General features: G+C 66.7%; 58 protein-coding genes and 1 pseudogene (1 of these 59 cut by a window edge). 36 read left to right on the forward strand and 23 right to left on the reverse strand.

Going from position 1 to position 54,820, the window contains the following annotated elements:
* Positions 1-92 precede the first annotated feature (92 nt).
* Together GUI70_RS14510 and GUI70_RS14515 are read right to left on the reverse strand one after the other, a co-directional pair.
* A pseudogene (locus GUI70_RS14510) lies at positions 93-212 on the reverse strand (IS5/IS1182 family transposase); the annotation flags it as partial.
* A 410-nt stretch (positions 213-622) separates the two neighbouring features.
* Positions 623-1,546: an IS630 family transposase gene (locus tag GUI70_RS14515; protein WP_161883044.1), complete on the reverse strand. Its 924-nt coding sequence runs from the start codon at positions 1,544-1,546 to the stop codon at positions 623-625.
* Positions 1,547-1,707: 161 nt separating this feature from the next.
* Between GUI70_RS14515 and GUI70_RS14520 the strand changes: the two genes are divergently transcribed.
* Positions 1,708-2,214: a GNAT family N-acetyltransferase gene (locus GUI70_RS14520; RefSeq protein WP_161883045.1), complete on the forward strand. Its 507-nt coding sequence runs from the start codon at positions 1,708-1,710 to the stop codon at positions 2,212-2,214.
* 82 nt (positions 2,215-2,296) lie between these two features.
* Here the strand turns inward: GUI70_RS14520 and GUI70_RS14525 are convergent, their stop codons facing one another.
* Positions 2,297-3,235, reverse strand: coding sequence for a DNA-3-methyladenine glycosylase 2 (locus tag GUI70_RS14525; protein WP_161883046.1), 939 nt, complete (start codon positions 3,233-3,235; stop codon positions 2,297-2,299).
* 112 nt (positions 3,236-3,347) lie between these two features.
* Here GUI70_RS14525 and GUI70_RS14530 point away from each other — a divergent pair, with 112 nt between their 5' ends.
* The 7 genes from GUI70_RS14530 (at position 3,348) to prmC (ending at position 9,185) form a co-directional block, all read left to right on the forward strand.
* Entirely contained in the window at positions 3,348-4,442 is a 1,095-nt protein-coding gene (locus tag GUI70_RS14530; protein WP_161883047.1) for a S1C family serine protease, read from the forward strand.
* 40 nt (positions 4,443-4,482) lie between these two features.
* Positions 4,483-5,106, forward strand: a complete 624-nt coding sequence (locus GUI70_RS14535; RefSeq protein ID WP_237724938.1) for a helix-turn-helix transcriptional regulator — start codon at positions 4,483-4,485, stop codon at positions 5,104-5,106.
* A gap of 150 nt (positions 5,107-5,256) precedes the next feature.
* Positions 5,257-5,994, forward strand: a complete 738-nt coding sequence (ung, locus tag GUI70_RS14540; protein WP_161883048.1) for a uracil-DNA glycosylase — start codon at positions 5,257-5,259, stop codon at positions 5,992-5,994.
* 2 nt (positions 5,995-5,996) lie between these two features.
* Positions 5,997-7,112: a DNA topoisomerase IB gene (locus tag GUI70_RS14545; protein ID WP_161883049.1), complete on the forward strand. Its 1,116-nt coding sequence runs from the start codon at positions 5,997-5,999 to the stop codon at positions 7,110-7,112.
* Entirely contained in the window at positions 7,109-7,621 is a 513-nt protein-coding gene (locus tag GUI70_RS14550; protein ID WP_161883050.1) for a DUF427 domain-containing protein, read from the forward strand. Before GUI70_RS14545 ends, GUI70_RS14550 begins: the two co-directional genes overlap by 4 nt.
* Positions 7,622-7,697: 76 nt before the next feature.
* Complete coding sequence (locus GUI70_RS14555) at positions 7,698-8,276, forward strand: Jag family protein (RefSeq protein ID WP_161883051.1); 579 nt, start codon at positions 7,698-7,700, stop codon at positions 8,274-8,276.
* Between the two features lie 27 nt (positions 8,277-8,303).
* The gene (gene prmC, locus GUI70_RS14560) at positions 8,304-9,185 is read left to right on the forward strand and encodes a peptide chain release factor N(5)-glutamine methyltransferase (RefSeq protein WP_237724939.1); all 882 of its coding nucleotides are present in this window, start codon (positions 8,304-8,306) and stop codon (positions 9,183-9,185) included.
* A 22-nt stretch (positions 9,186-9,207) separates the two neighbouring features.
* Here prmC and GUI70_RS14565 read toward each other — a convergent pair whose 3' ends face one another.
* Positions 9,208-9,564, reverse strand: coding sequence for an MGMT family protein (locus GUI70_RS14565; protein ID WP_161883052.1), 357 nt, complete (start codon positions 9,562-9,564; stop codon positions 9,208-9,210).
* An 88-nt stretch (positions 9,565-9,652) separates the two neighbouring features.
* Here GUI70_RS14565 and GUI70_RS14570 point away from each other — a divergent pair, with 88 nt between their 5' ends.
* From GUI70_RS14570 to GUI70_RS14580, 3 genes are all read left to right on the forward strand, one after another.
* Complete coding sequence (locus GUI70_RS14570) at positions 9,653-10,240, forward strand: hypothetical protein (RefSeq protein ID WP_237724940.1); 588 nt, start codon at positions 9,653-9,655, stop codon at positions 10,238-10,240.
* A gap of 135 nt (positions 10,241-10,375) precedes the next feature.
* On the forward strand, positions 10,376-10,918 hold the full coding sequence (locus GUI70_RS14575; RefSeq protein WP_161883053.1) for a hypothetical protein: 543 nt from the start codon (positions 10,376-10,378) through the stop codon (positions 10,916-10,918).
* Between the two features lie 139 nt (positions 10,919-11,057).
* Positions 11,058-11,711, forward strand: a complete 654-nt coding sequence (locus tag GUI70_RS14580; protein WP_161883054.1) for a TetR/AcrR family transcriptional regulator — start codon at positions 11,058-11,060, stop codon at positions 11,709-11,711.
* Positions 11,712-11,834: 123 nt separating this feature from the next.
* Here the strand turns inward: GUI70_RS14580 and GUI70_RS14585 are convergent, their stop codons facing one another.
* Positions 11,835-12,101 carry a DUF2171 domain-containing protein gene (locus GUI70_RS14585; RefSeq protein ID WP_161883055.1) on the reverse strand — a complete coding sequence of 89 codons (267 nt, stop codon included), beginning with the start codon at positions 12,099-12,101 and terminating at the stop codon, positions 11,835-11,837.
* A 46-nt stretch (positions 12,102-12,147) separates the two neighbouring features.
* Positions 12,148-12,957, reverse strand: coding sequence for a nucleotidyltransferase family protein (locus GUI70_RS14590; RefSeq protein ID WP_161883056.1), 810 nt, complete (start codon positions 12,955-12,957; stop codon positions 12,148-12,150).
* A gap of 86 nt (positions 12,958-13,043) precedes the next feature.
* On the opposite strand from GUI70_RS14590, the gene proS reads away from it, so the two are divergent.
* From proS to GUI70_RS14610, 4 genes are all read left to right on the forward strand, one after another.
* Positions 13,044-14,528, forward strand: a complete 1,485-nt coding sequence (proS, locus tag GUI70_RS14595; RefSeq protein WP_161883057.1) for a proline--tRNA ligase — start codon at positions 13,044-13,046, stop codon at positions 14,526-14,528.
* 37 nt (positions 14,529-14,565) lie between these two features.
* Positions 14,566-14,805: a hypothetical protein gene (locus GUI70_RS14600; RefSeq protein WP_161883058.1), complete on the forward strand. Its 240-nt coding sequence runs from the start codon at positions 14,566-14,568 to the stop codon at positions 14,803-14,805.
* 9 nt (positions 14,806-14,814) lie between these two features.
* Positions 14,815-15,498, forward strand: a complete 684-nt coding sequence (locus tag GUI70_RS14605) for a DUF1345 domain-containing protein (protein WP_161883059.1) — start codon at positions 14,815-14,817, stop codon at positions 15,496-15,498.
* Between the two features lie 87 nt (positions 15,499-15,585).
* A complete protein-coding gene (locus tag GUI70_RS14610; RefSeq protein ID WP_161883060.1) occupies positions 15,586-17,085 on the forward strand; it encodes a 2-phosphoglycerate kinase in 1,500 nt (499 codons plus the stop codon).
* A 62-nt stretch (positions 17,086-17,147) separates the two neighbouring features.
* Here GUI70_RS14610 and GUI70_RS14615 read toward each other — a convergent pair whose 3' ends face one another.
* Both GUI70_RS14615 and GUI70_RS14620 read right to left on the reverse strand, forming a co-directional pair.
* Positions 17,148-17,807 carry a potassium channel family protein gene (locus GUI70_RS14615; protein WP_161883061.1) on the reverse strand — a complete coding sequence of 220 codons (660 nt, stop codon included), beginning with the start codon at positions 17,805-17,807 and terminating at the stop codon, positions 17,148-17,150.
* 107 nt (positions 17,808-17,914) lie between these two features.
* Positions 17,915-19,297, reverse strand: coding sequence for a TrkH family potassium uptake protein (locus GUI70_RS14620; protein WP_161883062.1), 1,383 nt, complete (start codon positions 19,295-19,297; stop codon positions 17,915-17,917).
* 75 nt (positions 19,298-19,372) lie between these two features.
* Here GUI70_RS14620 and GUI70_RS14625 point away from each other — a divergent pair, with 75 nt between their 5' ends.
* The gene (locus GUI70_RS14625; protein WP_237724941.1) at positions 19,373-20,641 is read left to right on the forward strand and encodes a methyltransferase domain-containing protein; all 1,269 of its coding nucleotides are present in this window, start codon (positions 19,373-19,375) and stop codon (positions 20,639-20,641) included.
* Between the two features lie 49 nt (positions 20,642-20,690).
* Here GUI70_RS14625 and GUI70_RS14630 read toward each other — a convergent pair whose 3' ends face one another.
* Positions 20,691-21,020, reverse strand: a complete 330-nt coding sequence (locus GUI70_RS14630; RefSeq protein WP_161883063.1) for an HNH endonuclease — start codon at positions 21,018-21,020, stop codon at positions 20,691-20,693.
* A gap of 41 nt (positions 21,021-21,061) precedes the next feature.
* Here GUI70_RS14630 and xpt point away from each other — a divergent pair, with 41 nt between their 5' ends.
* Together xpt and GUI70_RS24380 are read left to right on the forward strand one after the other, a co-directional pair.
* Entirely contained in the window at positions 21,062-21,643 is a 582-nt protein-coding gene (gene xpt, locus GUI70_RS14635; protein ID WP_161883064.1) for a xanthine phosphoribosyltransferase, read from the forward strand.
* Between the two features lie 116 nt (positions 21,644-21,759).
* Positions 21,760-21,969, forward strand: coding sequence for a general stress protein (locus GUI70_RS24380; RefSeq protein WP_237724942.1), 210 nt, complete (start codon positions 21,760-21,762; stop codon positions 21,967-21,969).
* On the opposite strand, the gene GUI70_RS24385 is transcribed toward GUI70_RS24380, so the two are convergent.
* Positions 21,927-22,133 carry a hypothetical protein gene (locus tag GUI70_RS24385; protein ID WP_237724943.1) on the reverse strand — a complete coding sequence of 69 codons (207 nt, stop codon included), beginning with the start codon at positions 22,131-22,133 and terminating at the stop codon, positions 21,927-21,929. The two genes, GUI70_RS24380 and GUI70_RS24385, sit on opposite strands and share 43 nt — an antisense overlap.
* Before the next feature lie 50 nt (positions 22,134-22,183).
* Here GUI70_RS24385 and GUI70_RS14645 point away from each other — a divergent pair, with 50 nt between their 5' ends.
* Positions 22,184-23,767, forward strand: coding sequence for an acyl-CoA carboxylase subunit beta (locus GUI70_RS14645; protein WP_161883065.1), 1,584 nt, complete (start codon positions 22,184-22,186; stop codon positions 23,765-23,767).
* 55 nt (positions 23,768-23,822) lie between these two features.
* Here GUI70_RS14645 and GUI70_RS14650 read toward each other — a convergent pair whose 3' ends face one another.
* The 3 genes from GUI70_RS14650 to GUI70_RS14660 all read right to left on the reverse strand — a co-directional run bounded on the left by GUI70_RS14650 (position 23,823) and on the right by GUI70_RS14660 (position 25,949).
* The gene (locus GUI70_RS14650; protein WP_161883066.1) at positions 23,823-24,761 is read right to left on the reverse strand and encodes an alpha/beta fold hydrolase; all 939 of its coding nucleotides are present in this window, start codon (positions 24,759-24,761) and stop codon (positions 23,823-23,825) included.
* A gap of 3 nt (positions 24,762-24,764) precedes the next feature.
* Positions 24,765-25,076, reverse strand: coding sequence for a hypothetical protein (locus GUI70_RS14655; RefSeq protein ID WP_161883067.1), 312 nt, complete (start codon positions 25,074-25,076; stop codon positions 24,765-24,767).
* Positions 25,077-25,169: 93 nt separating this feature from the next.
* On the reverse strand, positions 25,170-25,949 hold the full coding sequence (locus tag GUI70_RS14660; protein WP_161883068.1) for a hypothetical protein: 780 nt from the start codon (positions 25,947-25,949) through the stop codon (positions 25,170-25,172).
* Positions 25,950-26,059: 110 nt separating this feature from the next.
* Here GUI70_RS14660 and GUI70_RS14665 point away from each other — a divergent pair, with 110 nt between their 5' ends.
* Positions 26,060-27,421: a M20/M25/M40 family metallo-hydrolase gene (locus GUI70_RS14665; RefSeq protein ID WP_161883069.1), complete on the forward strand. Its 1,362-nt coding sequence runs from the start codon at positions 26,060-26,062 to the stop codon at positions 27,419-27,421.
* 117 nt (positions 27,422-27,538) lie between these two features.
* Here the strand turns inward: GUI70_RS14665 and GUI70_RS14670 are convergent, their stop codons facing one another.
* Positions 27,539-28,111: a peptidylprolyl isomerase gene (locus GUI70_RS14670; RefSeq protein WP_161883070.1), complete on the reverse strand. Its 573-nt coding sequence runs from the start codon at positions 28,109-28,111 to the stop codon at positions 27,539-27,541.
* 77 nt (positions 28,112-28,188) lie between these two features.
* Positions 28,189-28,995 carry a peptidylprolyl isomerase gene (locus tag GUI70_RS14675; protein WP_161883071.1) on the reverse strand — a complete coding sequence of 269 codons (807 nt, stop codon included), beginning with the start codon at positions 28,993-28,995 and terminating at the stop codon, positions 28,189-28,191.
* Between the two features lie 94 nt (positions 28,996-29,089).
* On the opposite strand from GUI70_RS14675, the gene cmk reads away from it, so the two are divergent.
* From cmk to pgl, 9 genes are all read left to right on the forward strand, one after another.
* Positions 29,090-29,752 (forward strand): (d)CMP kinase, encoded by a 663-nt coding sequence (cmk, locus tag GUI70_RS14680; protein ID WP_161883072.1) that lies wholly within the window; start codon positions 29,090-29,092, stop codon positions 29,750-29,752.
* A gap of 6 nt (positions 29,753-29,758) precedes the next feature.
* On the forward strand, positions 29,759-30,745 hold the full coding sequence (locus GUI70_RS14685) for a carbohydrate kinase family protein (protein ID WP_161883073.1): 987 nt from the start codon (positions 29,759-29,761) through the stop codon (positions 30,743-30,745).
* On the forward strand, positions 30,742-31,776 hold the full coding sequence (mltG, locus tag GUI70_RS14690; protein WP_161883074.1) for an endolytic transglycosylase MltG: 1,035 nt from the start codon (positions 30,742-30,744) through the stop codon (positions 31,774-31,776). The genes GUI70_RS14685 and mltG overlap by 4 nt, the downstream gene beginning before the upstream one ends.
* 74 nt (positions 31,777-31,850) lie before the next feature.
* Positions 31,851-32,960 carry an LptF/LptG family permease gene (locus GUI70_RS14695; RefSeq protein ID WP_161883075.1) on the forward strand — a complete coding sequence of 370 codons (1,110 nt, stop codon included), beginning with the start codon at positions 31,851-31,853 and terminating at the stop codon, positions 32,958-32,960.
* Positions 32,957-34,105, forward strand: a complete 1,149-nt coding sequence (locus tag GUI70_RS14700; RefSeq protein WP_237724944.1) for an LptF/LptG family permease — start codon at positions 32,957-32,959, stop codon at positions 34,103-34,105. The genes GUI70_RS14695 and GUI70_RS14700 overlap by 4 nt, the downstream gene beginning before the upstream one ends.
* Before the next feature lie 202 nt (positions 34,106-34,307).
* Positions 34,308-35,411, forward strand: a complete 1,104-nt coding sequence (gene gnd, locus GUI70_RS14705; protein WP_161883076.1) for a phosphogluconate dehydrogenase (NAD(+)-dependent, decarboxylating) — start codon at positions 34,308-34,310, stop codon at positions 35,409-35,411.
* The gene (zwf, locus tag GUI70_RS14710; protein ID WP_161883077.1) at positions 35,411-37,258 is read left to right on the forward strand and encodes a glucose-6-phosphate dehydrogenase; all 1,848 of its coding nucleotides are present in this window, start codon (positions 35,411-35,413) and stop codon (positions 37,256-37,258) included. The genes gnd and zwf overlap by 1 nt, the downstream gene beginning before the upstream one ends.
* A gap of 25 nt (positions 37,259-37,283) precedes the next feature.
* Positions 37,284-38,258 carry a glucose-6-phosphate dehydrogenase assembly protein OpcA gene (locus GUI70_RS14715; RefSeq protein ID WP_161883078.1) on the forward strand — a complete coding sequence of 325 codons (975 nt, stop codon included), beginning with the start codon at positions 37,284-37,286 and terminating at the stop codon, positions 38,256-38,258.
* On the forward strand, positions 38,255-38,926 hold the full coding sequence (gene pgl, locus GUI70_RS14720; protein WP_161883079.1) for a 6-phosphogluconolactonase: 672 nt from the start codon (positions 38,255-38,257) through the stop codon (positions 38,924-38,926). The genes GUI70_RS14715 and pgl overlap by 4 nt, the downstream gene beginning before the upstream one ends.
* A gap of 160 nt (positions 38,927-39,086) precedes the next feature.
* Here the strand turns inward: pgl and GUI70_RS14725 are convergent, their stop codons facing one another.
* The gene (locus GUI70_RS14725) at positions 39,087-39,851 is read right to left on the reverse strand and encodes a TatD family hydrolase (RefSeq protein WP_161883080.1); all 765 of its coding nucleotides are present in this window, start codon (positions 39,849-39,851) and stop codon (positions 39,087-39,089) included.
* 216 nt (positions 39,852-40,067) lie between these two features.
* On the opposite strand from GUI70_RS14725, the gene GUI70_RS14730 reads away from it, so the two are divergent.
* The 4 genes from GUI70_RS14730 to GUI70_RS14745 all read left to right on the forward strand — a co-directional run bounded on the left by GUI70_RS14730 (position 40,068) and on the right by GUI70_RS14745 (position 43,340).
* A complete protein-coding gene (locus GUI70_RS14730) occupies positions 40,068-40,652 on the forward strand; it encodes a hypothetical protein (RefSeq protein WP_161883081.1) in 585 nt (194 codons plus the stop codon).
* A gap of 65 nt (positions 40,653-40,717) precedes the next feature.
* A complete protein-coding gene (locus GUI70_RS14735; protein ID WP_161883082.1) occupies positions 40,718-41,632 on the forward strand; it encodes an LptA/OstA family protein in 915 nt (304 codons plus the stop codon).
* Between the two features lie 18 nt (positions 41,633-41,650).
* Positions 41,651-42,757 (forward strand): LptA/OstA family protein, encoded by a 1,107-nt coding sequence (locus GUI70_RS14740; protein ID WP_237724945.1) that lies wholly within the window; start codon positions 41,651-41,653, stop codon positions 42,755-42,757.
* Between the two features lie 121 nt (positions 42,758-42,878).
* Entirely contained in the window at positions 42,879-43,340 is a 462-nt protein-coding gene (locus GUI70_RS14745; RefSeq protein ID WP_161883083.1) for a single-stranded DNA-binding protein, read from the forward strand.
* Positions 43,341-43,365: 25 nt separating this feature from the next.
* On the opposite strand, the gene GUI70_RS14750 is transcribed toward GUI70_RS14745, so the two are convergent.
* Entirely contained in the window at positions 43,366-45,408 is a 2,043-nt protein-coding gene (locus GUI70_RS14750; protein WP_161883084.1) for a prolyl oligopeptidase family serine peptidase, read from the reverse strand.
* Positions 45,409-45,448: 40 nt separating this feature from the next.
* On the opposite strand from GUI70_RS14750, the gene GUI70_RS14755 reads away from it, so the two are divergent.
* The 3 genes from GUI70_RS14755 (at position 45,449) to lepB (ending at position 49,263) form a co-directional block, all read left to right on the forward strand.
* Positions 45,449-46,033, forward strand: a complete 585-nt coding sequence (locus GUI70_RS14755) for a TMEM175 family protein (RefSeq protein ID WP_161883085.1) — start codon at positions 45,449-45,451, stop codon at positions 46,031-46,033.
* Positions 46,034-46,123: 90 nt separating this feature from the next.
* On the forward strand, positions 46,124-48,250 hold the full coding sequence (locus GUI70_RS14760; protein ID WP_161883086.1) for a molybdopterin-dependent oxidoreductase: 2,127 nt from the start codon (positions 46,124-46,126) through the stop codon (positions 48,248-48,250).
* Between the two features lie 248 nt (positions 48,251-48,498).
* Entirely contained in the window at positions 48,499-49,263 is a 765-nt protein-coding gene (gene lepB / locus GUI70_RS14765; protein WP_161883087.1) for a signal peptidase I, read from the forward strand.
* Between the two features lie 85 nt (positions 49,264-49,348).
* On the opposite strand, the gene GUI70_RS14770 is transcribed toward lepB, so the two are convergent.
* From GUI70_RS14770 to GUI70_RS14795, 6 genes are all read right to left on the reverse strand, one after another.
* Positions 49,349-50,662, reverse strand: a complete 1,314-nt coding sequence (locus GUI70_RS14770; RefSeq protein ID WP_237724946.1) for an alpha-hydroxy-acid oxidizing protein — start codon at positions 50,660-50,662, stop codon at positions 49,349-49,351.
* A 66-nt stretch (positions 50,663-50,728) separates the two neighbouring features.
* Positions 50,729-51,400, reverse strand: coding sequence for an FAD-binding oxidoreductase (locus GUI70_RS14775; RefSeq protein ID WP_161883088.1), 672 nt, complete (start codon positions 51,398-51,400; stop codon positions 50,729-50,731).
* A complete protein-coding gene (locus tag GUI70_RS14780; protein ID WP_202630488.1) occupies positions 51,387-52,862 on the reverse strand; it encodes an FAD-binding oxidoreductase in 1,476 nt (491 codons plus the stop codon). The genes GUI70_RS14775 and GUI70_RS14780 overlap by 14 nt, the downstream gene beginning before the upstream one ends.
* Positions 52,859-54,136, reverse strand: a complete 1,278-nt coding sequence (glcF, locus tag GUI70_RS14785) for a glycolate oxidase subunit GlcF (protein WP_161883089.1) — start codon at positions 54,134-54,136, stop codon at positions 52,859-52,861. The genes GUI70_RS14780 and glcF overlap by 4 nt, the downstream gene beginning before the upstream one ends.
* Positions 54,137-54,265: 129 nt before the next feature.
* Complete coding sequence (locus GUI70_RS14790; protein ID WP_161883090.1) at positions 54,266-54,760, reverse strand: GNAT family N-acetyltransferase; 495 nt, start codon at positions 54,758-54,760, stop codon at positions 54,266-54,268.
* A 39-nt stretch (positions 54,761-54,799) separates the two neighbouring features.
* Positions 54,800-54,820, reverse strand: partial view of an ABC transporter ATP-binding protein gene (locus tag GUI70_RS14795; protein ID WP_161883091.1) — the final stretch only. The gene runs 1,770 nt beyond the window's last position; 21 of the gene's 1,791 nt are visible here — the last part of the coding sequence; its start codon lies off the right edge, out of view — the gene reads right to left on this strand; it ends in the stop codon at positions 54,800-54,802.

Consider the following 54,820-nt stretch of genomic DNA (forward strand, 5'->3'; position numbering starts at 1 on the left):
TTTGAACTCGGCGGTGTACTCGTGTTTGCTGGCAGTCATGTCAGTCTCCATTGTCGATCAGACTGAACTCCTCCTCCACAACACCGTAGCAAGATCACCTCCCGCAGCGGAAATTTCCGCTGCGGGGCATCCTCAGGGGTCAACGCCAGGTACGGCAATAGAAAGTGGTCCGTCTCGTCATCGACATCACTCGGGTACGTGCGGCGATCCATCACCCCAGTTTGCCAGCGGCAAAATCATTCAGCTAAATTTCAATCACGTCTCAACCAGCCTCTAGGCTGGAAATGGGTAGGTTCTGGAGTCGTCACACACTCAGAACACTGCCCCTCTTGCTGCCAGACCGTGAGAAAGTGACCTCTTCAGTCGTCCCCACTGGGCGCGGTTGGACAAAGGTGTCCGGTACTGAGACCGGCAGGTATTCGATGATGAACTGGAAGAGGCCGCCGCCATGATCGCCGGTCTGATGTAGCAGACTTTGGAGCAAGGCATAAGCGTGGCAAGGGTGAACATAGGAAAGTCGAACTGTAGAAACGAGCGCAGGGTGGGAAAACGTTCGGAGGGCAAGCGAGAGAAATGACCTTCTAAGCGGTCGCTCAGTGGTTCGAATCCACTAGAGCATTTGTCACAATAGAACCTGGGGATGGGCGTGTTTGAACCAGTGTTCGATCTCCAAGCGCTTCACAGCGTCTAAAGCGCTGCCAATAGCGTTGAGCAAGTCGGGAACGACCCGCCAGGTACCACCGCGCACCAGGGCTTTGATTTTGGAGAACATCAACGCAATGGGATTGAAATCCGGACTGTACAGTGAGGTGAATAGCATCTCGCCGCCCTGAGCTTCGATGAGCGTCCGAATGGACGCTCGGTGATGGGAGGACAGGTTGTCCAGCACAACGACTTGTCCCTTGTGAAGCGTTGGACAGAGCATGTCTCTGACATCCCACTCAAAGACCTCACCATCCAACGCGCCGTCAATGACCATGGCGGCCTGCGGACCAGCCAAGCGCAGTGAACAGATCAACGTTTGATTTCTCCCATGATTCCTCGGCACTCGGTCAAGCGCCCGCTCATGACTGGGAGCACGCCCATCACCACGCGTCATCGCGAGATGGAAGCCACGCTCATCCAGAAAAACCAGACGGTTGGGTTGCTCAAGGGAGGGCGCGAGAGCGTTGAGGAACTGCGTTTGCAGTTCCTCACGGTGTTCTCTGGCGACCAGCGTTTTTTTATGGGTGATCTTGTGGCGGCGAAAGACGCGGTCAACCGTTTTAGAACTGATCTTCAACCCTGTGGCGGCTTCCAGCAGGTCTGCATGCTCTTGCAGGGTTGCGTCTCGGTGGGTCTCGAGCTGCGCAAGCAGCTGTTGCTCGTGGCGGGCCGTCACCGTGCGGTGACGGCCCGTCGGCTTGGTAACAATGTGCAGGGTGTTCTGGCGGTGACGTTTCAGATAATTTTTGACGGTATCGACATGCACAGAGAAATATTTCGCCGCTTCGTCCGGCGAAGCACCCTCCAGTACCAGGGCGACAATCCGAGTCCGAAGCTCCAAGCTCTATCCACGGACCCCCACCGTATTCATGCAGCTATTATGTCAAATGCTCTAGGGTGCACCACATAGAATCCCGTTTCAGACGGGGTTTTTGCTTTGATTCGGATACCGGGCTTCTGGGGAGCGCGTGGCCGAGCGGGTCCTGCGGGAGAATGGCCGACATGGATCAGCCCACACTCCGTCGCCTGCGCCCCGGTGACGAGGAAGCCGCCGTGCGCTGGGCTGCCGACGAAGAGTTCTGCCGCGCCGCTGACTGGACGCTGAACCTCGCGCCAGACAGGGTACGTGAACACTGGCGCAGCATGATTGCTGAATCCGGTCCGGACTTTCTCCGCCTGGGTATAGAACTGAACGGCGTACTGGCGGGCCACGTTGATCTGGCTTTCCTCACCGTCCACTCGGGCGAGTTCGGCATCGGCATCGGACGTCCATACTGGCGGCAGGGCCTCGGACTGACGGCAGGGAGGTTGCTGCTCTCGCACGCCCTTGAGGTGTTGAAGCTCCAGGAAGTTACGGCCACCGTTCACGCGCCGAATCTGCCCTCGCACGCGCTCATGCGGCGGCTGGGCTTCGTGGAGGAGGGCGAGGCGGAGCCGGAGCCGTATCAGGGTGCGGTGGTGGCGGTGACGCGGTACGTGGTGAGGCGAACAGCTGGGCGGGCCAGGTAAAAAGTCAGGCTGGAGACAGGTGATTCGGGTCCGCCGGGCTGTCGGGCATCAGGGAAGGTGTGGGAGCAGGCGTCAACACGAGTCATGGTGGAGAGAGGACGTTCAGGCGAGCCGCTTCCTCGCCGTGAGCGCGCAACAGATGCGCCCACAGCCCTTCCAATTCGCCGTACGCTGCGCCCTTCCCGCGCAGCTCATCCGGCGTCAGGGGACCGTACACCGGCTCAGCCGCCCGCAACATCTCGCGCATGAAGACGCTGTCGCCTGGCACGTCTAGCGCCCCACCCATGCGCCCCAGCCCGCGCAGCAGGATAAACGAGGCCGACCACGCGCCGATGCCGTACAGCCCCAGCAGCCAGGCCCGGATCTCGGCGTCAGGAGCGGTTTTGAGCCAGGTTTCGCTGACCGTCTGAAACCCGGCCACCACTGCCGCCAGCGCCCTGCTCTTGCGGGGGTTGCCCAGCACGGCGTCTAGTGCTGCCGCGTCTGTGGGCAGATCCGCCGCCTCGGGGAAGGCGCTCAGGTGCTGGCCGTCCACGTCCAGGCTGCCGCCGAACTGTGCGGTGAGGTCTTGCTTGGCACGGCGGGCCGCGTTCAGCGGCGAGCGCTGCGAAAGCACGGCCCAGGCCGCGTTCTCGAACGGTGTGAGGAACTTGACGTGGTGGTAGCCGTCTGCGGCGTCCAGCACCTTCAGGAAGGTTGGATCGTGGGCTGCCCTGGCCCGCAGCGCTGCCGGGTCGTCGTCCAGACTTAGAAAAAAGCGCAGGCGTTCCAGCAAGCGCTCGGCCTGCGCCTTACCAAGTGACCCTGGGCTGAACAGTTCGGCGGCCAGTTTCGGGTCGGCGGGCGGGCCGTGCTGCGTGATCCGGAAGGCGATTGTTTGTTGGCCCAAACGGGTGGCCTTGAGCAGAGCGGCGTCGGTCGTCTGCTCCCCCTGCATCGGGGAAAAACCCCTCAGGAAAGCGAGGCTGCGTTGGAGATCAAACGGCGGTGCGGCGGGCAGAGGGTGCGTTGAGCGGTGCATAACCCAGTGTCCTGCCGGGAAGTGACAACCCCCTGTCAGGAGTGCCCTCCCCGAACGGCTAGCCCACCATTCGGCGGAAGTCGTGCGGTCCACAAAAGCGCACCATAGCGCCATGACCAAGAATACTTTTTCAGATCTGTCCGAAGCGCTCGCCAGCGCTGTTTCCCAAACTTCCCAATCGGTCGTGACGGTGCTCTCGGGCCGTCCCATCAGCGGCGTCGTCACTGCCGACAACGAAATTCTGACGGTGGCCCATGTGCTGCCCGGCGACGAGGTGCAGGTCCGCACCCCCGATGGCCGTGAACTGACCGCGCAGGTGGTGGGCCGCCAGCACGCCAGCGATCTGGCCCTGCTGCGCGTGGCCGACCTGAACATGCCGCCCGTGACTGCCAGCCAGGGCGCGCAGGTCGGCGAACTGCTCAGCGTGGTGGCCCGCCCGGAGCGCGGGGTGCAAGCGGCGCTGGGCTTTCTCGGCGCGGCACTGCCGGAGCGCGGTTTCATGCCCACCGGGGCCACGCCGTTCCGGGGTGTGTCGGGCGGCGGCGTCTTCGACGCGCGCGGCGGCCTGATCGGTCTTGCCAACGCGGGCCTGTCGCGCGGCGAACTGCTGGCCGTGCCTGCCGAGCGCGCCCTCAGGGTGGCGGGTCTGCTCTCCCGCGATGGCCGGGTACCGCAGGGCTACCTTGGCATCGGTACCCAGCCGGTACACTTCCCGGAACAAGCCCAGCCGGAACAGGTCCAGCCCGGGCAGACACCGCCGGAAGCGGGGCAGCCCACGGCTGGAGCCGGAGGTGCCGCTTCCGGGCGCGGCGAACGCGGCCGGAACCGGGAAGGCCGGGGCGGTCCCTGGGGCCGGGAAGGTGCAGGCCGCGAAGGACCTGGCCGTGAAGCCTGGGGACGCGGTGGCCGGGGCGGCTGGAATGGGCGCGGTTGGAGCGAACGGGGCTGGGACGGGCGCGGGGGTCCGGGCGGTGGGCCGCGCCGGGGCAAGATCGGCCTGACGGTGGTGCAGGTCGAACCGGCCAGCCCTGCCCAGCTTGCCGGAATCATGCTCGGCGACGTGGTGTTGACGTTGGGCGGCTTGCCGATTCACCATCCGGTGCAGTTGCTCGACGCTGTGCGTGACCGGGCTGGTGAAACGCTGACGCTGGGTTTGCTGCGCGGCGGCAGCCAGCAGGACGTGTCCGTGACGCTGGGAGAGCGTTAAACCGGCCTCGCCCGGCTTCAAACGTGCGAGGCTTGACGCTGTGCTGAGTGCCCTTTTCGCTGATCTGCGCGTTCACATCGGCGTGCGCTCTCCCGCTGCGGCGGCGGGGGTGCGCGCCTTTGTGCTGGAAGCGGGCCTGAGTCTCGCGGCGAGCGTCCGCGAGGCCGACGTGGTGGTGCTCGACGACGCGGCCCTGCACGATCTGGACGCCCTGAGTGATTTTTCCGGCGGTGTGGTGGCGCTCGGCGGGCCGGTGTGGGCCAACGCGCTCTGCGAACTGGGCCTGTCCGGCTGGGCCGCCCTGCCGCCGGACGCTGGGCCGACCGAATTGGTGGCGGGCGTGCTGGCGGCGGCGACTGGACTGGCGGCGGTGAGCGCGGCGCAGGCCGAACGCCTCAAGCCCTATTCCGACGACGCGGAGCCGGATTCCCCCGACGACGAGCTCCTGAGCGCGCTGCCCGGCGACCTGCACCTCACCCCGCGCGAACACGAGGTGCTCGACTTGCTGGCGGCGGGCCTGAGCAACAAGCGCGCCGCCAAGCAGCTCGGCGTCAGCGAGCACACCGTCAAATTTCACGCCCAGGCCATTTACTCCAAGCTGGGTGTCTCCAGTCGCGCCGCCGCCGTGACGCGCGGGGTGCAATTGGGGCTGCTGAGCGTGTGAGGCTGCCGGGGAAGGAGGTGTTCGCGGAACGCGGGAAAAGCGCTGGGAGCAAGGCGGTCCAGCTTCACCACTCATTCCTTTGCCTTTCCCTCAAACCCGCCTTCATCATTTCAGACAATCGCCCGGTTTGCCCTGCGCTTTAATTCCGCCATGACCGACTTCCAACCTGGCCTGTTCGGGAGCGAGGCCGACACGGCTCCGGCTTCGGTGCCCGACCTGTCCGCGTCGTGGCAGCGAGCGCTGGCCGCCGAGTTTGCCCAGCCGTACTTTCAGACCCTGATGCGGTTCGTGGCCGCCGAGCGCGCCGCCGGTCCGGTGTTTCCCGCGCCGGAAGACGTGTTTAATGCCCTGAACCTCACCCCGCTGGACGAGGTGAAGGTGCTGATCCTGGGGCAAGATCCCTACCACGGAGCGGGTCAGGCGCAGGGGCTGGCCTTCAGCGTGCGCCCCGGCGTGCGGGTGCCGCCGAGTCTGCAAAATATTTACAAGGAGTTGCGCGACGATGTGGGCTTCTCGGTTCCCCGGCACGGCGATTTGCGTCCCTGGGCTGCCCAGGGGGTGCTGCTGCTCAATGCTGTGCTGACGGTGCGCCAGGCCGAGGCCAACAGCCACGCCGGGAAAGGCTGGGAGCCGTTTACCGACGCGGTTATCAAGGCCGTGAACGCCAAGCCCGAGCGGGTGGTCTTCGTGCTGTGGGGAGCCTACGCCCGCAAGAAGGCCAAACTGATCACCGGGCCGCAGCATGTCATCATCGAGTCGGCGCACCCCAGCCCGCTGAGCGTCACCAGATTCATGGGGACCAAGCCATTTAGCCAGGTCAACGTGGCCCTCACAGCCGCGGGGCGCACGCCCATCGACTGGCAACTGCCGATGCAGGCAGGCGGGTAGGCGTGCCGTCGCGCACCGATCTGTTGCAAGACGAGTACCTGCGCCGCGAGGGCCGCGAACCGGGCAAGTTCACTTACATCTGGCCCGACGGCAGTCCCTTTACCGACGAGGCGGCCCTGAAGCGCATTGCGGCCCTGGCGGTGCCGCCCGCGTACAAGGACGTGTTCGTCAGCCCCGACCCTGACGCCGAGGTGCAGGCGTTTGGCCGTGACGCCGCCGGTCGCCTGCAGTACCGCTACCACGCCGACTTCGTGCAGGCTGGGGCCACCAAGAAGTGGCAGCGGCTGATCCGCTTTGCCGGAGCGCTGCCCGATTTGCGCACTATGACCGCCACCGATCTGCGCCTGCCCGCTGATGGGGACGGCGGCCTCCCGCGCCGCAAGGTGCTGGCCCTGATGACCAGGCTGCTGCATGTGGCGCGCTTCCGGGTGGGCAGCGACATTTACGCCCGCACCCACCACACCTACGGCCTCTCGACTCTGCGCCAGAAGCATGTCCGGGTGGAGGGCAACACCATTTCCTTTGACTTCAAGGGCAAGCATTCGATCTGGCAGCACAAGCAGACGGTGGACAAAACGCTGGCCGCCAATCTCCGGAAACTGCTCGATCTGCCCGGTCCCTGGCTGTTTCAGTCGGTGGACGGGGGCGTGCGCCGCCGCCTTCGTTCGGCGGACCTCAACGCTTACCTGCACGAGGTCATTGGTCCGTTTACCGCCAAGGATTTCCGGACCTGGGGCGGCACGCTGCTGGCCGCCGAATTTCTGGCCGAGGCTGGAGTCGCGGACGACGAGAAGGTGGCCCGCAAGCAGCTGATCGAGTGCGTCAGGTATGTGGCCACCGACCTCGGCAACACGCCCGCCGTCACACGCGGCAGCTACATCTGCCCGGTCATTTTCGACCGCCACCTGACGGGCAAGGTGCTCGACGACTACGAGGCCCGCGCCGCCAGGACGCCCGCATTTGAGGGCCTGACCCGCAGCGAGGCAGCGCTCAAGCGGCTGCTGGAGAGCGAGCGCTCGCTACACCGGGGCCGCCGAGCTGAGAGCTCCAGTCAGAAACAGAAGCTTCCCACAGAAAAAAGTCACCGAGAGAAAGCCCCCAAGGAGAGCGCCGCATGACACCCCGTCCTACCCCCGACCCCACCGCGCCCGGCCAGGAATCGGTCTGGGCCTACCCGCGCCCGCCCCGGCTGGAACACACCGGCAAACGTCTCCAGATCTGGCTGGGCGGCGAATTGATCGCCGATACCGACTGGAGCACCGCGCCCGCCTTCCGGGTGCTGGAAACCTCGCACCCGCCCGGCTACTACCTGCCGCCCGACGCTTTCAAGGCGGGCGTGCTCGGCCGGGCCAGCGGCAGCAGCAGCTGCGAATTCAAGGGCGCGGCGACCTACTGGACCCTGACCGGCGGTGAGCGGGTGGTGCGAGCGGCAGGGTGGAGTTATGAACGCCCCACCCTGGCCTTCCGTGAGATGGCCGGGTGCGTGGCGGTCTACGCCGGAGCGATGGACGAGTGCCGGGTGGCCGGCGAAGTGGTCACGCCGCAGCCGGGCGAGTTTTACGGCGGCTGGATCACGGCGGACATCAAGGGGCCGTTCAAGGGCGCGCCGGGCACGATGGGCTGGTAGCTGGAGCGGATTGGGTGCCTGGCCCTGAGCGCCGGATGACAGAGGCCTGTCAGCAACTCAGGGTAAACTCGGGGGTATGGACAAACCGAACCTCGACGACTACCTCGCCAATCTGGGCATCAGCGAGGGAGACGAAGCGCCGAATGTGGTCGAGGTGGCGCTGGGCAGCGCTGCGCTGGTGGCCGAACATCAAGCACCGCTGGCCGTCTTCGAGCAGTTCATGAGCGGCGTCGTCGAGCATCTGGGCGGCGACCTGACCCTCAGCGTGCGCGATGTGGGCGACGCGCTGGAAGCCGAGATCGGCGGCGAGCGGGCCAGCAAGCTGGCGGGGCGCGACGGTCGCATTCTGGGCGCAATCGAGGTGCTAGCCTACGCGGTGCTCGCCAAGCATGCCGGGCGCAGCGACGTGCGGGTGCGGGTCGATGCCGGGGGCTTCAAGCGCCGCCAGGCCGACAACCTCGCCAAGCTGGCCGAGCGCATGGCGGTGCAGGTCGCCAAGAGCGGCGAACCCCACGAACTCCAGCCGATGTCGCCTGCCGAGCGCCGAGTCATTCATGTGGCCCTCAAGGATCATTCGCTGGTCACCACCGAGTCGGTGGGTGAGGGTGCAGGCCGCCACCTGGTGATCAAACCGCGCACCGAGATGACCGAATGAAGCCCAGTTCATGACCTGTTCGCTCAGATGAGCGCCGACGGCATGCGGCTGGATCTCAGCGGCACTCAGGTCTACACCCTCAAGCTGGCCCTGCGGGAGACCACCGAGCGGCTGCGGCAAGCGGGCGTGCCCTCGCCCGAGTACGACGCCCGCGAGATGGTGCAGCGGGTCGCCAGCCTCAGCCACCTTGACCTGCTGATGCGCGGCGATCAGCCGGTCGAGGTGCGGCAGTGGCAACACCTCGAAGACCTTACCCGTCGCCGCGAGGCCCGCGAGCCGCTCCAGTACTTACTGAGTCCCATTGAATGGGCTGACCTGCACCTGCACGTCTCGCCCGCCGCCCTGATTCCCCGCCCCGAAACCGAACTGCTGCTCACCATGGCGCTGCGAAGCCTTCCAGGGTGGGCCGCGCCGCGCGTGCTCGACGTGGGGACCGGCACGGGAGCGCTGGCGCTGGGCGTCAAGCAGGTCCGTTCCGACGCCGATGTGACGGGCAGCGACATCAGCCTGGAGGCGCTGGCGCTGGCTCGCCGGAATGCTCAGCTCAATACCCTGGACGTGGCGTTCGTACAGGCCGATCTGCTGACCGGGCTGAGCGGTCCCTATGATCTGCTGCTCAGCAACCCGCCGTACCTGCCGGAAACCGACCGAGCTGGAGCGCAGCCGGAAGTCCGTTTCGACCCGGCCCTGGCCCTCTACAGCGGCCCCGAGGGCCTCGATCTGGCCCGCCGCCTGGTTCATGACGCGCCCCGCGTGCTGGCTCCTGGGGGCACACTGTGGCTCGAACTCGACCCGCGCAATGTGGAGGTGCTGGCCGCCGAAGCGTGCGCGGCGAACTGGACTGCCGAGGTTCACCCGGACTTGACGGGGCGCGGGCGTTTTCTGAAGGCCAATCGCGACGGGTCCTGAAGCGGCGTTCACGACACCGTGATTAAAGTAACCGCTCCTGTCCCGGCGCGTCATCCGGCCACCACTGGTACTGGCCCAGATCGCAGCGCCCGGCTGCATCGAACACCACGCCCTCGGCGGCCAGCAGCCCGCGCTGAATGTCGCCGAAGCCCAGCTTGTCGGTGCTGACCTTACCCTGCGCGTTGATGACCCGCTGCCACGGCAGATCAAGGCCTTCGAGCAGACCGTTCATCACGTACCCAACCTGCCGCGCTGCGCCCGGCTGTCCGGCGAGGGTGGCGAGTTGCCCGTAGGTCACGACCCGGCCCGGCGGAATCTGGGCCACCAGCGCGATCACGCGGGCTTCGAGGGCGGGAAGGTCCTGCTCTGGAGAAGTCATACGCCGCAGTCTAGCGGGCACGGCGGGGAGCCGGGAACAGCCGGTCATGCTGGCCCGCAGTCCGCGAGCCCGGCGCTAAGCTGCGGGCATGCTCAGCCTGGACGACCTCGACGCCCGGATTCGCACGGCCCTGCGGACCGACGCCCGCGTGTCGCACGCCCTGGCCTACGGCAGCCGCATCCAGTACCTGAACGGCGAGCGGCAAGACGACCTCTACAGCGACCTGGAGTACTACGCGTATCTGCGCCCCGGCGCGTCGCTTAGTTCCCGCCCTTTCCTGGAACAGCTGACGCCGCTGCTGCACCGCATCGAACTTCATGTGATGGACGCCGCACAGTTGGCCGACATCCTCGCCTGGCCCTTTCTTCACGCCGACATCGCCGCCATGCGGATCAAAGACGAGGACGGCCAGCTTGCCCGCATCCTCGGCGAATGGGCAGCGGGGCCAGTCTGGACGCCCCAGGAGCCGCAGCTCATCTATGATCAAGCGCTCAACACGTTGACTTTTGCTTTGGCAGTGGCCGCCAGGGGAGAGCATCTGCGGGCCGCCGAGCTGCTGACCTGGGTGCGTGCCGCTCTGCTGCGGCTGGCCCGCTTTGCCCTGGGTCGGCCTCACCTGCGCGCCGAGAAGCGGTGCGGGCGAGAAGCTGAGGGGGGCGCTGGACCTGTGCCGTGACCTGGCTGCCGCCTTGAATCTGGAGCCGCGCGCCGGGTTGTTGGCGGCTCTGGCGGCGCGCTGCCGCTGATGGCCTGAACCTTCTCCCAACCCGGGGTTTATCCGCGCTGCGCCGCCAACGGATACTCTGGCGGCATGGACACCACCGCCCAGCACCGCATCCGCGCCCGGCTCGTCACGGGCAGCCTGGAGCGCACCGAGGACCATCCCGTTCCCTATAGCGTGGACATCGCCGCCGCGCCCAATCCCGACATCAGCACCCCGGAGCTGGGGCCGGTGCTGCAACTGCGGGTGGTGCAGTGGCCCGAGGACCCCGAACGCGAGCGCGAAATTCTCAAGACCTTCGTGCCCAATGCTTCGGTGCTGCGCCGGGCGGTGCTGGGCGCGCAGCAGGGGCAGCGCCACGACTTCCTCTATCCGGAAGAAGCGCCCAACTGGGGCGTGAGGATCGAGGGGCTGGATGATCAGGGCGTCAATGCGGTGCTGCTGCGCCGACTCGACCCTGACAGCGGCATCGGGGCCGACGATGCTTTCGCTCTGGAGCCGCAGGACCTTCCGGCACTGCTGGAGCACCTCAGCACGGCCCGCAGCGAGCTGCGCGAGGCCCAGCGCGAATTCTTCAGTGACGGCGATTCACAGACCAACGACGGCCGAGTCACGGGCGAGAGCGATTTATAGACTGAATCCCCAATCACTTTCCTGCGCGGGCAATTCACCAAACCTCCATGAGGCACGGCGTTTAGCCTTCATTGGGCAAGCTGCTCTCCAGTGAACGCCTTCACAGTCAGCCGTCTAAGCATCCCGTAGGGTCAGCCAGATGGCCACCCACCCACCCCGCCCCGCCCGCGCCCGCAGCCCCGAAGAAAAACTCGTCCGCCGGGGCGATATCCTTCGCGCTGCCGAGCGTCTGTGGACCACCACCGCTTACGCCGATTTGAGCATGAATCAGGTGGCCCGTGAAGTGCAGCTCGCCAAGGGTACCCTGTACCTGTATTTCGAAACCAAGGAAGAACTGTTTCTGGCGCTGCTTTCCGAGCATTATCAGGCCTGGTTCACCAAGCTCGGCGCGCTGCTCGAGGAGCGGCGGCCCAGCCAGCCCAACGATGTGGCCGACGTGATCACCGAGAGTCTGCGCGGCTTCGAGGCGATGCGGCGGCTGCAACTGCTGCTCGGTAGTGTGTTGGAGCGCAGCGAGCTGGCGGTCAGCTTTCGTCAGCAGGTGCTGGCGCTGATGCAGGCCGCCGCTCCCCGATTGCCCTACCCGCCCGACGTGGCGATGCGGGTGCTGGTGCATACCGACGCCCTGTGCGTGGGCTGGCAGCACCTGACCGAGGAAGCCCCGGCCCACCGCACACTGCTGCTGCACCCCGAGCTGAAACCTTTGATGGTCAACTTCGAAAAGGAGCTGAACACCTCGCTGCGGGCGCTGCTGAATTATCTGCAAGCTGAGCTGACGCTGACCAGCGCCTGAACGCTCGGTGTGACCCGGCCCCGGAGTACGCCGCCGGGGTTTTTTCAGGTTATTTGCAAATGGAGCGCCACGGGAGAGGGCCGCCGAGTTTCCCCGGCGGCCCTCTCCCGCGCAGTTGGTTTGTTACTCGCTCTGCATATCCAGATCGGCGCGAGCCTTTTCCAGATACACGGCCACCGCGTCGGCGCTCTTGACATCGCTGAGGTTGATGTAGTGGTGCTGGCCGTCATTGCTGTCGGTACGGGTCAGTTTGATGCGGTCACCGTCCATATGGTCGACCGTGCCAACGTGCTCGCCGTTGACGTCTTTCACCTGAAGGTGCTCGGTGATCGAGGCGCGCAGTTCCTGATCGAGGGCGTTGTCCACCTGGCTCATATCGTTGTTGGTCATGTAGGCAGGCTACCCCTCGCGCGCCGGTGCTTTCATGTGGGCAGTGTCAAGGCCACCTTGAGACAGGCGTGCTCAGGTTCGAGGCGAGTGTCCCCAAGGCGTCCAGATCGGTACCAGCCAGCGCCGCATTCACCTGCGCCGCAAAGTCGTCGGGCGCACCCGGCACGGCCCCAGCCAGTGCCACCGCTCCCTTCTCGTTGGTGAGCCACACGCTGCCCCTGGCGCATAGAACCTGCACCATCGCCATGACCGCCTGATACGCGCAGCCCTGGGCGTAGTGGACGTCGCCGCGCTGCTGGCCCTTGGCCGCGCCGTAAAGCCAGAAGTCGGGCTGCCAGGCGTAGTGGGTGATCAGGGCGGCTTGCAGCGCTGCCGGATAGCCGCCCAGCCGCGCTTTGATGGCCGTCAGCTCGCCGCCCGGATCAGACAGCACCTGCCCCAGTGCCAGCTCCGCCGCGTAGTGGTGGCTGTGGATGCCGTGTGGGTGGCCCGGCTGGGCATGCAGCTTGATGTGGCCCGCCAGCGCGTCGTTCACGCTGTGCTCGACCCGGCCAAGCTCGCGGTAAATGAAATCCACGCGCTGCCCCCGCACGGTCAGCCACGCGCCGCCGTCCACCCAGGGTCCCCAGCCGCCCGGCGGAGTGGCCTCAGCGGTTCCGGCGTCGTCCAGCTCGCGGCACAGGGCATTCAGCGCAGCCAGATCGAAGCTGGGTTCGGCGCGGTAGTGCAAGCCCAGATCTATGTCCGAGTCCGGCTGGGCCGGGCCGCGTGCGCGTGAGCCGCCGAGGGTGACGGCCCGTACACCGGGAATCTGGGCCAGGCGGGCGGCGAGGGTGCGAATCAACTCAGGTGACATGCTCAACTCTAGCCAGTCCGTCGCCACTACGCCTCGGCCAGGTGGCGGATCTCAAAGGTCCCGCCGACCTTGCTACCATGCAGCTTATGACGCAAGGCAAGCCCAACCAGGATAAAAAAGCCCAGCAGTACGGCGTGACGCCCCAGAGCGTGGATTTCAACGACTGGTACAACGAGGTCGTCAAGAAGGCCGACCTTGCCGACAACAGCCCGGTGGCGGGCGCGATGGTGATGAAGCCCTACGGCTCGGCGCTGTGGGAGCGCATCGTGCGCTGGCTCGACGACGCTTTCAAGGACCGCGACCACGAATCGCTGATCTTCCCGACGCTGATTCCGATGAATTTCATCATGAAGGAAGCCGACCACGTCGAGGGCTTCGCGCCGGAACTGTTCACCGTCAACAAGATCGGCACCGAGGTGCTGGCCGAACCCTACGTGCTGCGGCCCACGTCTGAAACCATCATCGGGCACATGTGGAGCGGCTGGCTCAACTCCTACCGCGATTTGCCCTTCTTGCACTACCAGTGGGGCAGTGTTTTCCGGGCCGAGCTGCGCACCAAGGCGTTTCTCAGAACCTCCGAGTTCTACTGGCATGAGGGCCACACCGCCCACGCCAGCGCCGAGGAAGCCCAAGCCGAGGTGCGGATGATTCTGGACCTCTACCACCAGTTCTGCCGCGACATTCTGGCGCTGCCGGTGGTGCGCGGCGAGAAAACCGCTTCCGAGCGCTTTGCCGGGGCCAGCGCCACCTACAGTATCGAGGGGATGATGCGCGACGGCAAGGCGCTCCAGGCCGGAACGAGTCACTACCTGGGCCAGAAGTTCAGCAAGGCCTTTGACGTCAAATTCCAGACCCGCGACCAGAAGGAAGAGTTCGCCTACACGACCTCCTGGGCCATCTCCAGCCGGATCATCGGCGCGCTGATCATGACCCACGGCGACGACAAGGGCCTGATGATGCCGCCCAACATTGCCCCGATTCAGGTGGTCATCATTCCGGTGGGCCGCAAGGACAACTTCGACGAGATGGTCGTGGAAGGCGAGAAATTGGCTGCCGAGCTGCGGAGCCAGGGCATGCGCGTCAAGGTGGACAAGCGCGATGGCGTCACCAACGGCTTCAAGTACAACGACTGGGAACTGAGAGGCATTCCGGTGCGCATCGAACTTGGTCCCCGCGATCTGGAGCAGGGCGTGGTGATTGTCAAGAACCGCACCAGCGAGGACAAGGAGACCCTCAGCCGCCAGGACGCGGTCAGCGGCATCACGGCCCGACTGGACGCCATTCAGTCCTTCTTACTCAAGCGGGCCACCGACTTCATGCTCGGCAACACCGTCACGGTGGACAGCTACGACGAGTTCAAGGCGGCCATCGAGGACGGCAAATGGGTGCGGGCCTTCCACAGCGGTGACGCCGAGAGCGAGCGCCAGATCAAGGAAGACACCAAGGCGACGGCGCGCAACATCCCACTCGACGATGCCGAGTTCTTCGCTGAGCGTGAGGAGGGCGTGTGCGTGCATACCGGTCAGCCCGCCGCCTACGGCAAACGGGTAATCTTCGGGCGGCAGTACTGACCAAAGAGCAATTTAAGCCCACGGAAGTGCCCCAGGCTTGAGTGAACGGCGGGCAAGCGTCCATATCAGCGATACCGCCCGTCGCCAGCGCTTCTCCTGGCATGTGTTCGGTCTGTTCACCGATGACCACCGCTCTGCCGCGCCGTCCACGCTGATCTTGCAGGTGGTGGGGTGCAGCCTCAGCCTCAAGGACCGGGCCACTGGGGAAGTGGGCAAACCTGGCAGCCCTGGCGATGTGGAACCGGACTTCATAAAGCGGCGCTGGCTGGCCCGCTAAGCTGAGCACATGATCACCGCGCCGCCGCCCTCGGCCCACACGCTCGCTCCCTTGCGGCTGGGGTTCGCCTTCGGGCTGGGGGTGCTGGGCTGGCTGCTGTCGGCTTTCCTCCCGCACCGTGAGAGCTGGCGGGCTTTTCCCTGGGAACTGCGCGTTCTGACTGGCTGGCTGGTGTTCGCGGCGAGTTACCTGATCATGTCGTGGCGCTTGATCTACGCGGTGGACGGCGACTGGATTCGTGATCTGGCCCGTCAGGAAGACAACGGCAGGCGGGCGTCGGGGGTCATCGCCATCCTGACCTCGCTGGTGAGCCTGGCGGGAGTCATGTTCGCACTTTCGCGGGCCAACGGTCTCAAAAATCAGCCGCTGCTGGAGGGGTTGCTGATCGGTGCGGCCCTGCTGAGCGTGGCCCTCTCTTGGCTGCTGATCCAGACCATCTACACCTTCCGCTATGCCCACCTGTACTACGAACCCCCCGAGGGCGGCGTGCAGTTTCCCGCCACCCCCGAACCCGATTACCTCGATTTCGCTTACCTGGCCTTCACCATCGGCATGACCTACCAGGTGTCCGACACCGACCTCGATCAGCGTCCGATGCGGCGGTTGCTGACCGGCCACGCGCTGATTTCCTACGTCTACGGCGTGGTCATCATCGCGCTGGCGATTAGTGCGGTTAGCAGCCTGCTGTCGTGAGCACCGGCCCGCGTTTTGTCAGGGGAATGTCAGCTTGCCGGGGTGCCGTTCAGCATTTCTGGGTGCGAGCGTTTAGAATGCGGCGCAGTGACGCGGGAACTTCAAATTGGCAGCGCTGGTCGGCAGTGGCCGTTTAGCCGGGGTCTGGTGGCCGAGTCGCTGCTCAACGCGGGCGCTTCGCCGGAGGTCGCGGCGGCGGTGGCGCGGCGGGTCGAGGCGCAACTGCGGGCCGGGCGGCGCGTCAGCGTCTCCACGGCGCAGCTCAAGGACCTGCTGGTCGAGGTGACCCAGGACATCGGTGGCCCGGAACTGGCCGGTGACGTCAAGCGTCAGACCGCCGCCTTCGAGGACATTCTGGTGGTCGCCAAGAAGGGTGCCCTGCCGTTCTCGCGCGGGGTGCTCTCGCGTAGCCTGGAAGACACCGGGTTGCCGCCGCGCGAAGCCTACGCCGTCGCCAGCCAGATCGACATCCGGCTGCGCCAACTGGGAGTCCGGTCGCTCAGCGTCTCGGAAATCGACGACCTCACCGAGCGCACCCTGCAAGACCTCTACGGCGATCAGCTCAAGCTGACCTACCGCTTTTTGCGCGAGAACCGGGGGCGACTGGGGGTCATGGGCAGCGGCGGCGACGCGCCCACGCCGTTTTCCAAGGGGATTCTCACCCAGTCGCTGCTGGCTGCCGGAGTGCCGCCCGACTCGGCCCGCAAGGTGGCCCGCACCACCCAGCGCCAGTTGCGCGGCGCAGAGGACCGTCTGGTCGAGCGCCGGGTGATTCGTGAGCGCGTCGAGCAACTCCTGGAAGCAGAAGTGGGGCCGGAAGTGGCGGCGCGCTACCGCCTCTTGCAAGTCATTCGCCACCCGCCGCGCCCACTGGTCATCTTGCTGGGGGGCGTGAGCGGCACGGGCAAGAGCTACCTGGCCGCCGAGATCGCTTACCGGCTGGGCATCGCCCGCGTGGTCAGCACCGACAGCATCCGGGAAGTGATGCGCTCGATGGTGTCTCCAGCGCTGCTGCCCACCCTGCATGCCTCGACCTTCAGTGCCTGGCAGGCGCTGGTCGGTCCCAATGCCGAGCCGCCCGAGCACCCCAGCACCGAGGCGCTGCTGGCCGGGTTTCGCGAACAGGTGCAGCAGGTCAGCGTGGGCCTGGACGCGGTGGTGCGGCGCAGCATCGAGGAGGGCATGAGTGTGGTCCTCGAAGGCGTTCATCTGGTGCCGGGCTACCTCAGCGCCCGGCACGGGGCCATCGTCATTCCGATGCTGGTGACCTTGCCCGACGAGAACGAGCACCGCCGCCACTTCGAGGCCCGCGACAAGCAGACCACCCAGAGCCGCCCGCTGCACCGCTACATGCGCTACTTCGAGGAAATCCGCGCCATGCAAGATGACCTGGAGAGCCTGGCCCGGCGGCTGGACGTGCCGCTGCTCGACAGCCTGTCGATCGACGAGTCCGCTGATCAGGCGGTGGACGTGGTAATGCGTCGCCTGCTCACCGAACTGTCGCCCGCCGAGCGCCTGAACCTGCTGGGCCAGGAGGAATTGAGGCTCGAACAGATCGGGCTGGCCAAGGCCGCCGAGCCGCTCTAGGTCCGGCGCGGGCCAGTCTGGATGGGCCGCCCGTTCGCTGCCCGAACCTCAGTTGCCCAACCCTAGCTGCCCAAAAAGCGCCGCAGTTCGTCAATCGAATGGCTGGTGCCGATCAGGACCAGTTTGTCGTGCGGGCGGATGTCTTCCTCGGCGCGCGGCGTGATCTCGATGCGCCCGCTGCGGTTGATGGCGATGACCTGCACCCCGAAGCGGTTACTCAGGTTGAGGTCCTTGAGGGTGCCGCGCAGCCGCTCGTTGGTCTCGACCTCCACGATGGCGTAGTCGCTGCCCAAATCGAGCGTGTCCACGATGTTGGGGGTGGCGATCTGGCGGGCCAGCCGCACGCCCATGTCGTGCTCAGGCCGGATCACTAGGTCCGCACCGACCCGTTCCAGAACGCGCCGGGCCATTTCGTCGATGGCCTTGCACACCACGTACTGCGCGCCCAGGCTCTTGGCGTTCATGGTGGCCAGGATGTTGGCCTGCACATCGGTGCCGATGCCCACGATCACCACGTCGAAGTCGGCCACGCCGATCGAGCGCAGCGCCCGCTCCTCGGTGGCGTCCAGAATGGCGGCGTGCGTCACCAGATTGAGCACCCGCTCGACGTTTTCTTCCTGCTGGTCCACGGCGACGACCTCGTGGCCCATCTCGTAGAGGGTGGTCGCCACCGCCGTACCGAAGCGGCCCAGGCCGATGACCAGGCATTGTTTGGCTTTCATGCGCTGTGCGGAGCGCGGGAAGTGGCAAGTAAGAAGGGGGAAGAAGAGTGGGGCATCTGAGGCCAGAGTCTAGGGTATTTGGGGAAGGGCAGGATTAGCCGCGCGGTTCAGCCGATCAGAATGTCGCGTTCCGGTGGGTATTTGACCAGTTCGCTTCTGGTGCGGTTGCCGAAGGCCACGGCAAAGGTCAGCGGCCCGATGCGGCCCAAATACATCAGCACCAGCAAAATCAGTTGCTGGTTGGCGTTCATCAGGGGCGTGGCGTTCATGCTCAGGCCCACCGTGCCGAAGGCGCTGACCGTTTCGAAGAACAGGCGCTCGAACGAGAGGGTGTCGTCGTGGTTGGCGATCAGCATCAGCAGCACGCCGATATTGACCAGCCCCATGCTCAGGAGGCCCACGGTCATGGCCCGCACGACGGTCTCGCGCGCCACCCGCCGCCCGAAGGCCACCAGGTCGCCGCGCCCGCGCACCAAACTCAGGGCGGCCATCATCATCACGAAAAAGGTGGAGGTCTTGATGCCGCCGCCAGTCGAGCCGGGGTTGGCCCCGATGAACATCAGGATGATGGTGATAAACAGCGTCGGCGATCTGACCAGTGCGTAGTCCACGGTGTTGAACCCGGCGGTGCGCGGCGTCACACTCTGAAAGAAGCTGACCAGCAACTTATCGCCGAAGGGGAGCCGTCCCAGGGTGGCGGGGTTGTTCCACTCCAACACCAGAAACAGCAGCAGCCCGCCGAGCAGCAGCGCGCCCATGACCGTCAGCACGATCTTGCTGTGCACCAGAATGCGGTCGCGCCGGGGATTGCGCCAGTGGCTGAGCAGATTGATCTGCACGATAAAGCCCATGCCGCCCAGAATGACCAGGAAACCGATCACCAGGTTGACCAGAGGGTCGCGGGCAAAGCCGATCAGGTTGTCGGCGTACAAGCTGAACCCAGCGTTGTTGTAGGCGCTGACGGCGTGAAACACGGCCAGATACAGCCCGCGTTCCCAGCCTTCCTGGGGCACGAAGCGCAGGGCCAGCAGCAGCGCACCGATCAATTCGGCGCTGAAGGTGAAGATGAAAATCTGGCGAATCAAGCGCACCACCCCGCCCACCTCGAAGGCCGAGACCTGCTGCGCCAGCCGCACGCGTTCGGAAAAATTGATGCGCCGCCCCAGCAGGAAGGCAAACAGCGTGCCGAAGGTGATGATCCCCAGGCCGCCGATCTGCACCAGCGCCAGCACCACGAGCTGCCCGAACACGTTGAAGGTGCTGCCCACATCGACCACCGCCAGCCCGGTGACGCACAGCGCACTCGTCGACATGAACAGCGCCTGCACCCAGCTCAGGCTGTGGCCCGGCTGGTGAGCGAGCGGCGCGTGCAGCAGCAGCGCGCCCAGCAGAATGGCCACGGCAAAGGTCAGGGCGATGAGCTGCGGGGGGCTGAATTTGCTGAAATTAAACAGCTTGAAACGGAACCGGCTCAGGAGGGGACGTCGCATGGCAGGGGAGCGATTCTACACCCCGGCTGCCGCGCCCGCCTTCCCGGCAGGGCTTCTCAGCTATACTTCCCAGCTATGCCCCGCACCTCTGCCCAGAAAAATGCCCGCCCCATCCGGAGTACGGCCCGCAAGTCGCGCCGCCCCAACGGGCCGACCGGCCCCGCCGCCGAGTACGAGATCGAGGCGCTCAGCGGCCTGGAGGCAGTGGCGCAGGAAGAACTCGGCACGGTGCCGGGCGCGCGCGACATCCGGGCGGGGCGCTTCTGGTTTCCCGGCGATCCTGGCCGTCTGACCCGCTTGAAGGGCAGTGTGGCGGTCTACCGCATCAAGACCTTCGACGTGCCGCGCCCCAAAGCGCTGCTCGGCCACCAGCAGCTCGGCGATCTGGCGGCCTTTTTGCGCCCGGTCATCGCGTACGGCGGTCACCAGAGCTTCCGGCTGTCGGCGGCGGGCCGCGAGTCGGCCACCATGCGGCGGCTGGCTGAGGAACTCGAAACCTCGCTGGGCATCCCGCACCACCCCGAGGAGGGCGAGCTGCTGATCCGGCTGCGGCCCACCGAGAACCCCAACCGCATTCCCGAGCCGCCCGACCCCGCGCAGGAAAAGCGTGAGGAGTGGCGGACCGCCCCCGACGACGCCCGCAAGGGCCGCCGCACTGCGCAGGGCCGCTTTCCGCGCCGGGGTGAGGTGCAGGAGACCTGGGAAGGCGAGGAAGCCCCCGAGGAAGAAGTGCCCGCGCCCGAACCCCGCTTCGAGACCGGCTGGGACGTGCTGGCCCGCCTGACCCCGCGCCCGCTGTCGGCCCGTGCCTGGCGGGTGTGCAACATGGCAGGCGGCATGAACGCCACCATCGCCTACGCCGTGTTCAAGCTGGCCGGGCTGCGCGACTCCGACCGCATCTTCAATCCGATGAGCGGCAGCGGCACCCTCCTGATCGAGCGCGATCTGATGGGGCCGAGCATGGCACTGGTCGGCGTGGACACCGACTCCGACGCGGTGGCCTGCGCCCAGCGGAACATTGAGGCGGCCAAGCGCACCATAGAGGTGGCCCAGGTGGACGCCCTCAACACTGGGCTGCCGCCGCGCAGCTTCGATTTGATTGTGGCCGATCTGCCCTGGGGCGACGCCATCACGGTCAGGGGCGGCAACGAGGCACTCTACACCGGGTTTCTCAAGGAAATGCATCGCCTGTGCTCGCGCCAGGGCCGGATGGTGGTGCTGACCCACGAACTCAGATTGTTCGAGCGCCTGATCGCCGAGCAAGACCGCTGGCACGCCCACGAACTGTTTCAGGTGTACAGCGGCGGCCACCACCCGAAGGCATATCTGCTGAACCGGGTGTAGAGGCAGCAGGAAGTACCAGCGTTCTTGGTTTGCTGTCTGAAGACTCGTTCTACTTCACTTTCACCGCTTTGCCAATCGGCTGCTTTTTGACCCAGGCCACGAATTTCTGCACGCCCTCGTGCTCCTGCAAGGCTTCGAGCGAGCCGTAAAATCCGGCCAGCTCCGAATTCGAGAAGGTGGTGTGCACGTAGTTGTGGCAAGCGGCGCACAGGCCCACGCTGGGCAGGTCCTGCACCTTGATGCCCTGGCGGCGGCCCCGCGAGATGGGCGTGAGGTGGTGCTGGGTGAGGGTGGGTGTTTCGCGCTGGCACAAAGCACAGGTCAGTGCCTCGGCGGCGGGCAGCGGCTCGGGCCAGGTGTTGGGGGTTTTGCGGGCCATGCCTGCAGCCTAGCGCCTGCCGAGCCTTTAGACTCTGCTTCATGCAAGCTCTCGTTTCGGCCATTCAGCAGCACGGCGTCATTTTGCCCGGCGGTATTCTCAAGGTCGACGGGCTGGTCAACCACCAGCTCTTGCCCGACCTTACCCGCGAGATGGGGGTGCGCTTCGCCGACTATTTCCGCGAACTCAGGCCCAGCAAGGTGCTGACCATCGAGGTGAGCGGCATCGCCCCGGCGCTGATGACGGCCATCGAACTCGGCGTGCCGATGGTGTACGCCCGCAAGAAAAAGCCCATCACCATGAAGGAGCCGTCGTTCACGGCCCAGTCGGTGAGCCGCACCAAGGGCGGGGTCGTCGATCTGTTCGTGTCGAGCGAGTTTCTGGGGCCGGAGGACCGGGTGGTCGTCATTGACGACTTCCTGGCGTCGGGCGGCACCCTGCGGGCGCTGTCGGGCATGATCGAAGCAAGTGGGGCCGAGCTGCTGGGGCTGGGCTGCGTCATCGAGAAGGCCTTCGAGCATGGCCGCGAGCATCTGGCCGACCTGAACGTGCCGATTCACACGCTGGCGAATATTCTGGAACTCAGCGAGGAAAAGGGCGTGGTGGTGGTAGAAGGCCGCTGATCGGCTCGGTTCATGCCCTGTTTGTCGTTCCTTGAGTCAGCCGCGACAGTGCAGACCCCCCGCCTTAAGCTGGGCGCCCTAGTCGCCTGATCGGCGACCCGACCAAGAGCCGGGTCGTGATCGCCACCTCTCCCGAGTACCTCCAGGCGCAGCGGGCGGTGGATTTCCTCTCGGACCAGAAATTCCTGGTGGAGCGCACTGCCATCGTCGGTGAGGGCCTCAAAATCGCGGAGCAGGTCACGGGCCGCCTCGACTGGACGCGGGCGCTGAGCCTTGGCATGGGTCAGGGCGCGGTTTCCTGCCACTGCTGCTCGATGGCCTGTTGATCGGCGTGATGATCGGTGCGGTGTGGGGCTTGCTGAGTTAAGCGCTGAGCGGTGGGCGGCGCGACTTTACCAGTGTCGGCGGCATGCGGGCCGATCATTACAGCGTGCTGTGTGACGCCGAGGTGTCCGAACACGCCCAGTCGCTGCTCGCGGAGATGCCGCACTGAGCTGTCATTCTGCCTGGCCCCCCGCTTGGCCCTAAACTACCGTTCACATGACCCAGTCCCAGCCCACCCAGTCCAACACCAACCTGGAGCTTCAGGAACTCATCGCCGAGATGGAGCAGCGCCGCGCCGCCGTGGAAGTGGGCGGCGGCGTGGCTAGGCAGCAAAAGCAGCGTGATGCGGGCAAGCTGACGGCCCGTGAGCGCATTGACGCCCTGCTCGACCCCGGCAGTTTTCTGGAATACGGCACCTTCACCGAGCACGGCGGCGGTGCACTGATGCGCGGCGTCTCTGCCCCCGGCGAAGGCGTCGTCACCGGCAGCGGCACCATCGGCGGGCGGCAGGTGTTCGTCTTTTCGCAGGACTTCACCGTGCTGGGCGGCTCGCTCGGTAAGCGCAACGCCCAGAAGGTCGCCAAGATCATGGACCTGGCGGCCAAGACCGGCTGCCCCATCATCGGCCTCAACGATTCGGCGGGAGCCAGGATTCAAGAAGGCGTGGATTCCCTGAGCGGCTACGGCGAGATTTTCTACCGCAACGCCACCTACTCCGGCGTGGTGCCGCAGATCAGCGCCATTCTGGGGCCGTGCGCGGGCGGTGCCGTTTACTCGCCTGCCCTCACCGACTTCATCCTGATGAGCCGGGGCAGCAGCTTCATGTTCATCACCGGGCCGGAAGTCATCAAGAGCGTGACTCGCGAGGAAGTTACCTTCGACGAGCTGGGCGGCGCGGACGTGCACACCCGCAAGTCCGGCGTGGCCCACCTAGAATTCGATGGTGACGAGGCGGTGCTGGCCGGAATCCGGCACCTGCTGCAGTATTTGCCGCAAAACGCCCGCGAGAAGCCCCCGACGCGCCCGACCAGCGACCCGGTGGGACGCTCCACCCCCGAACTGCTGGAGCGCGTCACGCCCGACCAGCGCCGCCCCTACGCCATGCACGACGTGATTCATAGCCTTGTTGACGAGGGAACCTTCTTCGAGATTCAGCCGGACTGGGCCAAGAATATGCTCTGCGGATTCGCGCACCTCGGCGGCGAGGTGGTGGGCATCGTGGCGAATAATCCCAAGGTGATGGCCGGAACGCTCAACATCGACGCCTCCGATAAGGCCGCCCGCTTCATTCGCACCTGCGACTGCTACAACATTCCGATTCTGACCTTGGTGGACGTGACCGGCTTCCTCCCGGGCGTGGCGCAGGAACACGCGGGCATCATCCGGCACGGCGCGAAGATGCTCTACGCCTACGCCGAGGCCAGCGTGCCGAAAATTACCCTGATCACTCGCAAGAGTTACGGCGGGGCCTACCTCGCCATGAACAGCCGCGATATGGGCGCGGACGTGGTCTACGCCTGGCCCACCGCCGCCGTCGCCGTGATGGGTGCGGAGGGCGCGGCCAACATCGTCTACCGCCGCGAGATTCAGAACTCGGCCACGCCCGACGCCACCCGTGCTGAGAAGATCGCCGAGTACAAGGAAGCCTTCGACAACCCCTACGTGGCCGCCGCCAAGGGCTACATCGACGACGTGATTCCGATGGAAGACACCCGCCGCCGCTTGATCGCCACCTTCAAGATGCTGGAGGGCAAGCAGGAGCAGCGGCCTTACCGCAAGCACGGCAATGAGCCGTTGTGACGTCTGAACTGGAGCGTTCCACTGCTTTCCGCGCACCGCTGACCGTTTCCCAACTTCAGACGTGCTCGATTTCCAGCGCGCTCGGCAGCTCTGGCCACTGCTCGCGCAGCCAGGCCAGCAGGTGCAGGTAGGTCTGTCCGTGGCTGGTGGCGTGGCGGGCGGGCGGCACGCCGGGGTGCAGGGGAAGGCGCCAGTGTTGCCCTACCAGCCGCGCTTGCAGGTGCTGGGTGCCGATCAGCGGAATCGGGTCGCCGTCGAGCGAGATGGCCACGACCTCCGAGGTGTCCGGCAGCGGCGCGGCCACCGCCCGGCCCAGCGCCGTCGGGCTGAAGGCCAGGCCCCGCAGCCCGTGCAATCCTGCCGCGTACTGCACCAGGCCGCCGCCCAGCGAGTGCCCGGCCAGGGTCAGCGGCAAGTCGGGCAGGCTGCGCGCCCGCTCGGCCTGCACCAGCGCCGTGATCTCGGCGGCCACCGCGAACAGGCGCGGCAATCTTCCGAGCACGTTGAGCACGTCGGCCCCGAACTGCCGCGTCTCGCTCGGCAAGGTGCGCAGTTGCGAGTCCGAGTGGCTGGTGTTGGTGCCGCCCAGCACCAGCACGAGTTGCTCGGGGCGCACGTACAGCGCGAACACCAGCCCGCTGGCAGCGTGCAGCACGTTGGGCCGCCCGGCTTCCTGGCGCAGCGCTCCCAGTGGAATCAGTTCCGGCCAGCTCCAGAACGCGCCGCCGTAGGCAGATAGGGTGTCTGGGGCGCTGGGCATGCCCCAGTCGTGCCGCTCCCAGGCCGGGTACAGGCACAGCGAGGCGGCGCAGTCGGCCAGCAGTTGCCGGGCCGCGTCCTCGCCTCCGGCCCACAGCGCTTCCAGGGCCGCCTCGCCACTGAGCGTACCGGGCGGCAACGCACGCTGCGAGAGCGGCGGCCAGACTGACTTCCACGCCACCCTCCCCAGCCGGGGCCAGGGCTTCAGGTGTAGCGGTAGCGGCAGACGGCGCATTGGCTAGACGGCTGAGTCGTCCGTTTCCGGCAGGTCGGCGGCGCTCAGCCAGGGCCGGGCCGCCGCAAAACCATCTAGGGTGGCGCGCTCGATGAGCAGGTCTTCAGCGCTGCGCACCGCCTGGCCCGACTGCACCCATTTGTTGAGTTCGGCCTCCACCCGCTGCTGTACCCGGCGCAGCGGCAATTCAGCCGCGCCTTCCACACCGCGCCAACTCAGAAAGGCTCGGTGGAAGCCTGGCAGATCGTCGAGCGGCACGCTGGCTTCCAGACTCCGCCAGGACAGCATGGATGATGTGGCGGGCGGGGTAGACATAGCGTCATTGTGGCGGTTGGGGGGACGGCTGGCCCTTTAGGAACTGCCCAGACGGCACTCATCCGCTGGGTTCGGCCCAGTCACTAGGGCAGTCTATTTCGGCACGGGCGACGTGAAGTTCAGAATCAAATTGCCGCTGCTGACCGTACCGTTGACGATGCCGTTGCGGTTGTAGCTGATCAGCACGCTGCCGTCGCCCATCGAGAGCAGCGCGAAGTGACCGTTGAGGGCCGTGAAGGTGACGGGCGTGTTGCCGCGCACCTTCCAGACGTACCCGCTGCGCTTGCCGAGCGGGTCTTCGGCAGCGGCCGCCTGCGCCGCCGTGATGTTGAAGGCCTCGGGCAGGGCCGAGTACCCCTCGGGAAAGCGCATCTCCCCGCTCACCAGATCGAGGCTGATGCCGCGCAGCAGGGACGTACCGCCTGCGTCGCCAAAGGTCAGGCGGGTACTGCTTTTCACGACACTCAGGCGCACCGATTTGCCGCTGGGCTGCAACTCCTGCTGAATGACCAAGTAGCGCCGGAAATCGTTCTCACCGATCTTGAACCGTTTGTCGTAGAGCGGAGCCACGCCGCGCTCGGCGCTGACCTGCATCTGGTCGAGCAATCTCGGATCGCCGCCCGCGTCGAGCACCCGGCGGCGCACCTCGGTCATCGAGAAGCGCGCGCGCGTTTCCATGACCTGCGCCACCTGACCGCTGACTGGCAACAGCGGCGCGAGGCGGCTGCGCCAGTCGCCTGACAGGGCCACGTTCATCTGGGGACCGATCTGCGCCGTTGCGGCCAGGCTCCAGGCGCTCCACGAGCTAATAGTGCCGCATAAACAGAGCAAGCCCAGAGCAGGCGCGAGGCGGCGAAACGGGCGGGAAAACATGCGAAGGGAAGCATAGCGGGCGCAGGTGAGAAGTTGCCCCCGGCACGCGAAAAAGCTCCTCATCTGCGTTTCTGGATCGCCCGCCGCCCCCCCTGTGTTAGCCTCGGTTCATGCCGCTGCCCAAGTCCCTGCCGACTACCGCCGACCTCTCACCCTTCGTGGAAGCGGGTCTGCGTGACCTGGCCGCCCTGGTCGCTTTCGAGAGTGTCAGCGCCCAGCGCCGGATGCTGCCGGAAACCGCCGACGCCGTGACCCGGTTGCTGGAGGTCGAAGGCTTCACGGTGCGCCAGTACCCCGGCGAGGTGGCTCCCATTCTGGTGGCCGAGGCGGGCGAGGGACCGGGCACGCTGCTAATCTACAACCACTACGACGTGCAGCCAGAAAGCCCGCTGGAGCTGTGGGACTCGCCGCCGTTCGTGCTGACCGAGCGCGGCGAGCGGCTCTACGGCCGGGGAATCAGCGACGACAAGGGCGAGTTCGTTTCGCGCCTGGCGGCCATCCGGGCGGTGAAGGCCAGAAACGGCGGCGTCTTGCCGCTCCGGGTGCGCTGGATCATCGAGGGTGAGGAGGAGGTCAGCAGCCCCAGCCTGGGCGACTTCGTGGCGCAGCACGCCGCCGAGTTGCGCGCCGACGGCTGCTGGTGGGAGTTCGGCAGCATCACGGCTGACGGCACGCCGCAACTCTTTCTCGGCCTCAAGGGGATTGTCTGCCTGGAGCTGCGCTGCCAGGTGGCCGATTCTGACCTGCACAGCAGCCTCGGCGCGGTCGTCGACAATCCGCTGTGGCGGCTGGCGGCGGCGGTGGCCAGCCTGCGCGACGCGGCGGGCCGGGTCACGATTCCCGGCTTTCACGACGATGTGCGCGCGCCCAGCGACACCGATCTGCAGGCGGTGGCGGCGCTCCCCGATGCCCGCACCCCGCTGGAGGAAACTTACCGGGTCAGCCGCTTTCTGGGCGAGGCCGCCGAGCACCAGTCGCGCTCCAATTTCATGCCGATCGTCAACGTCAACGGCTTTCACGGCGGCTACGGTGAGGCGGGCAGCAAGACCGTGTTGCCCGCTTCAGGCTTTGTCAAGCTCGATTTCCGGCTGGTGCCGGATCAGGACCCGGCAAAGGTGGTGGCCCTGCTGCGCGCCCATCTGGAGGCCCAGGGCTTCGGCGACATTGAAGTGGTCGAGTTGGAATCGCACGAGTTTCCGGGCCGTACCCCCGCTGACGCGCCGTTCGTCGCCACGGTGCGGGAAACGTTGGAAGCGGTCTACGGCAATGCTCCTCAGGTCTTTCCGTCGAGTGGCGGCAGCGGCCCGGTGCACGCTTTCCTCCATCACCTCGGCGTGCCGGTGGCAATGATGGGCATCGGCAACCTCGGCGGACGGGTCCACGCGCCCAATGAGAACATCCTGCGGCGTGATTTCGCCTCGGGTGTCCGGTTCGGGGTGGTTCTGCTGGAGGCGCTGGCGAGGCAGGGGTAAAGGTCAGGGCCGCTAGATGCTGCAACCAGGACTCTGCCTGGCCCCGTCCAGATTCGCCCGTTCAGCCGGGCCAGCAAAAAAGCCCGCCAGTTCGGCGGGCCTCAGCTCATTCGGGTGTTACTTCTCCAGCACGTAGGCGCTCTCAATCTTGTCGGGAATGCCGGGGTAGCCGGGCTGAATGCGCATCAGTTTGTCGAGCACGTCCTGGCCTTCCACGACCTGACCGAAGACGGTGTGCTTGCCGTCGAGGTGCGGGGTGGGGCCGAAGGTGATGAAAAACTGCGAGCCGTTGGTGGCCGGGCCACGGTTGGCCATGCTCAGCACGCCTTTCTTGTCGTGGCGGTGCTCGTTGAACTCGTCCTCGAACGAGTAGCCGGGGCCCCCCGAGCCGTTGCCGCTGGGATCGCCGGTCTGAGCCATGAAGTCCTGAATGACGCGGTGAAACACGATGCTGTCGTAGTAGTGGTGGCGAATCAGGTAGACGAAGCTGCCCACCGTCATCGGCGCTTCGTCGGGGTACAGCTCCATGACAATGCGGCCCTTGGTGGTCTCGAACACGGCCTGATACGCCTTGCCGGGCTGGATGGCTTCGCCCATCTCGGGCGCGCGGTTGAACTTGATCTGGCGCTCACTGCTCAGGGCGCTCATCCGGGTGTAGCCGTCTTTGGTGTAACTGCTGGTGTCTGACATAGCCCGCATTGTAGCGGCCCCGGCTCATGAGAACGCTTGAAAAAGCGCCAAGGCTGGGGCCGTTCTTTAGGGAGCGCTCAGGGCTTGGTGACGATCCGCACGCTCAGGAGTTTGTCGGGCACTGCGTCGGGAATCGGGGTCTCGCCGCCCTGGCCGGAAGCGGCAGTGCGGGTCAGCTTGGGCAGCACGTCGTCGCCGCCCACCACCTTGCCGAACAAGCTGTAGCCGCCGTTGAGGAAGGTCGACGGCGCGAAGGTGATGAAAAACTGCGAGCCGTTGGTGTTGGGGCCGCTGTTGGCCATCGCCAGCATGCCCGGTTGGTCGAACACCAGCTTGCTGCGAATCTCGTCGGGAAACTGGTAGCCGGGGCCGCCCTGCCCCCAGGTCGCCTTCTTGCTTTCGTCGGCGCTGTTCGGGTCGCCGGTCTGGGCCATGAAGTTGTCGATGACGCGGTGAAAGCGCTGGCCGTCGTAGAAGTGGTTGCGCGCCAGATAGACGAAGTTGTTGACCGTCACCGGCACGTCTTTATTCAGCAGCTCGGCCACGATCTGGCCCTTGTCGGTGTCGATGACGGCGTAGTAGTTCTTGGTGTCGTCGAGCGTCATCTCGGGCGCGGCCTTGAAGGTCCGCAGCGGCGTCTTGCTCAGCTCCGGCACCAGGCTGTAGCCGCTGGGAATCGCGGCGGGCGCGGTCACGGCCGCATCGGCTTTGGTGGGGTCAGCCGCCGGGGTATCGGTCTTGGCCGGGTCAGTGGTGGCCGTGTCGGTCTTGGTCGTGTCCGTCGTCGTAGTGTCGGTTTTGGTGGTGTCGGTGGTCGCCGTGTCTTTTTTCTGGCAGGCAGCCAGACTCAGGGTCAACAGGGTCAGGAGGGCTAAGCGCTTCACGGAGTCAGTCTAGAGGATGCCCCGATGAGACATGAAGATGAGACGCAGACGCAGCGGCGGCAGCACCCGGCCAGGCTGAGCTAGACTCGCGGGCGTGATTGTGACGATTGACGGCGTGGCGGCCAGCGGCAAATCCAGCGTGGCCAGCGGCGTGGCGCGCCACCTGGGCATTCCCTACGTGTCCAGCGGCCTGCTTTACCGGGCGGCCACGCTGCTGGCGCTGGAGGCTGGGACCGACCTCAGTGACGCCCCGGCCCTGCTGGCCCTGCTGGGCGCTGCGCCGCTGCGCCTGGAGCCTTTGCCGGAAGGAAACCGGGTCGTGCTGACCTCAACCGCTGCGTTACACCCTGAGCGGGATCTGACGGCAGATGCCCACACCAGCGCGGTGGACGCCGGGGTCAGTGCCGTGGCCCAGCTGCCCGAAGTGCGCGAATGGGTCAACGCCCAGTTGCGCGCCCTGACCCCGCCGTTCGTGGCCGAGGGGCGTGACATGGGCACGGCGGTCTTTCCACAGGCCCAGGCCAAGTTCTTCCTGATGGCCTCGCCGCGCGTGCGGGCGCTGCGGCGGGTCAAGGAGCGGCCTGGTGACCTGGCCGAGGTGGAAGCGGCCCTGGTCGCCCGCGACGCCAAGGACAAAGCCCAGTCGGCCCCCGCTGCCGACGCCCAGATCATCGACACCGGCACGCTCGATCTGGCAGGCGTGATCGCGGCGGTGCTGCGGGGTCTTCATCAACCCGCGTCTTCCGACTTATCATAAGCGCCGATGCCTTCCGCTCATCTGCTCGCTGATCAGCCGCTCGTCTCGGTGGGCGACCTCGCCTGGGACGTGCTGGCCAAACCCGACACCCTGCTGCTGCCTGGTGGCGACACCACCGGACGCATGGAACTCTCGCCTGGCGGCAGCGCGGCCAACCTGGCGGTGTGGGCCCGGCGGCTGGGCCATCCCAGCACCTTCGTCGGCAAGATCGGCACCGGCCACTTCGGCGAACTGGCGCAGGCGGGCTTGCAAGACGAGGGCGTGCGGGCCGAGGTGATCCGCACCCCCGACCACCCCACCGGGGTCATCCTGGCGCTGATCGACCACCGGGGCCAGCGGGCCATGCTGACCGGCCAGGGGGCCGACTGGGAGCTGCTGCCTGGTGAACTGCCGCAGGACGTGTTGCTCGGCGCGGGCCACGTTCACCTGACCGCCTGGAGTCTTTTTCGCGATCCGCCGCGCGGCGCGGCACTTCGGGCCGCCGAGCTGGCCGAGCAGGCTGGAGCGACGCTGAGCCTCGATCCCGGCAGCTTCCAGATGATTCAGCAGGTGGGCCGCGAGAATTTTCTCGACTGGATCAGCGCCGTGCCGTTCGATATCTTCTTTCCCAACGCTGACGAGGCCCGCGCCATGAGCGGCAAGAAAACTTCCGAGGCGGCCCTGCGGTGGTTGCGCGGCCATTACCCGAAAGCGCTGATCGTGCTGAAAATGGACGAGGACGGCGCGCTGCTCGAAGGTCCGGTGACGCCGCGCACCCACGTGCCCGCCACCCCCGATACCCTGGTTGACGCCACTGGAGCCGGAGACGCCTTCGGCGGCGCGTTTCTGGCGCATTATCTGGTTCATGGTGATCCGGTGAGAGCGGCGCAGGTGGCCGCACAGGTGGGTGGGTGGGTGGTGTCTCGCTTCGGCGCGCGCCCGGCGATGGACGAAGCGCTGCGGCTGCGGCTCCAGCCGTTCGGTTTGATGGACCTGGGCGCGGTGAGCCGGTGACCCGCCTGCGCCCGCGCCGTCCGGCCTGGCAACGCGCCCTGTTCTGGATTTTCCTGCTGCTGCTGCTGGCCGTTCTCGCGGCCGCCGCCTACGCCTACAGCCTGACCCAGAGTCCCGGCGGCAAGGCCTACACCCTGGAAGTCACGCCCGGCGACACCCTGGCGGCCAAGGCCAGTGAACTCCAGCAAAAGGGCGTCGTTAAAAACGCCGACGTGCTGCGGCTGGTCATGCGTCAGCGCGGCACGGCGGGCAAGCTCAAGGAGGGCCTGTACGATCTGGCGGCCAATCAGACAGTCTTTGAAGTGGCCGACGATCTGGCGGGCAATCCGCGCATTCCCACCGTCAGCGTCACCATTCCCGAGGGCAAACGCCTCAAGGACCTCCCGGCCATCATCACGGCGGCGGGGTTGAGCAGTGCGGCGGCCATCAATGCTGCCGTGCAGGATGTGGCCCTCAGTCCGGCAGCCAAGGCGGGCGGGGCCAGCAACCTGGAGGGCTTCTTGTTTCCGGCGACCTACCCGTTCCGGCCCAAGGCCAGTGCCACAGACATCATCGGGGCGCTGGCCGAGCGGATGACCCAGGAGTTCACGCCTGAACGGGTCGCCGCTGCCAAGAAACTCGACCTGAACATCTACCAGTGGGTCACGCTGGCCAGCATGGTGCAGGCCGAGGCCGCCAACTCGGGCGAGATGCCGGTGGTGGCGGGCGTGTTTCTCAATCGCCTCAAAGAAGGCATTGCGTTGGGCAGCGACCCCACCGTCGCCTACGGTCTGGGCAAGGACTTGCCGGACCTCGACCGCTCGGCGGGCGACTTCACCAAGGACACGCCTTACAGCACCTACACCCGCATGGGGCTGCCCAAAGGCCCCATCAACAACCCCGGCGAGGCGGCGCTGACCAGCATCCTGAACGCCAAGCTGACCACCGCCAACGGCAAGGCGGCCCTCTACTTCCTGCACGGCACCGACGGCGTTATTCACGTCAACAACGACTACGCCGCCCACCAGCGCGATATCGCCCGCTACCGCTGAGGCGTTCCTTTCCCCCCGGCGGCTCTCATCCGGGCCGCCGCGTACGCCCAAGGGCACTTGATACACTTCGTCCTGTGTCCAGAATCGCCGCCCCAGCCAAGCCGACGGGCCGAACACCCGCACTGGTGAGCGGCCAGCTTTCCCGCTACGTGCTCAGAGAAGTCTGGCCGCTCTACGCGGGGGGTGTGCTGCTCTTTTTCGTGCTCCAGATGACCGATTACATCAGCACCATCGCTGGTATTTTTTCGTCGTACCACACCGGGCTGCTCAAGGCGGTGACGCTGCTGAGCTACGTGCTGCCGAACATCCTCAACAAGTGCCTGGTGGTGGCCGTGCCGTTTTCGCTGCTGCTGGCGCTCGGGCGGCTGGCCAAGGACAGCGAACTCAAGGCTGCCTACGCAGGCGGGGTATCGCCGCTCAGGGTGCTGGGGCCGTTCGTGCTTCCGGCGCTGATTGTGGGAGGCGTTGTTTACGGCAACGCGGGCTACCTGACGCCGAGCGGCAACGCCAAATACTTCAATTACTTCTACACCGATATCTACCAGATGGTGGCGCAGACACCCACCACCGAAAACTACGCCCACGCCGAGAACGGCAATTTCTTCACGGCGGGGCGCATCGAGAGCCTGGGCAACGGCAGCCCCGAGACCCTCTCGGCCCTGACCGGCGTAGTCGTGCAAACGCCCCAGGGCACCTACAGCGCGGGCACCGGGCGCTGGGACTCGGCGGCCCACACCTGGGTCCTCGGCGGCGGCTACCGGGTCGATCCGGCGGGTCAGGTCACGGCGCTGCCGGGCGAGACCACCTTTGCTCAGACCGACGTGATCGCCCAACCGCCGCCGCCGAGCGACCAGAGCAGCTCGCCGCAACTGCGCGCCCAGCTCTCGCAGCAGCAGAGCGGCACCGAACCCTACCGCCGCACCGCCTACGAACTGGCCCGCCGCCTGGCCGATTCGTTCACGCCGCTCGTGTTCGTGCTGGCCGCCGGAGCGCTGGGCCTGGGCCTGAGTAACCGGGCCTGGGCGGTGGGCGCGGTCATTCTCTTTCTGGCGATCTTCTACGCCCTGTGGAATACCGCGCCGCAACTGGCCGCCGTGGGCGCGCTGAGTCCGCTGCTGGCCGCCTGGCTACCCAATCTGGTGTTCACGGTGTTTGGGCTGATGCTGGCCTGGCGGCTGCGGTGAGCCGGGCCGCGCTAAAGGAGTCGCCGCGCGCTAGGTCCGGCACGGGCCGCCTGAACCGCTACCTGCTGGAAGAGATTCTGCCGTTTTTGTTTGCCGGGCTGGCCGTGACCATTCTGCTGCTGCTGCTGGCGGCCTTGCAGGCAGTCATCGCGCCGCTGCTGGCCAAGGGAGCCAATCCCCTGCTGGTCGCCAAACTGGTGGCCCTGCAACTGCCCTACGCCGTGTCGCAGGGCCTGCCGATCGCCCTGCTGTTCGCCACCCTGCTGGGGCTGTCGCGCCTCTCTGCCGATTCGGAAATCAAGGCGATGCAGGCCAGTGGCGTCTCGCCTGCCGTGCTGTTCGGGCCGGTCATGGCGCTGGGCCTGGTCGTCACCCTGCTCAGTTTCGCGGTGGGCGAGCTGCTGACCCCGCGCGCCAAGGTGCAGGCGCTGAGTGTGCAGCGCGAGATCGTGCTCGACAATCCCCGCGTGGCCGGGTTGGGCCAGCCGGGGGCAGGGGGCCAGGCACTGGTCTTGCGCGACGCCTTCGGGCGGGCCATCAGCGTGGCGGCCATTGAGCCGGGCGGTGAGTTGCGCGGCCTGAGCATCGCCAGCCTGCGCGACGGCGAGGTGGCCCGCGAGATCATCACCGCCCGGCGTGGACGGCTGAGTCCGGGCAGCAACGTGCTGGAACTCTACGGCGGCCAGCGCATCACCTACCAGAACGAGAAGCCCTCCACCGTGCTGAGCTTCGAGCGCGGGACGCTGCCGGTGCAGGACTTGCAGGCCAGCTTCAAGGGCGGCGACGAACTCAAGCCGGTGTTCTTGCCGCTGCGTGATTTGTGGGCGCGGGTGCAGAGTTACCGCGCCCAGAACATCAACGCCCCGCAGGAGTTCACGGCCCTCCAGCGCAAGTTTGCCGAGCCGGGGGCGGCGCTGTGCATGGCCTTTTTCGCCGCCGCGCTGGCCGTCTTTTCCTTCAGAAGCAACCTGAACATTGGGCTGGTGTGGGTGCTGCTGCTGACCTTCTTTTACTACGCCACCTGGAGTGTGTTCCGGGTGATGGGCGAAAACGGCGCGCTGCCCGCCGTGCTGGCTGCCTGGACGCCCGATGTCCTGTACCTGCTGGCTGGTGTGGGGCTGTTGTGGGTCGCGGCGCGGCGCTGACGTCTGGGCCGAGGAGGCACCTGGGTGGGGGTTCGCGGAGACGTTAAGAAAAGCTGGGCTGCCCGCTTCTGACGTGGGCGCGTATCATGCAACACAGTGAAAAAGGAAGGACGGAAGCGCTTCCATTTTTGTCGGCAGAGGCGCTGACACCCATTCCCGGCACCGGCACCACCGGGTCGACGAACCGGAGCAAGGAGACAGCATGAAAATTGGCATGATCGGGCTGGGCAAGATGGGCGGCAACATGGTGGCGCGGCTGCTGCAAGGCGGGCAGGACGTGGTGGCCTACGACCTGAGCGAGGACAACATCAAGCTGGCTGAGGGCCGGGGAGCCGAAGGCGCGCGCACCACCGAGGAACTCATCGCCAAACTCCTTGCGCCGCGCGCCGTGTGGGTGATGGTCCCGTCGGGCGCGGCGACCGAGAGCACAGTCATGGACTTGGCGGACAAGATGCAGCCGGGCGACATCATCATCGACGGCGGCAACAGCAACTACAAAGACAGCCAGCGCCGCGCCAAGACCCTGGCCGAGCGCGGCATCAATTTCGTTGATGTGGGCACGTCCGGCGGGGTGTGGGGCCTCAAGGAAGGCTACGCCATGATGGTCGGCGGCGAGGAGGCGGCGGTCAAGAGCCTCACGCCGATTCTGGAAGTGCTGGCTCCGGCCAAGGACCAGGGCTGGGGCCGGATGGGTCCGGCGGGCAGCGGGCACTACGTCAAGATGGTGCACAACGGCATCGAGTACGGCATGATGCAGGCCTACGCCGAGGGCTTCGAGCTGATGCACGCCAAGATCGACATGCAGCTCGACATGGCCCAGATCGCCGAGCTGTGGCGTCACGGCAGCGTGATCCGCTCGTGGCTGCTCGACCTGACCGCCGACGCGTTGACCGGCGACCCGGAGTTCAGCGACCTCTCGGACTACGTGGCCGACTCGGGCGAGGGTCGCTGGACCGTCGTGGACGCCCTGAACGAGGGCATTCCCGCCCCCATCATCACGCTCAGCGTGCAGATGCGCCTGCGTAGCCAGCAGAAGAGCAGTTACGCAGGCAAGATGCTCTCGGCCATGCGCCGCGCTTTCGGCGGCCATGCTGTCAAGAAGGTGGAGGCGGAAGCCGAGGAGAGCATCGTGCCCGAGGCCCACACGCCCGAGGCGGCCCGGCCCCAGAACATCCCGGCGTCCGGAGCCAAGATGGACGGCGACGCGGCCCGGCAACTCGGCGAGAGCGGCCAAATGCCGGTCAACCCCAATCCCGAAGACACCGAGAACAAGGGCGCGGGCAACCAGAGTGAAGGGCAAGCCTAATGGCGAAGAAGACGCCCACCAAACGCCCGGCCCCCGAAGCGGCGGCCAAGCCCCCCAAGCCCAGCACCACCGCCAAGCGGGCGGCCGCCAAACCCCAGCCGGTGAGCAGCACCCTGATCGAGAGTGACGATGTGCTGCCGGGTGCGGCGGGACACCAGCCGCCAGTAAAGGCGGCCAGATCGAAGAAGGCCGCTCCGGAAGCGGCTCCGGCCAAGACCCGCCGCCGGGGCAAGGCTGCCGACCCGCTGCTGACCCCGGCCGAGCAGGCCACTTCCGATCAGCCCGGTGCCGACCAGATCAGCGCCCAAACCCTGCTGCCAGACGGCGACAACAATCCCTTCCGCACCGGCATGCGCCGCAGCCGCGCGCCGGAACCGGCCACCCTGGTCATCTTCGGGGCCACCGGCGATCTGGCCCGCCGCAAGCTGCTGCCCGCCGTGTTCGGGCTGTGGCAAGACGGCCTGCTGGGCAGCGCCTTCAACATCGTGGGCGTGGGCCGCCAGGAAATGACCGACGAGCAATTCAAGGACTATGCCATCGAGGCGCTGAACACCAGCAAGGAAACCGACACGCCGCACCCCGGCAGCCTGGAGAAGTTCAGGGAGCTGCTGTACTACGAGTTCGGCGATTTCGGGGCCGACGACGTGTACGAGCGGGTCAAGACCCAGCTCGACGAGGCCGAGGACGCGCACGGCGGGCGCAAGAATGCCCTGTTTTACCTCTCGACGCCGCCGAGCCTGTTCGAGCCGATCAGCAACGGACTGGGACGGCTGGGCCTGCAAGACCAGTCGGAAGGCTGGCGCAGAATCATCATCGAGAAGCCCTTCGGGCGCGATCTGGCCTCGGCGCGCCACCTCAACGACACCTTGCACGCCGTCTGGAACGAGTCGCAGGTCTACCGCATCGACCACTACCTCGGTAAGGAAACGGTGCAGAACCTGATGGCGATCCGCTTCGGCAACGCCATCTTCGAGCCGCTGTGGAACCGGGCTTACGTCGACCATATCCAGATCACCAACGCCGAGGACCTGGGGCTGGAGGGCCGCGCCGGGTACTATGAGGAAGCGGGCGTGGTGCGCGACATGCTACAAAATCACCTGATGCAGGTGGTGGCGCTCACGGCGATGGAGCCGCCCGCCGCCTTCGACGCCGACGCCATCCGCGACGAGAAGGTCAAGGCACTCCGGGCCATCAAGCGCATTCCGATCGAGCGCGTCGCTGAGGTGGCGGTGCGCGGACAGTACGGTCCCGGTACCCTCGACGGCGAACACGTGCCCGGCTACCGCGAGGAACCCAACGTGCAGCCGGGTTCGGTCACGCCGACCTACGTGGCGGTCAAGTACGAGATCGACAACTGGCGCTGGCAGGGCGTGCCGTTTTATGTCCGCAGCGGTAAGCGGCTTCCCAAGAAGGTCACCGAGATCGCGGTGGTGTTCAAGCGCCCGCCACTGGGCCTCTTTCCCGGCGGGCTGGAGCGCAACGTGCTGGCCTTCCGCATCCAGCCGGACGAAGGCGTGAGCCTCAAGTTTTCGAGCAAGACGCCGGGCCAGGAAAACCAGTTGCGCGAGGTCGTGATGGATTTCCGCTACGACGCCTTTGGTGCCCAGCTCGAAAGCCCGTACTCGCGCCTGCTGCTCGACGCGATGGTCGGCGACGCCACTTTGTTTCCCCGCGAGGACGAGGTCGATCAGGCCTGGCAGATCGTCTCGGGCATTCTGGAGGCCTGGGACGCCGCCTCGCCCAACGCCGTGCCAGCCCCGGAGTTTCCCAATTACGACGCTGGAACCTGGGGACCGGACGCCGCCGACAAACTGCTGGGACCGGACCGGCGCTGGCGGCGCTTGTGATTCGCGCGGGCTGGAGGGATGAACCATGACTGCTGCCACCAGCCGTTTGAAACCGCTCGGCCCGCTGCCCACCAATGTCCGGGGCGCTCAGCGCACGCTCGACGAGCTGTGGGCGCAGACCGACATCGAGACGCGGGCCTACACCGGCAACATCATCGCGCTGACCGAACCACATTACCAGGGCCGCATTCAGGAAGCCCTGACCGGTCTGGAAGGGCGCTATGCGGGCCGCCAGATCATCGCCGTGATGCAGCCCTCGGCGTCGGGGCGCATGAGCATCGACGCCGAGCTGGTGCCGCAGCAGGGCCTCTACATCGAGCGGTTGACCCTGCTGGCCAACCCCGGGCAGCTGCGCGGCGCGATCTTGCCGCTGCTGCGCCCGGCGACCGTCAACCACGTCTGGTGGGCCTCGGACGATCCGCCCGGCGGACCGCTGCTGCGCGAGCTGACCGAGATTGCCGACCAGGTGATCGCCGACAGCCTCAGGCTCGACATTCCCCCGGCCCGCCAGTACGCCCTGGCCGATCTGGGCTGGTCGCGCTCGGCGGCCTGGCGTGAGGCGCTGGCGCAGTTGTTTGACAGCAAGGACGCCGCCTCCGTGCTGGGACAGGTTACCCGGCTCAAGGTCTGGTCGGGCGGCAAGAACGACCGCGCCGCCCGGCTCTACGCCGCCTGGGTCGCTTGTACCCTGGGCTGGAAGGATCTCAGCGCCGTGACCTTCGTGCGCGGCGACTGCGAGCGCCAGCACGGCGATTTGTGTGGGGTCGAGCTGAGCGGGCCGGGCGTGCGCTTCACGCTCAAGGCCACCGGCAAGGAGGGAGTGCGCTCGACGGTCAAGTTCGGCACCGCCAACCGCCAGACCTCAATGATGGTGCCGAGCATGACGTTGGCCGAGGGCCTGGGCCGGGTGATGGCCCGCCCGGAGCGCGGCAGCGTGTTTGAGGCAGCCTGGACCCTGGCCCGCGCCAGCCTGGCCGAGGCCGCGCCGGAGAGCCAGTGAACCTTCAGGTCTACCAGACCCCCCAGGCCACCGCCGAGGCCGCCGCTGAAGCCTTTGCCGCAGTCGCTCGGCAAGCCGTGGCGGAGCGCGGGGTCTTTCGCGTGGCCCTGTCGGGCGGCAGCACGCCCAAGCTAATGTACGCTGCTCTGCAGGGTCTGGACGTGCCCTGGGCACAGGTCTACATCTATTTCAGTGACGAGCGCACAGTGGGACCGGACGACCCTCAGAGCAACTACCACACCGCCAAAGTGGGCCTGCTCGACGTTGTGCCGGTTCCGGCTGAGCAGGTTCACCGGATGGAAGGCGAGCGTGACCCCAACGACGCTGCCCGCGACTATGCCGCGCTGCTGCCCCCGCAACTCGATCTGGTGTTGCTGGGCATGGGCGACGACGGTCACACCGCCTCCCTCTTTCCCGGCACAGCGGGCCTGAAGCTGGGTGGGCGGGTTATCGCCAACGAGGTGCCGCAGCAGCACACCTGGCGGCTGAGCTTCACCTTCGGCGAGGTCAACGCGGCCCGCGAACGCTGGCTGCTCGTTACCGGCGCGGCCAAGGCCCCGGTGCTGGCTGAAATCGGGCGTGGCGAGGGCGAGTACCCCGTACGGCAGGTCGCGGATCCGGTGTGGTTTCTGGACGCGGCAGCAGCACAGCACCTGTCACCCACCTGATTCACGGCTCTCCTGTATCCTCACCCGGTTTTTGCTGTCGCCTTCGGCCTTTCACAGGTCCTCGTCTGCACGTCGGCTTTGGACGCATAGCCGAACACGCTCACGCTAACGGTCAGTGGGTCGTGGGTGGTTGGCTATGCCTCTGCCGCAGTATCTCGCCTCAATCCGGCAAACGGTAGACGGTGTGGGCGTTGGCGTCGGTCAGGGCTTCTGCCTCGGCCTCACCCAGGCCGCGCAGGGCTGCCAGAAACTGCAGGGTGTAGCGCACGTAGCCGGGCCGATTGGGTTTGCCGCGCTTCGGGACCGGGGCCAGAAACGGCGCGTCGGTTTCGACCAGCAATCGGTCCGGCGGCACGAATCGGGCGGCCTCCTGAATATCCTGGGCGCTCTTATAGGTCAGGTTTCCGGCGAACGACACATACCAGCCCGTGTCGAGCGCGGCACGCAGCAGCCCGGCGTGGCCGTTGCAGCAGTGCAGGATGCCGCGTGGCCAGCCCGCTGCTCGGATCATCTCGGCGCAGCCTAGGCTGGCCCGCTCGCCGCCCGGCGCGTCGCGGGTATGCACGATCACCGGCAGGTCGCGCCGCCGCCCGAGGTTGAGCTGCCACTCGAAGGCCGAGCGCTGTGCTTCGAGCTGGTCGTGCGCCCAGTAGTCGTCCAGGCCAGTCTCGCCGATGGCCACCACGCGTGGGCGCGAGCTGATGGCTTCCAGCTCGGCGCGGGTCTGTGGGCTGTCCTCGGCGGCCACGTCGGTGGGGTGCAGGCCCACGCTGGCGTACACGTCGGGATACTGGTCGGCCAGGGCCAGGGCGTTGCGGGCGTGCTGCACGTTTGCGCCCACGCAGATCATGGCGCTCAGGCCCAGCTCCCCGCGTGCCGAGGCCGGGTCGTCCAGGTAATCGAGGTGGCAGTGGGTGTCGATCATGGGTGCAGGCTAATGCACTGGCTAGGCCAGTGGGCCGTGGGGGCGCAGGAAAAGCGGCCCGTGCCTTCCGGGCCAAACTGACTGCGCGTCTCATCTGCGGACCAGTGGTCAGATAACCCTAAGCACTCTCATGAAGGCAGACAGCTATCATGCCTGCGTGTTCAAGCCGCTCTCCAACCCAGATGCACTGTCCGGGCAACATCGGTGGAAGTCTTGATGTTGCGTCTGAGCGTGTTGGCGCTGACGGCGTTGCTGCTGTTCGGCTTGGTGTTCGCGCTGCTGCCTGCTGCGCCCAGCGTGCGCGGCTCCGGGGTCACGCTCAGCGGGGTCAAGCTGCGGCTCTACCCAGCTCAGGACCCCAAAGCCGAGTGGCGTTTCGCGGCGGGTCAGATCAGCGTGGACCCGGAAAAGGGCGAGACGGCCCTCGATCAGCTCGGACAGGGGGCCCGCTGGGTGCAGAGCAGCACCGGGACGCTCCAAGAAGACATGACCATTAACGCCACCAAGCTGGTGATCGACAGCCAGGACAACCTACACGCCCAGCAGGCCAGGCTCTACACCCTGGCCGACTGCAGCACCTTCACGCTGTCATCGCAGGGTCAGCAGGAAGTCATCATCAACCAGCAGGGTGGCTATAGCGCCCCGCGCGGCGAGATCAGTTCACCCGTTCAGAGCGGCGTCTACAGCAGCATCAAGGCCAACTTCGACTTCAGTACTTTCCAGGCCGAACTCGACCCCGGCGCTGAATTTCACACCGCGCCGCCCACCCGTTGCGTGAACGGCAAGATTCAACCCCGCTGAGTGCGGGTTCCCGGCACCGTCTTGCCTTCCCAGCCTGTCTTTCCCTCACTACTTCAAGGAGAACCATGAAACGTCCCCTCGTTCTACTGTCCATACTGGCCCTCACCACCGCTCTCGCCGCCCAGGTTGACCGGGTGCTGCGCTTCGACACCGCCGCCAACGTGCAGGGCAACCTACGGAACGGTCCCATCAACTACACCGGCAAGGACGGCAATCCCATCAAGGCCAGCGTCAACAATGTCAATATCACCGCGCCCAGCGCCGTACTCACTGCGCCTGCGGGCAGCACCCTGGCTGGGGCCGAGGGCAAGCGCACCGCTGTCTTCAGTGGGGGCGGCGGCGACGTGAACGTGGTGCGCGGCCGCCTGACGGCCAGGGGTGGGCAGCTCGCCTACAGCGAGGCGACGGGTCAGGGTGTGCTGACCAGCGGCCCCAGCGCCGTGTTCGTGCCGGAAACCAAGGACGACGGCGACCCAGTGAATATCAAGGCCACCCAGATGAGCCTCGACGTGGACACCAATATGAGCACCTCGACCGGCAGTGTGGAGCTGGTCAGCGGCAGCCAGACGGGCCGGGGCGACAAGCTGATCTTCGACGAGGACAAATCGGTCGGCGTGCTGACCGGCAACCCCAGCCTGACCCGCGCCGCCAGCGCCAAGCAAAAGGAACTGATCATCACCGGCACCGAGGCCAGGGTCGTGTCGAAGAACAAGCTGCTGTACGTGAAGGGCAAGGTCAAGCTGGTTCAGGGGACCAGCACCACCACCGGCGACGCGGTGTACTACGACGACAAGAACAACGTGGCCTACGTGGTCGGCAACGCCGTGAGCAGCGACAGCAAGACCGGCACCAAGGTCACGGCCCTCAAGAACGGCTACCTGGAGCAGCGCACAGATCTGGGTCGGGTGCGGGCGTTGAGCAAGCCGTTCAACATTCCCACCGACCGCTTTTTGCTGACCGGCGAAAAGAGCAGCCAGTAAGTGGAAAGGGGGGGTAGGGTGAAGGGGCGGGCGCTGCGGCAAGTAGCGCTCGGCAGTGTGCTGCTGCTGGGCCTGGCGCTGGCTCAGCAATCCGGCTCTCAGCAACCCAGCTCGCAGCAGCCCCCAGCGACAGTGCAGCAGCCTGCGGCCCCAGCCCAGCCAGATCAGGCTGCCTCACCTACCGAGCCGACTCCGGCAGACGATGCACCCACGCCGGACAGCTCAGTGCCGCAGGATGATTCGGCCCCCGCTGGTGCAGATTCGCCCAGCCCAGCCCAGTCCAGCGCAGATCAGGAAGGCGCGAATGTCACCCTGACCCGCAAGGCCAAGGACGGCAAATCGCGCATCATCAAGATTGTCCGCACCGGCCTGACCGATGACACTGGCATCTTCGCCTCCTGTACGCCGCAGGACAGCGACCCGGCGGGCAGCCCGACCGTCTCGGTGTTTTCGGAAACCGGGCCGGGCGGCATTCAGGTCACGGTGGACAAGAACCTGATTCGCTCGCCGCTGGCCATCGTCACCCAGCAGGAAGGTGGCGACGGCCACATTGAGGTGAGCGCCGGAACCGCCCAGTTTCTCGACAACCCGCCGGAAGGCAAGACCGACCGCCTCAGCCGCTGCGCCGTGCAGGCCGATCCCAGGCCCGCGCCCGACACGGTGTTCGTGACTCAGGGCCGCACCAGCCTCAAGGGGCAGACGTTGGTGTACGACGAATCCGATGGGGTGGCGCGCATCGCTGGCCCGATCACCTTCGAGCGCGCGCCGGAAACCGGCAAGCCGGAAACCGACCGCCTGACCGGTAACAGTGAGCGCATCGAGGTGGACGTGGACAAGGAAACCACGACCCTGGTGGGCAAGGTCACCCTGAAAAACGGCACGCGGACTAGCAGCGCCGAGCGGGTGGACTACGACGACGCGGCCAACGTCGCCGTTTTGCGCGGCGCGCCCGGCGCGCTGGCCCAGTCGGTCAACGGCCAGGAGATCATCTGCGCCATGATCATTCGCTACAACCTCGACCTCAATACGGTGACAGCGGTGGACAACATCAGTGGGCAATTCCCTGACGGCGAGGGCAGTGCCTCCACTTCAGGTGACGCGCCGGGCGTGGGCTGCTCCGGCTGAGCGCAGCGGCTCGCTCGGGGGATTGGCAGAGCTGCTCCAATCTGTTATGTTATTTGCGTAAGGCGTTTCACTCTTTGCTTTCCAATCCTGTCAGCTACGCCTCTACCTCAAGGAGTCAAACATGTCCATTCAGTTGCACCTCGTCGGCCCGCTGGGCACCAGCATCACGGTTGAAGTTCAAGAAGAGCGCGATATCTTTCCCACCCTGCGCAAATACGGCAAGTCCGGCTGGAGCAGCGGAGACCTGCCCGCCGGGGGCGTGTCGCTGCCGCTCGGCATGGCCGACATCTTCGACTGGAACCTGATCGGCGCGCGGCCCTACACCAACGCCGAGGGCGAGCAGGCGGTGATGTACCGGGGTCAGAGCTACAAGCGCCGCGAACTCGACGAGGTTGATACCAAGAAGATCAAGCTGCCCAAGATCGTCAAGTACTCGCGCGGCGCACGGCCCACCGATCTGCCTCACCTCAAAGAAGGCGAGGAGGGCGGCGTGCAGTACGTCACGCTGATCACCTTCCGGGGCGGCGGCAAGGTGCTCGACGCCTACGTGGATCAGAACAAGGTGGCGGGTCAGGCGGGATAAGCGGGTTCCAGCGCCCCACGCACGTTTATTCCAGCGCCGCCAGCAAGAAGGCATACACGTCGGCCTTCTCCTCGATGATCAGCCGGGTCGGTTTGCCCGCGCCATGCCCGGCCCTGGTCTGAATCCGCAGCAAAATCGGTGCGCCGCCTTGCTGGAGATGTTGCAGCTCGGCGGCGAACTTGTAGCTGTGCGCCGGAACCACCCGGTCGTCGTGGTCGCCGGTGGTGAGCAGGGTGGCCGGGTAAGCGCGCTGGGTGAGGTTGTGCAGCGGGCTGTAGGCGTGCAGGGTGGCAAACCCATCAGGCATGTCGCTACTGCCGTAGTCGCTGACCCAGGCCCAGCCGATGGTGAAGTGCTGAAACCTGAGCATGTCCATGACGCCCACGTGCGCCACCGCCGCGCCGATGAGTTCGGGGTGCTGGGTCAGGGTCGCGCCAACCAGCAGGCCGCCGTTGCTGCCGCCCTCGATGCCCAGGTGCTGCGGTGAGGTGTAGCCGCGCGCTGCGAGGTGCCGGGCGCAGGCGGCGAAATCGTCGAAGACATTTTGTTTGTTCTCCTTCATCCCGGCCTGGTGCCAGGCCTCGCCATACTCGCCGCCGCCGCGCAGGTTGGCGACAGCCAGCACCCCGCCCGCCTCCAGCCAGGCCAGCCTTGAGACCTCGAAGCTGGGCGTCAGCGGAATGTCGAAGCCGCCGTAGCCGTAGAGCAGGGTGGGATGTGAGCCGTCCAGCGTCAGATCCCCGCGTGTCACGATGAACATCGGCACGCGGGTGCCGTCCTGGCTCTCGGCAAATTCCTGCCTGACCTCGTAGCCGCTCAGGTCCACCCCCAGCTCCGGGATCCAGAGGGCCGACAGCTCACCGCTCGCCGTGTCCAGCCGGTAACTGGCTGCCGGACTCAGGAAACTGGTATAGCTCAGGAACACCTCCGGGTTGCTGGCGTGCCCGTTCAGTGCGCCCACGCTGCCCAGGCCCGGCAACGTCACCGGGCGGGTATGCTGGCCCTGCCGGTCGACCAGGGTCAGGCGGCTGGAAGCGTCTTCCAGCGTGTGCAGCACGAAACCGCCCGCCACCATCAGCACTTCCAGCAAGCGGCTCTGGCCCTCCGGCACGACTTCCCGCACCTCGCCCGTCTCCAGATGCTGCGAAACCAGCCGGCCCTTTGGCGCGCCGTCATCGGTACGGAAGTACAGCAGCGGGCCGTCGCTGTCAACGAATTCGTAGCTGGCCCGGAAATCGGCCACGACCTCCTTGAAGTCGCCGCGCCTGGTAAGGGGCCGCACCCAGATCAGGTTCTCGCGGGCCGTGCCTTTCCAGACGCTGACGATTAGATACGCGCCGTCCTCGCTGACCGTGCCGGAAAAGCCCCACTCCGGCTGATCGGGGCGCTCCACGATCAGTTCGTCGGTGGACTGGTCGGTGCCCAGGCGGTGCAGGTACAGCCGCTGGTTGAAGTTCGCACCGCTGAGTTGCTCGGCTTCCGGCGGGCGGTCATAGCGCGAGTAGAAGAAGCCGCTGGCGTCGGGCAGCCAGCTCGCGCCGCTGAATTTGCTGTCGGGCAAGGTGTCAGGCAGGTCCTCGCCGCTTCCGATGTCGCGCACCCGCCACTCCTGCCAGTCGCTGCCGCCCCGACTGACCGAGTAGGCCAGCCTGGAAGCGTCCCGGCTGACCGAGAAGCCGCCCAGCGCCACCGTGCCGTCCTCCGAGAGCGTGTTGGGGTCGAGCAGTACCCGGCCCTCGTCCGTGGGCGAGTCCATCACGTACAGCACGAACTGGTTTTGCAGGCCGCTGTTGCGCAGCTGGAAGTACTGGCTGCCTTCATGTCCCACCGCGCCCCGGCGGGCATAGTCCCACAGCCCGGTCAGGCGCGTGATCAGCTCGGCGCGCACCGGCACGGCGTCGAGCACCCGGCGGGTCAGCGCGTTCTGGGCGTCCACGAACGCCTGCGTCTCGACGCTGCCCGCATCTTCCAGCCAGCGGTAGGGATCGGCGATGACCGTGCCGTGATAGGTGTCGGTGTGGTCGCTGCGGCGGGCAGCAGGGGCGGACTTGGGAGAGAGAAGGGCCATGCGCTAGCCTAGAGCGAGCGGGCCGCCCGGGGAGAACAGCGTGACTTCATTCTTCAGGAATCCGAACCGAATGGAGGCGTTCAGCGACGGTGTGTTCGCCATCGCCATCACGTTGCTGATTCTGGAAATCAAGGTGCCGCAGGTGGGTGAGCGCGGCAGCCCAGGAGCGCTGTGGCAGGCGCTGCTGCACCTGTGGCCCTCCTATCTGGCCTACCTGCTGGCCTTCTCCACCATCCTGATCGCCTGGATCGGGCACCACATCCTGGTCGGTCAGGTCAGGCAGGTCACCCAGAGGATGCTGATCGTCAACGGGTTTTTTCTGCTCACCGTGTCATTTCTGCCGTTTCCGACAGCGGTGGTCGCTGAATACCTGCGCTCGGCGTCGGGCAGTGCCGCCGCCGCCTTTTACGCGCTGATCAACCTGCTCAACAGCCTGGCGTTTTTTCTTCTGGTACAGACCATCATTGATGCCCACCCGGACAGTCTCGCGCTGCTCGGGCGCAGTCGGCGTGACTCGTTTCTGGGCATCTTCTGGTGTCTGGCCTGTGCGGGCCTGGCGCTGCTCAGCCCGGTGGCTTCGCTGCTGCTGGTGGCCGGATTGTTCGTCTGGTGGCTGCGTCCCTGACCGCTGCCCCGGCGCTTTGGTGGGCTGGAATGCCGCTACACTGGAGTCAGTCCAAAATTGCCCTGCCGCTTCGCCTGCTCCGGAGGTTTCATGACCCTTTCCCAAGCCACTGCTGTCCAACCTGCCGACGGCCTCTACTTCCGCGCCTGCAACCTGTGCGAGGCCATCTGCGGCCTGCAACTGACCGTCAAGGGCGGCGTGGTGACCGACGTGCGCGGCGACGTGAATGATCCGCTTAGCCACGGCCACATCTGCCCCAAGGGCGCGGTGATTGCCGACATTCACACCGACCCGGACCGATTGAAGGTGCCGATGCGGCGTGACGGCGAGACCTGGACCGAACTCGGCTGGGACGAAGCGCTCGACCATGTGGTGGCCCGGCTGCGCGAGGTGCAGGCCAAATACGGCCCGGACAGCGTGGCGGTGTATCAGGGCAACCCCAGCGTCCACAACTCCGGCACGCTGCTCTCGGCGGGCGGCTTCGTGCGTGCCCTGGGCAGCCGCAGCCGCTACTCGGCCACCAGCATGGATCAGCTCCCGCACCACTTCGCCGCCGCCGAGATGTTCGGCCACCCGCTGATGCTGCCGATTCCCGACATCGACCGCACCGATTATTTCCTGATGCTGGGCGCGAACCCGCTGGCCTCCAACGGCAGCATCATGACCGCGCCGGGGATGCGGGGCCGCCTCAAGGCCGTGCGCGAGCGGGGCGGCAAGGTCGTCTTGATTGACCCGCGCCGCACCGAGAGCGCCGAGGTCGCCGACGAGCACCACTTCATCCGTCCCGGCAGCGACGCCTTGCTGCTGCTGGCATTGCTGAACGTCATCTTTGCCGAGCAGCTCGATCAGCCGGGCCGCCTCGCGGAATTGACCGATGGGCTGGCCGAGCTGCGCCGCGTCGCCGCAGGCTTCACCCCAGAAAAGGTGGCCCGAGCGACCGGCGTGGACGCCGCGACCCTTCAGCGCCTGGCCCGCGAATTTGCCGCCGCGCCGCGTGCCGTGGCCTACGGACGCATCGGCCTGAGCCTCCAGGCGTTCGGCGGGCTGTGTCAGTGGCTGCTCAACGTGCTCAATCTGGTCACCGGTAATCTCGACCGGGAGGGCGGGGCGATGTGGCCGCTGCCCGCCTTCGATCTGCTGGGCCGCGCCAAGAAGGGGCAGACCTACCATCACCGCTTCTTCTCGCGGGTGCGCGGCTTGCCCGAATTCGACGGCGAGTTGCCGGTGGCCGCACTCGCCGAGGAGTTCCTGACGCCCGGCGAGGGGCAGCTTAGGGCCTTCGTGACCGTCGCGGGCAACCCGGTGCTCAGCACCCCCGACGGCGACAAGCTGGACGCTGCGCTGGCGGACGCGGAATTCATGGTCAGCATTGACCCCTACCTCAACGCCACCACCCGCCGCGCCGACGTGATCTTGCCGCCCGCCGTGGGCCTGGAAACGCAGCACTACGACGTGGTGTTTCACCATTTCGCTGTGCGCAATACCGCCCGCATCAGCGACCCCATCTTCCCGATTGGCGAGCATCAGCGCTTCGACTTTCAGATTTTCGAGGGCCTACGTCAGCGGCTGTCGGGTGAGACGGGCAGTACGCCGGACGAGCGCCTGGAACTGGGCCTACAGCACGGCCCGCGCCGCACCAGCCTGGCCGCGCTGCGGGCCGCGCCGCATGGCACCGACTACGGCCCCATGATGCCCTGCCTGCCTGAGCGCCTGCTGACCGCCGAGGGCCGGATCAATGCCGCCCCCGCGCCGATGCTGGCTGATCTGGTCCGGCTGGAAGCCGTGCTGAGCGCCGAGGTGCCGGACCTGGTGCTGATCGGGCGACGCCAGCTTCGCAGCAACAATTCCTGGATGCACAACGTGCCGAGGCTGATGCGCGGGCCCGAAAGATGCACTTTGATGCTCAACGCTGTGGATGCGGCGCGGCTGAACATCCGGGGCGGGCAGTCGGTGGAAGTGCGCTCACGGGTCGGCACAGTGACGGTGCCAGCCGAAATCACCGACGCCTTGATGCCCGGCGTGGTCAGCTTGCCGCACGGCTTCGGGCACGGCAAGGCAGGCGTGCGCCTGGGGGTGGCCGCTGCCCACGCTGGGGCCAGTGCCAACGACCTGACCGACCCTGCCCTGCTCGATGAACTCACCGGCAATACAGCGGCCAGCGGCGTCCCGGTGACGCTGCGCGGCCTGGAAGCGGCCCAGGAGAGCGCGGCAGACTGAGAGAAGAGGGCCTGTGGGCTGGAGGCCAAACGCCAACCCCGGCCCGCTCGACCGAAACGCTGTTGTCCACCCGCCCGGCTGGCATCCAGGCGGGGTGCCCTGCAGCGGCGCTGCAGGGGTGGATGCGGCCCAGAGTCCCGCACTTTCACCTGGATTCAAGTATTCTTTGCAATGTTGCTTCCGGCAGCCCCGCTTCCGCCTTGATCAAGGTGCGGGTGGGGCCGCCCTGCTGAAGTTCAGGAGTGTTGATGACCAAACTCAAGAAACCGCCGAATGCCTTGCAGCGCCTCTGGAAAGAGCTGCTCGAACCGATCGTGTTCGCCGTGGTGATTACCCAGTTTCTGGCCACCCTGGTCGGCGTGGACGGCGTCAGTATGATGCCCAACCTGCGCCACCACGAGCGCGTCTTCGTGCCCAAATACGAGACCTGGCTGCATAAGGCGGGCCTCGGCAGCTTCAAGCGCGGCGACATTTTGATTTTCAAGCCCGCCGCCGCCGCCGAGACGCGCACCTTCTTCAATTTGTGGACCTACCGTCCCTTCCTGATCAAGCGCTTGGTCGGGCTGCCCGGTGACAAGATCCGGATCAGCAAGGGCGTGGTGTTCGTCAACGATCTGGCCCTGAGTAACGACTACACCGCCTCGTACTGGCAGGCGCAGGGCTGCTGGGACACCGACAGCTCGATTGCCAACCAGATTCAGTCGAACCTCAAGGGCATCGTGCCGGATGCCGCCGAACTGACGGTGCCTGCCGGGCAGTACTTCGTGATGGGCGACAACCGCACCGAGAACGGCTCGGAAGATTCGCGTCTGTTCGGCCCCATTCCGCTGCGCGACATCGCGGGCCGCGCCGCCGCCGTGATCTGGCCGATCATGCGCCAGGAAAACGCCAAGTACAACTGCGCCATTCAAAGTGCCAACCCCGCCGACTACGTGACCACCAGCGGCAAGAGCGTCCTGAACTGGCGGGTGCTGACGCGCCCCGAGACCTTTAACCAGACGTTTGGCAAGTGAGAATGAGCCCCAGTTGAGGCCGAGTCAGCCAAGCAGGTCGGGAGAACGTTCCCGGCCTGCTTGGCTGACTCGGCCCAGGTCCGCCCTAGCCCGGCAGCGACGCGGGCGCGAGGTGCTGCGGCCCCAGGTCGCGCGCCGCGCCGACGCCCAGCAAACCCAGCGTCAGGTCGAACTCGGCCAGCACGTTCTGAATGACCTCGCGCACGCCCGCCTCGCCGCCCAGGGCCAGCCCGTAGACGTAGGGGCGGCCCAGCAGCACCGCCCGCGCGCCCAGCGCCAGTGCCTTGGCGATGTCCGAGCCGGTGCGAACGCCGCTGTCGAGCAGCACCGGCAGTCCCGGCACGGCTGCCACCACCCCCGGCAGGGCGTCGAGTGAGGCCACCGCGCCGTCGAGCTGGCGTCCGCCGTGGTTGCTGACGATCAACCCGTTCGCGCCGCGCCGCATTGCCTCGCGGGCGTCGTCGGGGTGCAGGATGCCCTTGAGGATAATCGGCAGCTCGGTCCATTGGCGCAGGCGGCTGATGTCGTCCCAGCTCAGGTCGGGGCGGGTGTAGGTGGCGGTAAAGCGGGCAGCGGCGTTTTGCATCTCCCGGAAGCTGAGGCCAAAGCGCTTGCCCGCAGCCCGGAGCTGCGCGGCGGTTCGCAGCAGCGCCGGGGTGGCGGGTGGCGTGTCCTGGAGGGCCGGGAGCGGCTCACCCGACCGCGACCCACCTGATTGGGACTCCGCCAGCCGTGAGCGAAACACCGGGTCGGAGAGGTACTGCGCCAGCCCCTGTCCGCGCAGAAACGGCAGGCTGCCCAGATCGAGGTCGCGGGGCCGCCAGCCGAGCAGGGTGGTATCGAGGGTCAGTACCAGTGCCGCCGCGCCGCAGGCCTCGGCCCGCCGGATGAACGACCGCGTCACCTCGTCGTCGGTGCTCCAGTACAGCTGAAACCAGCGCGCCGAGTCGCCCACCGCCGCCGCGCACTCCTCCATCGGCACCGACGCCTGCGAGCTGAAGACAAACGGCACATTCTCGGCGGCAGCGGCGCGGGCCACCGCCAGGTCCGCCTGCGGGTGCGCCGCTTCCAGCACCCCGATGGGAGCCAGCAGCAGCGGGGAGGCGAGGGTTTGCCAGGGCAGCGCCACGCTGAGGTCGCGCTCCGGCTGGCCCGACAGCATCCGGGGCACGAGCTGAAGGCGCTCGAAGGCCGCCAGATTGGCCCGCAGGGTGCGCTCGGCCCCGGATCCGCCCGCGATGTAGGCAAAGTCGGCAGCGGCCAGCTTGCGCCGGGCGGCGTCTTGCAACGCGGCGACCTGCACCGGTACGCCGGGTTTCTCGCCGCCCAGCCCACGCAGATAAATCCCGGTCTGACGCGTTCTGCCGCGCCCTGCTCCCATCCCCGACTGCTTTGCCACGTTTCGCGCCTCCGCGTTTGAGTCGGCTTCAATCTACCGCGCCCGCAAGCGCGGGAAGACTGCGCCCTACAGTGCCGCCGCCACCTTCGCGAACAGCGGCGGCATGCTGGGCACGCCTGCGCCGCTGACCCAGCCGAACCGCAGATCGCGCACCGGAACAGGATCAGCCGGAGTGCCCTCGCCGGGAGCCATGCCTGCGGCAAAGAGCGGGCGCAGATCGGTGGGCGCGTCCACATCCTGGCCGCCGAAGGTGTGCAGCACCGCTTCCACCTCGCGGGCGTGGCCGAAGTGCAGCAGGTTGACGACGCCCTCCGCTTCCCAGACGAAGCGCGCACGGTTGCCAGCGACCTCGCCCAGCACGCCGGGCCGCGAGAGGTGGCGCGCCGCCAGACCGGGCCGCAGCCGCAGGGTCACCTCCAGCGCCTCACCCAACTGCCCGAACGAGCCGACGAACAGCCGGGTCAGGTCGTAGCCCTGCACGTTCTTGACCACCCGCCCGCCCGCCCGCACGACGCGCCCGCTGGGCGCGCGGAAGGTGACGCCCAGAATCTCGCCCGCGAAGAAGAAGTTCTGGGCGAAGCCGCCGCGCTGGAGTAAGCCGCTCAGCCCGCCCGGCAGTTCGGCAGGCGGAAACGGCGGATAGAGGCCCGCTGGCAGCGCGGCGTAGATGTCCAGCAGCGGCGTGTCCCCACTGGCGATCAGGGTCTGGTCGGCGGCGCTGAGTTCAAGAACTGGCATGGGCGCTCCCGTGGGGCAAATCGGTGTCGCCGGGCAGAACCTTGCCGGGATTGAGCCGCTCCTGGGGATCGAGCGCCCGCTTCACGGCCCACAGGGCGCCCAGCGTCACCGGGTCCACCGCGTCGCGCATGAAGGGCCGCTTCATCGCGCCGATGCCGTGCTCGCCGCTGAGCACCCCGCCGTGCCTGAGGGCCACCAGCGCCACCTGGTAGGCCAGCTCGTGCACCTTCTCGCTGCTCTCCTTTCTGGGGTCGAACAGGATGTTGGGGTGCAGGTTGCCGTCGCCGATGTGCCCGAACTGCACCAGATGAAAGCCCGACGCCTCACCCAGCGCCCGGATCTCGCGCACCACCTCGGGCAGAGCGCTGCGCGGCACGACGATGTCCTCGTTCATGCGCTGCGGGCGGATGCGGCCCAGGGCGGGGGAGATGCTGCGTCGCGCCCGCCACAGCGCGGCACTTTCCAGCTCGCCCTCGGCACGGCGCACCGTGCCGCCGTGTGCCAGGCAGGCCGCCTCCACCAGCGCCAGTTCCTCCTCTACCGTCGCCAGATCCTCGCCGTCGGTGTCGACCAGCAGCACCGCCTCGGCTTCCCGAGGCAGCCCGATCCCCAGGTAGTCCTCGACGGCATTGGTGCAGGCCCGGTCCATGAATTCCAGCTTGGCCGGAACTGCCCCTGCCGCAATCGCCTGCGACACTGCTTCAGCCGCCTGCCCGACCTCGGCGAAGTGGCTCATCAGGGTGCGGGTGAACCGGGGCGGCGCCACCAGTCGCAGGGTGGCCTCGGTGATGAAGCCCAGCGTGCCTTCCGAGCCGATCAGCAGGCCCGCCAGATCGTAGGCGTCGCGGGTCAATTCATGCACGTCGCCGTCGACATCGACGAATTGCAGGCCCCTCACATAGTCGCCGCTGACGCCGTACTTGAAGCACATCGGCCCGCCCGCGTTCTCGCCGAGGTTGCCGCCGATGGTGCTGGTCCGGAAGCTGGCCGGGTCGGGCGGATAGACCAGACTGTGTGGCCGAGCCGCCTCGCTGACCGCCAGGGTAATGACGCCCGCCTGCGCCCGCGCTTCCCGCCGCTCGGCAAAAATGTCCAGCCGGGTCATGCGGGTAAAGGAAATCACCAATGATTCTTGCAGGGGAGCCGCCCCGCCGCTGAGGCCGCTGGCCGCTCCCCGCCCGACGATGGGCACGCCCGCCGCCTTGGCCGATTTGACGGCGGTGACGACATCCTGGGTGCTCTCGGCCAGCACCACACACAGCGGCGTCTTGCCCACCAGAATGGCGTCGTAGCCGTAGTTGAGGCGCTCGGCGGGCGCGCTGAGCACCTTCTGCGGTCCCAGCAGCCGGGTCAGCTCGGCGGCCAGCGGGCCGTGTGGGGCGTCGGTGGAACGCGGCTTGCTGACCGACGAGTTGGTGCTCAGGCCCAGTTTCTCCGGCTTGCGGCGGTTAAATAAGCTCACAGCAGCCCCCGGTAGGCCAGATCCAGAATCTCGATGGTGTGGTGAATCGGCACGCCGCTGTCCTGACGGCGCAAGTGGCTCTGAATCTGGGTGTGGCAGCCGATGTTGCCGCTGGCGACCATGTCGGGCTGCACCGACAGCACGTTTCTGGCCTTGCGCTCGCCCAGTTCGGCGGCCAGCGCAGGCTGCTCCAGGTTGTAGGTGCCCGCCGAGCCGCAGCACAGATCGCCCTGCGGCACCTCCAGCACGCTCACGCCGGGAATCATCTTGAGAAGTGCCCTCGGCTCGGCGCGGATGCCCTGGGCGTGGGCCAGGTGACAGGCGTCGTGGTAGGCGATGCTGAGCGGCCTGGACGCGGGCATGAACGGCTCCAGCCCGCCGTCTTCGGAAAGCCGCGCCAGAAAGGTGCTGATGTCCATGACCTTGGCAGCCAGCGCTTTGGCTGCCGCCTCGTCGGGGAGGCCGTGCAGCACTTCGGGGTATTCTTTCAGGCCCGCCCCGCAGCCTGCCGCGTTACTGAGTACGGCGTCGTATTGATCGGGGTTGAAGGCTGCCAGGTTGGCCCGCGCCAGTTTCAAGGCTTCCTCGCGCGCCCCGGTGTGCAACGCCGCCGCGCCGCAGCAGCCCTGGCCTTCCGGAATCACGACTTCCACGCCGTTGCGGGCGAGCACCCGTAAGGTGGCCGCGTTGAAGTTGGGCGCGAGGGCCTGCTGGGCGCAGCCGACCAGAAAGGCGACCCTGGCCCGCTTCGTTCCCTGCGCGGGTGTGAAGCGCGGCAGATTGACCATTGCCGGAACATGCTCAGGCAGCAGATCGAGCGGCGACTTGAGCGCGTCGGGCAGCAGCGGCGCAAGCGGCTTGGCGTACTGGCCGACTCGGGCGGCCACGCTGAACAGTTTGGGGGCCGGAAGCGCTTTCAGGATGGCGGTGCGCTTGGCCTTGTCAAAGGGGGTGCGCTGCCGCTGCGGCTCGCTCCAGCCGCGAAAACTGGTGATCAGTTCGCCGTAGGGCACGCCACTGGGGCAGGCGGTGACGCAGCCCATGCACCCCAGGCAGCGGTCGAGGTGCGGCGCGGCGTCCATCAGGGGCAATTCGCCTTCCAGCACCTCTTTCATCAAAAAGATGCGCCCGCGCGGGCTGTCCATCTCGTCACCGAGCAAAGTGTAGGTGGGGCAGGCGGGCAGGCAAAAGCCGCAGTGGACGCAGGCGTCGATGGCGTGGGCCATGATCTCGCCCTGCGGTCCGAGTTGGTCAACCGGGATGTCGTGGTTCATCGGCGGGCGCGCTTCCTCATGCTGCTGAGCATGTCACACGGGCAGCGGCAAAAAAGTGCGGGAGAGATGGGCAGGCGCGCTACACCGCGCTGTCATCTGGACAACGCGGCGGGGCAGGGCGAGCAGCACTCACCTCACGGGTTTGAGGGCCTTGACCAGTCCCAGGGTGGCCTCGCTGTACCCAGCCCGCTCATAGAGTTTGCGGGCGCGGGCATTGGTGGCAAACACATGCAACTGGATGTGTTTGAGGCCCTGCCGCCTGGCCCAGTGCTCGGCCTCGGTGAGCAGCAACTGGCCCAGGCCCAGGCCCTCGGCCCACTCGGCCAGCGCCAGATCGGCCAGGTAGGCGAACGGCGGACCGAACAGGGGCCGCTCGGTGTCGAGCCGCAAAAACCCGGCGCGGCGGTCCGGCTGCCCGGCTTCCTCCACCCAGGCGATCAGGAGGGCGCTGTCCTCCTGCGGCGCGGCCAGCGCAGCCATCAAGTGCTGCGCCGCGCCCGCCAGCACCGCGCCCTCATCCTGGCCCGGCGGCAGGCCGAACGCCACGAATCTCGGCAGGAGAGATTGCAAGAAGCCCAGATCGTCGCGGCCAGCGGGCCGCAGAATCAGGACACTGTCGGTCATGCAGGCATGATAGCGGGGCTTCTTGTCAGGTGGGGCTGCTTACAGCCGCAGTCCCGTTGC

The organism is Deinococcus alpinitundrae, from assembly GCF_009982895.1.
Taxonomy (GTDB): domain Bacteria; phylum Deinococcota; class Deinococci; order Deinococcales; family Deinococcaceae; genus Deinococcus; species Deinococcus alpinitundrae.

Excerpts from the sequence above, each read along its gene's own strand:
- GUI70_RS14520 (WP_161883045.1), top strand. The coding sequence starts at position 1,708 with ATGGATCAGCCCACACTCCGTCGCCTGCGCCCCGGTGACGAGGAAGCC.
- GUI70_RS14525 (WP_161883046.1), bottom strand. The coding sequence starts at position 3,235 with ATGCACCGCTCAACGCACCCTCTGCCCGCCGCACCGCCGTTTGATCTC.
- GUI70_RS14530 (WP_161883047.1), top strand. The coding sequence starts at position 3,348 with ATGACCAAGAATACTTTTTCAGATCTGTCCGAAGCGCTCGCCAGCGCT.
- ung (WP_161883048.1), top strand. The coding sequence starts at position 5,257 with ATGACCGACTTCCAACCTGGCCTGTTCGGGAGCGAGGCCGACACGGCT.
- GUI70_RS14550 (WP_161883050.1), top strand. The coding sequence starts at position 7,109 with ATGACACCCCGTCCTACCCCCGACCCCACCGCGCCCGGCCAGGAATCG.
- GUI70_RS14555 (WP_161883051.1), top strand. The coding sequence starts at position 7,698 with ATGGACAAACCGAACCTCGACGACTACCTCGCCAATCTGGGCATCAGC.
- prmC (WP_237724939.1), top strand. The coding sequence starts at position 8,304 with ATGAGCGCCGACGGCATGCGGCTGGATCTCAGCGGCACTCAGGTCTAC.
- GUI70_RS14565 (WP_161883052.1), bottom strand. The coding sequence starts at position 9,564 with ATGACTTCTCCAGAGCAGGACCTTCCCGCCCTCGAAGCCCGCGTGATC.
- GUI70_RS14570 (WP_237724940.1), top strand. The coding sequence starts at position 9,653 with ATGCTCAGCCTGGACGACCTCGACGCCCGGATTCGCACGGCCCTGCGG.
- GUI70_RS14575 (WP_161883053.1), top strand. The coding sequence starts at position 10,376 with ATGGACACCACCGCCCAGCACCGCATCCGCGCCCGGCTCGTCACGGGC.
- GUI70_RS14580 (WP_161883054.1), top strand. The coding sequence starts at position 11,058 with ATGGCCACCCACCCACCCCGCCCCGCCCGCGCCCGCAGCCCCGAAGAA.
- GUI70_RS14585 (WP_161883055.1), bottom strand. The coding sequence starts at position 12,101 with ATGACCAACAACGATATGAGCCAGGTGGACAACGCCCTCGATCAGGAA.
- GUI70_RS14590 (WP_161883056.1), bottom strand. The coding sequence starts at position 12,957 with ATGTCACCTGAGTTGATTCGCACCCTCGCCGCCCGCCTGGCCCAGATT.
- proS (WP_161883057.1), top strand. The coding sequence starts at position 13,044 with ATGACGCAAGGCAAGCCCAACCAGGATAAAAAAGCCCAGCAGTACGGC.
- GUI70_RS14605 (WP_161883059.1), top strand. The coding sequence starts at position 14,815 with ATGATCACCGCGCCGCCGCCCTCGGCCCACACGCTCGCTCCCTTGCGG.
- GUI70_RS14615 (WP_161883061.1), bottom strand. The coding sequence starts at position 17,807 with ATGAAAGCCAAACAATGCCTGGTCATCGGCCTGGGCCGCTTCGGTACG.
- GUI70_RS14620 (WP_161883062.1), bottom strand. The coding sequence starts at position 19,297 with ATGCGACGTCCCCTCCTGAGCCGGTTCCGTTTCAAGCTGTTTAATTTC.
- GUI70_RS14625 (WP_237724941.1), top strand. The coding sequence starts at position 19,373 with ATGCCCCGCACCTCTGCCCAGAAAAATGCCCGCCCCATCCGGAGTACG.
- GUI70_RS14630 (WP_161883063.1), bottom strand. The coding sequence starts at position 21,020 with ATGGCCCGCAAAACCCCCAACACCTGGCCCGAGCCGCTGCCCGCCGCC.
- xpt (WP_161883064.1), top strand. The coding sequence starts at position 21,062 with ATGCAAGCTCTCGTTTCGGCCATTCAGCAGCACGGCGTCATTTTGCCC.
- GUI70_RS14645 (WP_161883065.1), top strand. The coding sequence starts at position 22,184 with ATGACCCAGTCCCAGCCCACCCAGTCCAACACCAACCTGGAGCTTCAG.
- GUI70_RS14650 (WP_161883066.1), bottom strand. The coding sequence starts at position 24,761 with ATGCGCCGTCTGCCGCTACCGCTACACCTGAAGCCCTGGCCCCGGCTG.
- GUI70_RS14655 (WP_161883067.1), bottom strand. The coding sequence starts at position 25,076 with ATGTCTACCCCGCCCGCCACATCATCCATGCTGTCCTGGCGGAGTCTG.
- GUI70_RS14660 (WP_161883068.1), bottom strand. The coding sequence starts at position 25,949 with ATGTTTTCCCGCCCGTTTCGCCGCCTCGCGCCTGCTCTGGGCTTGCTC.
- GUI70_RS14665 (WP_161883069.1), top strand. The coding sequence starts at position 26,060 with ATGCCGCTGCCCAAGTCCCTGCCGACTACCGCCGACCTCTCACCCTTC.
- GUI70_RS14670 (WP_161883070.1), bottom strand. The coding sequence starts at position 28,111 with ATGTCAGACACCAGCAGTTACACCAAAGACGGCTACACCCGGATGAGC.
- GUI70_RS14685 (WP_161883073.1), top strand. The coding sequence starts at position 29,759 with ATGCCTTCCGCTCATCTGCTCGCTGATCAGCCGCTCGTCTCGGTGGGC.
- gnd (WP_161883076.1), top strand. The coding sequence starts at position 34,308 with ATGAAAATTGGCATGATCGGGCTGGGCAAGATGGGCGGCAACATGGTG.
- zwf (WP_161883077.1), top strand. The coding sequence starts at position 35,411 with ATGGCGAAGAAGACGCCCACCAAACGCCCGGCCCCCGAAGCGGCGGCC.
- GUI70_RS14715 (WP_161883078.1), top strand. The coding sequence starts at position 37,284 with ATGACTGCTGCCACCAGCCGTTTGAAACCGCTCGGCCCGCTGCCCACC.
- GUI70_RS14725 (WP_161883080.1), bottom strand. The coding sequence starts at position 39,851 with ATGATCGACACCCACTGCCACCTCGATTACCTGGACGACCCGGCCTCG.
- GUI70_RS14730 (WP_161883081.1), top strand. The coding sequence starts at position 40,068 with ATGTTGCGTCTGAGCGTGTTGGCGCTGACGGCGTTGCTGCTGTTCGGC.
- GUI70_RS14735 (WP_161883082.1), top strand. The coding sequence starts at position 40,718 with ATGAAACGTCCCCTCGTTCTACTGTCCATACTGGCCCTCACCACCGCT.
- GUI70_RS14745 (WP_161883083.1), top strand. The coding sequence starts at position 42,879 with ATGTCCATTCAGTTGCACCTCGTCGGCCCGCTGGGCACCAGCATCACG.
- GUI70_RS14750 (WP_161883084.1), bottom strand. The coding sequence starts at position 45,408 with ATGGCCCTTCTCTCTCCCAAGTCCGCCCCTGCTGCCCGCCGCAGCGAC.
- GUI70_RS14760 (WP_161883086.1), top strand. The coding sequence starts at position 46,124 with ATGACCCTTTCCCAAGCCACTGCTGTCCAACCTGCCGACGGCCTCTAC.
- lepB (WP_161883087.1), top strand. The coding sequence starts at position 48,499 with ATGACCAAACTCAAGAAACCGCCGAATGCCTTGCAGCGCCTCTGGAAA.
- GUI70_RS14775 (WP_161883088.1), bottom strand. The coding sequence starts at position 51,400 with ATGCCAGTTCTTGAACTCAGCGCCGCCGACCAGACCCTGATCGCCAGT.
- glcF (WP_161883089.1), bottom strand. The coding sequence starts at position 54,136 with ATGAACCACGACATCCCGGTTGACCAACTCGGACCGCAGGGCGAGATC.
- GUI70_RS14790 (WP_161883090.1), bottom strand. The coding sequence starts at position 54,760 with ATGACCGACAGTGTCCTGATTCTGCGGCCCGCTGGCCGCGACGATCTG.